We start from the raw sequence: 56,551 nt of genomic DNA on the forward strand, positions 1-56,551 counted from the left end.
CCGGTCGCCCCGGTCAGGGTGACCGTCACCATTTCGTCGCCGTCGTCGACGTCGTCATTGGCGACCGACATGGTCAGCGTGCCGACCCCGTTCGTGAAGCTGACGTCTTGGCTCTGGCCCGTCGCCGTGCCGGTGTCGTAGGTCACCGTCAGGGTGCCGGTGAAGCCGGTGTCGCTCAGGCTCAGCCCGAAGGCGAGGTCGGTGGTCCCGGTGTCGCCGGTCTCGACCTGCATCGGCGCGTTGGTGATCGACAGAAGGACGTCGACAGGCGGGGGCGCCACATCGTCCTCGGTGACCATGCCGGTGGCCATGGCGGTGCCGAGCGTCACCGCCGCACCGGTCCCGGTCGCCCCGGTCAGGGTGACCGTCACCATTTCGTCGCCGTCGTCGACGTCGTCATTGGCGACCGACATGGTCAGCGTGCCGACCCCGTTCGTGAAGTTGACGGTCTGGGTTTGGTTGGTCGCCGTGCCGGTGTCGAAGCTCACCTGCAGAGCGCCGCTGAAGCTGGTGTCGTCCAGGCTCAGGCCGAAGGCGAGATCGGTGGTTCCGGTGTCGCCGCTCTCGGCCATCGTCGGCGCATTGGCGATCGACAGTATGACGGGAACGACGTCGTCCTCGGTGACCGTGCCGCTGGCGGTCGCGGTGCCGAGCGTCGCCACCACGCCGGTGCCGGTGGCCCCGGTCAGGGTGACCCCCACCATCTCGTCGCCGTCGTCGACATCGTCATTGTCGACCGGCACGATCAGCGTGCCGAGGCCATTGACGAAGATGACGTCCTGAGTCTGGGCGGCCGCTGTGCCGACGCTGAAGCTCACCTGCAGAGTGCCGCTGAAGGCGGTGTCGTCCACGCTCAGGTCGAAGGCCAGGTTGGTGGCCCCCGTATCACCGGTCTCGGTCATCATCGGCGCATCGGCGATCGAGAGAACGATGGCCGTGCCGTCGTCTTCGGTGACCATGCCGCTGGCCGTCGTGGCGCCGAGCGCCACCGTCGTGCCGGTACCTGTGGCCCCGGTCAGGGTGACCGCCACCATCTCGGTGCCGTTGGCCAGGTCGTCATTGGGGACCTGCACGTTCAGCGTGCCGATGCCTCCCGTGAAAGTGACGGTTTGGGTCTGACCGGTCGCCGTGCCGGTGTCGAAGCCCACCTGCAGATCGCCGTTGAAGCCGGTATCGTTCAGGTTCAGGCCGAAGGCCAGGGTGGTGGCTCCGGTATCGCCGTTCTCGACCAGCATCGGCGCGTCGGCGATCGAGAGAAGGATGGCAGTGACGTCGTCCTCGGTGACCATGCCGCTGGCGGTGGCGGTGCCGAGCGTCACCGTCGCGCCGATTCCAATGGCCCCGGTCAGGGTGACCACCCTCGTATCGGTGCCGTTGGGCACGTTGTCATTGACGACCGACACGGTCAGCGTGCCGAGCCCGTCGACGAAGTCGACGATCTGGGCCTGACCAGTCACCGCACCGACGTCGAAGCCCACCCGCAGACTGCCGCTGAAGCTCGTGTCGTCCAGGCTCAGGCCGAAGGCCAGGTCGGTGGACCCGGTGTCGCCGGTCTCGATCCGCGTCGGCGCATCCGCAATTGACAGAACGACGTCGACCGGCACCGGAGGATCGCCCTGAATGACCCTTGTCAGATCGGAGAACTCGATCCGCTCGATATTGTGGAGCTGGTCGGATCCCGTGTCGCCGTCATCGGGGTTCATGTCCATGACCGTGAGGGTGCCGGCGGCATTCGTGAAGACGGCGTAGTCGACGGCCGGTCCCGCATAGACGGCGGTGTCGATGTCGCCCGGTTTGCCGCCATCGAGGATCTCGCGCACGATGTAGAGCTCGCTCGGGTTGATCTCGCCCGCCAGCATCCTTTTCTGCAGGTCGCCGACCATGGTGCTCCAGCTCTCGTTGGTGCCATCCCGGGCAATGCGGACATTGATATAGCTGTCGCCGTCAATGATGTCGTCGCCGCCCAAGCCTTCGATCCGGTCGCTGCCGCCACCGCCCAGAATGATGTTGCCGGTGCGGAACTCGGTCACGCCCGTCCCGAGCAACTCCTGCAGCCCGTTGATCCGGGCGATGCCCGCCGCGGTCAGGACGCTGCCCTGCTGGCCGTTGGCGGCCGGCTCGAGCGGTGCCTCCTCGACCACGCCGCCTTCTTCCTCTTCGACGGGCTCGGCTGGCGGGATCGCGCCGAGATCGGTCTCTTCGGAACCGATCAGCACGTCATTGCCATGCGAGCCGGACAGGCCCTCGACCGCTTCGTAGCGATCCAGGGCCGTGTTCTCGTCCGGCGGGATCGGCGTTTCGTCGAAGGCCGGCAGGTTCAGGTCGGCATAGACCGAACTGCGCCCGATGTAGCTGACCCAGTCGAAGCCGGACATGCCCTCGTTGCGGGTGATGCCGACGGCGCTGACCATGATGTCGTCGCCGCCCTCGGCGACGAACTCGTTGAAGCCGTCGCGGCCGAAGAAGACGTCGTGGCCGGCGATGGTGTCGGCGCCGAAGGCATCCGAATTGTCGCCCATCGCGCCGTCCTGGCTGCCGCCCTCGAACCAGTCGTCGCCTTCACCGCCGATCGGCGCCTCGTTGGTGGTGGTGCCGAGGATGAAGTCGTTGCCCGGTCCCGCGAAGACCTCCGAGAAGTCCTCGCCGGTGATGATGAAGTCGGAGCCTCGGCCGCCGATGATCAGGTTCTCGCCCGGGCCGCCATGGATGACGTCGTTACCGTCATTGCCCTTGATGACGTCGTCGCCACCGAGATCGGTGATGATGTCGTCGCCGGCGCCGCCGTCGATGTTGTCGTTGCCATGGCCGCCTTCGATGCGGTCATTGCCGCCGTCGCCCCAGATCGAGTCGTCGCCGATGCCGGCGATCAGGGTGTCATCGTTGTCGGTGCCGCCGAGCACCACGTGGTCGCCGCCGGTGAACTGCAACGAGTTCTCGTTGGCGCGGATCACCAGCTTGTTCACCTGCGGGTCGAAGAGCGACGCCTCGAACGGGTCATCGCTGCCCATCCCGTGGTTGTACTGCTTGGTCTGGTCGACCTCCAGGACGTAGCTCGGCGTCGCGAAGACGTCGATCGGCAGGTGCGTGGCGTCGGTGTTCTCGACGATCATGCTGGCGAAGGAGTTGTTCTCGAGTTCCGCCAGGAAGTTCATGCTCGCCGTGCGCGCCAGGTAGTAGAACCGGTCGCCGTCCTGAAGCGCCTCGAGCTGGGTCTCGAAGATGAAGTTGAAGGTGGAGCCGAGCATGCCGCCGAAGGGCGCGATCGCCTCGGCGAGACCGCCGATCCAGAAATCGACTTTGTCGAGGCCACCCTTGTCGCTGGCATAGCTGCCGGTGGCGTTCAGGAAGGCCTGCCGGTCGAGCGGCGCGCCTTCACCGCCGAAGACCAGCTTCATCGCGGCATCGCGCTTCTCGGCCAGGGTCTGCGCGGCGTCCAAGGTGGCATGGGTGCCATAGGCCGCGATGAAGTTCACGACCGAGGCCGGGTTCTTGATGTTGAGGGTGAAGTCGAACCAGCTGTCATAGGGCTTGAGCTGGGTGTCGCCGGTCATGGTGTAGAACTGCTCCCGCGCCATGTTCAGCGTCGGTATCGCCGTGTCGCGGCCGCGGGCGAGGTTGATCGCCGCAAGATCGAGCGGCAGGCCCAGCAGGTTCGAGCGCAGCGCGTCGGTGACGAACTCGTCGATCTCGTTGCCCACCTGGCGGGTCATGCCGCGCACCACCGCGCCGGCGGCCATGTCGGCATGGATCTCGCCGCCCTTGTTGTACTCGATCGGGTTGAGGAAGGCCTCGATCAGACCGATCTGCTCGGCGTCCTGCGTGCTCCAATCGGTGCCGACCGCGTTGAAGGACGGGTCGAGCCGGTCGATGGTCTCGGTCAGCATCGAGTGACCGAAGCGGTAGACCGTATGCGCGAACTCGGCGAGGATCGACGGGTCGATCGTGGTGTCATAGCCGACCGGGGCCAGGAACACGTCGATCTGCGGCTGCATCTTGCGCGCGAAGTCCTCGAAGACGAGGTGCTGGTACTGCATCTCGGTGCCGAACTTGGCGAGCTGGAACAGCCGCGCGCCATCCCATTGCAGCGTGGAGAAGTCGACGGTCGCAGGATCGGTGCCGTCCGGCAGCTTGACCCGCAGCCACTCGTTGAGGAAGGCGAGATCGGCCGCCGTCTCTTCGGGCGTCCCGCTCTCGTTCACCATGGCCGGCATGATCACCTGGTTGATCGAGTAATCGACCAGACGGTTGTGCTCGGAATGGAAGATGTGATGCACCGCGGTCAGGCCGATATTCTCGTTCACCCGCCCGTCGCCGGCCATGAAGTGCGCGTCCAGCAGTTCGTTGTCGTATTGCTCGTTGATCCCGAAGCCGTTCGCGATCAGCACGCTGTTGGGTATGCCGTCATCGTCCGGCGTGATCTGGATGTCCGGCGTGGCGGGGTTGCGGTCATGGTCGACCGTGCCCGGCACGGCGTTATGGGCGATGTCGACGAGGAAGGCGTGGCCGGTTTTCGCCGCGAACGTCGCGTCCACCCGGGCGTTAGGGTTGCCCTCCATGATCGTGCCATCGGCCATCACCACCTGCGGGAAGCCGTTCGGCCCCATCTCGGCGTTGCCGTAGAGATCGGTGATCAGCGCCGGAACCGCCAGCACGTCGGCATCGTCGAGCTCGATGCCGAGAATGTCGCGGGCCTGTGCCTTGACGTCGGCCCAGGTGGCCATGCCGCCATTGCTGCCGGTGATGAGCTTGCCCGTTTCGACCGGCTTGTTGTTCGCGTCGAGAATCCACTCACGCAGGAACACCTGATGCGAGGGGTGCGAAGAGTAGGTCTGGTTCTGGTCGACATGCGGCGTCGTCTGGTTCTCGGGGTCGATCGACGCGCGGGTCAGTGCCATGAAATTGGTATTGCTGCCCTCGACATAGAGGGGATCGTCGGGCTGCAGCGGCATGTAGATGGTGCCGTTGCCTCCCTTGGTCACGAGATCGAGCCCGTGGTCGAAGAACTGGCCGAACAGCGTCATCCATGAGTTGAAGGGTGCCGAGAGGCCTTCGTCGGGCGCCCGGTTCTCGATGACCAGCCCCCCATTCTCATCGGTCTGAAGGCCGAAATCGTCGAGCAGACCCTGTAGGGCCGCCGCGGTTTCCTCGGGCGTACCTGCCGTGTTGGCGGCGGCCTGCGCGATTGCGAGGTCGTCATTGGCCGCGTCGAGCGCGGCTGTGGCATTATCCGCCGCCACCTGGGCCGTGGCCCGGTCTACATCGGCATCGTTCCTGAGCGTCGTGAGTTCACCGATGTTCGACTGCGCGAGAGCGGGCGCGCCGCTGAAGGCGTCAAGGGCAGACGTGATTGTCGCCGCATCGGCCGGAAGGAAACCGCCTTCTTCGATCCCTTCGATCGCTGTCCGGAGGTCGTTTGCCAGGGCCTCGAGGGCCTGAGCGCCATCTGTGGGGTTGTCGCCAAGCGCGGTCACGACGGCGCCGGCCGCCGTGACGGCACTGCTGGCCGCAGCCATGGCCGCGTCAAAGGCGTTGGTCGCGGCGGTCGTGGCGTCGTTGAAGGCGACCAGATCGGCCTGGTACTGCGTTTCGGCGGCGGCATGGGCGGCTTGCGCGGTGGCCCACTGGTCATGTGCCGTCTCGAACGCCGGGACATCCGGGAAATCGGCGGGAAGGGGCTCGGCGGCGGCATGGGCCTCTTGCGCGTCGACCCACTGGGCATATGCCGTCTCGAACGCCGCGACATCCGGGAAATCGGTGGCAAGGGGCTCGATGGGCGCATCGGCGTCCCACTCGGCAAGTGCCGTATCGTACGCCGTGGAATCCGGGAAATCGGCAGGATCGGGCTCGTTAGCGGCATGGGCCACTTGCGCCTCGACCCACAAGGCATGTGCCGTCTCGAACGCCGCGACACCCGGGAAATCGGTGGCAAGGGGCTCGGGGTCGGTGGGCGCAGCATCGACCCACTGGGCATATGCCGTATTGAAATCGGCCGTGACGACGTAATCCGCTTGCACCGGCTCGGTGAGGGTGAATGGCGGGACCGGAACCGGTTCGCCGGGCATGTCGTTGAGGGCGGTGATCAGGTTCCCGGCCGCAGTCTGGGCGGCGGAGATGGCCGAGGGAACCCCGGTGGCCATGGTCACACCCGCCGTGTAGCTCAGCTGCAGCGCCGTGGCCGCGTTCAGGGCGGCAACGGCAGCCGAGGCATCGGCGCTGGCCCCGGAGACGACCGCCGTGGCGGCCTCGACCTCGGCATTCGCGCCATTGGCGTTCAGCGTGGCCTTGTAGGCGGCACTGATCGCGTTCGTGGCCGCCGTCTGGGCGGTGCCCTCGACGCCTGCGGCCTTCAGCGCCGCGCGAATCGCAGCGGGGTTGGAGACGTCCTGGGTGACGATCAGGTTGGAGATGGTCCGGGGATCGGCGTCGGCGACATCCCCGTTCGTCCCGTAATCGTTGTTGGTGATCGTGCCGCCCGGCCCGAACGACATCATGTCGCCATCTTGCTCGTCGAGGTAGTAGGGCGTGGTCAGACGCGGAAAGGCCTGATCGGCTTGGCCGAAGTCGGTCTGCCCCGCGACGAGGTTGTTCAGGCTGCCATCGACGGTGCGCAAGCCGAAGCTCAGATTGGGCGCGTTGCCGATCAGTTGGAGAAGACTCGTCCGGGGATCGGCGCCGGATTTCATGGCTTCGGTATGTGCCTCTGCGATCTTGATCTGCGCCAGAATGAAATCGAGATCGGATTTGATGTAGTTCGCCATAACAACTCTCCTAAAAAGGCTTTGCCGAAACACGACGAACGGAAAGCCATAATACTCTCAAAAGCCGGCGATCACGCAGAGCACTCCACGCATCCATGAGGATAATGATTTGATAGTGCCGGTCGCATCAATCCAGCAAAGTCCCTAAGGCAAAAGGTGGATCATGATGCGAACGAATTAGATGAATCAACGCGCTAGGAGGGGCTCATAATCATTTTGCCTTAGTTCACATCGGGAGAAACTATCCGCACGGTCTAATGACTAAGTTCTAAGGGGCCCTGCGGCGGGGATCGGCTAGGCATGAGACGTAACGTCAGACAAAAAGACGTTGCATTTTTGGCTTTTTTGTCTTCGTTTTTCGCGCCATCAGTTTACGAAAGCCACCTGATCATTGGTGAGTTTTCAATGGAAAAATATGAATCGCCGGATGGGCCTTCTAGTGCGTTCGGTTCGAAGTATTCCGAAAATGATCGAGCGCTTACCGACAGTTCCGGCGCCGGACGCTATTGAGGTTCTGAGAAAAGATCATGGAAATCCTCAATCGGAACGGAGCCGTGCCCAGTACCCGGCAAAGGATCGACAGCATCGGTATCCGCGACCACCTTAGGGCGGCTAGCCCAAACGTATGATCCGCCCCGGTGCGGGCGCCAATTCGAGGACGATGTGAGCCGTCCGCACAAACGTATTCAGCATGCCGCCTTGTCGACCGCTACCAAGTCTTGTTGCCGCGCGCATCGATGACGTAGCCACCGGCCCGTTCTGCCGCCTGAAGGAAGCTGATGCCCTTCCCATCGCCCTTGAGGCGAAGAGACGTCACTACATCCTCGGAGAGGCTCATGCAGTCGGCGTTGACGTTGCTGCCCCCCGATGGCTGCAGTTCCGGACCGGCAACACCCATCCGCAGCATGTGCTTGCCCGGCAGATCTACGTCCCGACAACGCAGGTGCTATCAGAATTCGTCTACCTGGTTCGCAGGTCGCACGGCTCTGGCTGCCGCTACTCGGGCTGACCTTCGTACGCAGCGAATACGAGATCTTTGGTGAGGAATAGTGACGCCTTAGCTCCACCGGCACGTGCCTACGGAAGCGGAAGATGCCGTCTTTGGTGAAAGTGTGAGGTGCGGAAATGTACTCCGACATGTGCTACGCCTTGGCTTGATCCGATCGAAAGCCGAGGCGAAACAGTATGTTGGAGGATCTTGTGGTGCCGGCAGAGGGACTCGAACCCCCGACCCCCTGATTACAAATCAGACGCTCTACCAGCTGAGCTATGCCGGCCCCAGGGCCCGATGTAGCCAGACCGCGCGAGGGAGGCAAGCGGCTTGGCGGTGGCGCGTGTTACATCCGGCGACAAAACTTCACGTTCTCGCAAGGGGCAGGTGCTGGCCTTAAGGGGCACGCGCGCCCTAGAAGGGAAGCCGCCAGTCCGCAGGAGACCCGCCCATGACCGAGACCGCAGAGCAGATCCTCGTCGTCGACGACGCGCGCGATATCCGTGAGCCGCTGGGCCAGTATCTCAAGAAGCAGGGCTACCGCGTCCGCCTCGCTGCCAGCGCCGCCGATGCGCGCGGTATCGTCGAGACGGCGCGGATCGGTCTCGTCGTGCTCGACGTGATGATGCCGGGCGAGGACGGGCTGAGCCTGTGCCGCTGGCTGGTGGCGCGGGGTGGGCCGCCGGTGATCCTGCTCACCGCGATGGCCGACGAGACGGACCGCATCGTCGGGCTGGAGCTCGGCGCCGATGATTACGTGACCAAGCCCTTCAACCCGCGTGAATTGCTGGCGCGCATCCGCGCCGTGTTGCGCCGGGCGCCGCCGGCGGCACCGACGCTCGACACCACGCGCCGCAGCTTCGCGGGCTGGACCCATGATCCGGCGACCAAGTCGCTGCGGCACGAGGATGGGCGCGCGGCCGAGCTGACCTCGGGCGAAAGCCGGCTGCTGGCGCTGTTTCTGGACTCGCCGCGCACGGTGCTCGATCGGGCGCGGCTGCTCGACCTGATGGCGGGGCGCGAGGCCAAGGCCTATGATCGCGCGATCGACAACCAGATCAGCCGGTTGCGGCGCAAGATCGAGGACGACCCAAAGCAGCCGCGCCTGATCGTCACCGAATGGGGCGGCGGTTACCTGCTGGCCGCAGATGTCGAGGTGGCCCCGTGATCAAGAGGCTGTTGCCCGCGGGGCTGGCCGCGCGCTTTGCCCTGCTGCTCGCGGCGGCACTGGTGACGGCCAATCTCGTGGCACTGGGGCTTCTGGCCTTCGAGCGCGACCGGCTCGACCGCGAGGCGGGGGCCGCGCGGGAGCTGGAGCGGATCGTGGCGCTGGTGCCGGCGATGGAGGCCCTGCCGCCGCGGGCGCGACAGCAACTGGCACGCCAGGCCTCGACCCGGCTCGCGCGAATTTCGGTCGAGCCGGTGCCGGCCGTCGCGGCGCCAGCGCGCAGTGGTCGGGCCGGGGCACTTGAGGCGCGGATCGGCGCGGCGCTCGAGGAGCGCGAGGTGCGCGTCGCGATTTCGGAGCGCGCCGCTTCCGGGCGTAGTTCCGCTGGCCATGCCGCACCGCGCGGCGGAACCATCGCCGTGTCGATCGCTCTGCAGGCGGAGGGTCCGGTTTGGCTCAACGTCACGGCGGCGGGGCTGCGGCCACCCGACGGGGTCCGGGGCGAAGTCTTCATGCTGGTGCTCGGCCTGTCGCTGCTTACCGTGCTTGCGGTGGGGCTGTGGTTCGTGCGCCAGCTTACCCGTCCGCTGGCCGCTTTGGCCGAGGCGGCGCATGCCGCGGGTCGCGGCGATCGCGGCGTGCGGGTGCCTGAGACCGGTGCCCGCGAGATGCGGGCGGCCGCAGCGGCCTTCAACGACATGCAGGGGCGGATCGCCCGGTTCGAAGCCGAGCGGACCCGTACCCTCGCCGCTGTAGGGCACGATCTGCGCACGCCGATCACCAGCCTGCGTATTCGTGCCGAGATGCTCGACGAGGAGGAGGGGGAGCCGATGATCCGCACCCTCGACGAGATGGCGGTGATGGCCGAGGGGCTCGTGACCTTCGCCAAGAGCGGCCATGAGGCCGAACCCAGTGGCAGGATCGATCTGGCAGTGCTGCTGCCACGCCTTTGTGAGGAGCGCGGTGCACGGTTCGAGGGCGGTGGGGCTCCGCCGGTGAGCGGCCGCCCCGTGGCGCTGTCGCGGGCCTTCGGCAACTTGGTCGACAATGCGATCCGCTATGGCGGCTCGGCAAGGGTGCGGCTGATGCAGGAGGACGGCATGGCGGTGGTGCGCGTTGTGGATGAGGGGCCGGGCATCCCCGAGGCACGCCTCGAGGGCATGTTCGAGCCATTCGTACGGGGCGAGGACAGTCGCAGTCTCGACACCGGCGGGGCCGGGCTCGGCCTGTCGATCACCCGCACCATCATCCGCGCCCATGGTGGCGAGATCCGCCTGTCGAACCGCCCGGAGGGGGGGCTCGAGGCGCGTGTCGAACTGCCTGCGGGCTAGATCGGCAGCGGCGGGGTCTTGCCGCTCTCCTCAAGATGCCAGACCGCGCTCCATGCGCCGCCGCGCCGTTCCAGCGTCAGGAAATTGCGCTCGGCCACGTAGCGCCGTCGCATCCCCGGCAGCGGCAGGATGCGGATCGGGTGACCCGAAAGCGGCCCTTCGCCGAGGCTGCCGAGCCAGCCGAGGCCGCGCGCATAGCCCTTGGGGGGCGCGCGATGGGCGATGCCGGAGGCAACGAGTTGATGGACGGCGCCGGGCTCGGCGGCCATCTCGGCCCGGGTGGCGAGGTGGATCTCACCCGAGAGCACCGTCACCGGGCCCCGCGCGCGCAGGTTCAGCACCGCGCGCAGCGCCCGCCGCCAATCGGCGCGATGCGCCCGACTCTGCCACTGGTCGCGCAGATCGTCCTCGTATTTCTGCATGCCGGGCCAGAGCCACATCACCGCCTCGACCAGCGACAGCCGGGGCCCCAGCATCGGCACAGAAGAGACGATGAAGGTACGCGCGGGTTCGGGTACCGGTGATTCCAATAGTCGCCAGCCTGCTTCGCCCATCACCCGCCTGCGGCGGCGCTCGGAACGCAGGTCGGGGGCCATCAGCGTGACGCCCGGCAGGCTGCGGCGCCAACCGAGCTGGGCGCCGGTCGGATCGGTGAAGATCTCCGGAATGTCGGCCTCGACCGCGCCGTGCTGGAACAGCAGGTACATCTCGCGCGCCACCCGGAACAGCGTCTGGCCCACGGCGCTGTCGGTGGCCTCACTGGGAAGAGATCCCCAGCCGTCGCAGATGTCGTGATCGTCCCAGATCGCCAGCGTCGGAACCCGTGCGGCGAGGGCACCGAAGGCGGGCCCGGCGAAGCCGCGCATGTAGCGCGCGACGAAGCCCCGGCGCAGATGCCCCGCCAGCCCTTCGAGATCGGCCGCACTCGTCCCCTCGGGCAGATCCTCGGGCCAGCCATCGCTGAGCGGATGGCCCTGCGTCACCTCGTCGGCATAGATCTGGTCGCCACCCTGCAGCAGCGCCGCGAAGGGCTGGACCTCGTGCTCGGCGCGCATCCTTTCCCACATCGCGTCGCGCTCGGCCGGATCGCGATCCATGTCGCCATTCTCCTCGCCGTTGCAGGAGAGGAAGGCGAACCTCAGATCGCCCGAGAGATCGGTTTCGACAGGGTAGTCGCGATCTTCGAAGCGGTAGCCGCGATCGGTGTTGTCGAGCCTGAAGTCGAAACGCCAGACCGCGAGCCCCTCCAGCGTGGCGATGCGGTGCGGCTGGTGCTCGGTGGCGCCGGCCCGCAGTGTTCCGCAAGCCTCGCCCTCGGGTCGAATGAGGATCGCAGCAAGGCGCAGGCCGTCGGAGTCGTGGCCCCGCAGATGCAGGATCGGGCCGGCATGGCGAGGGGCAGGGCTCATGGTCACGGCGTGGCTCCTCGAGCCCGGTCGACGCCGGGCGCTATTGCTCGGCGTAGGTCGCCCAGTTCTTTTCCTCGGGCGGCGGAGGAAGCTCCTTGCCGCCGCGCTGCCGATGCAGATGGACCTTGGCGATGAAATTTCCAGAGATCGGCGCGGTGACGAAGAGGAAGGCCATCACTAGGAGCTCGTGCAGCGAGGCGTCGCCCGAGGCAAAGGCATGGATCATTGAAGCCAGCAGCAGCGAACCCACCCCCAGAGTCGAGGCCTTGGTCGGGGCGTGCAGCCGCTTCATCGGCTGATCGAGCTTCAGGAGCCCGTAGGAGCCGATCAGCGTGAAGGCGGCGCCGATGATCAGCAGCGCGGCCACGAGGATCTCTAGCAGCATCATCCCCCCGGTCATTCGATGATGTCCCCGCGCAGCACGAAGCGCGCCAGCGCCACGGTGGAGACGAAGCCCAGCATGGCGAAGATCAGCGCGCTCTCGAAGTAGATCTGGGTGCCCAGATAAAGCCCGAGCAGTATGATCAGGCCGATGGCGTTGATCACCATCGTGTCGAGCGCGAGGATGCGGTCGCCGGTATGCGGGCCGATCACCAGCCGGATCATGGCGAGGATCTGCGCCAGCCCGAGCGCGCCGATGGCGATGAAGAGGGCGGTGTCGATCATTCGAAAATCTCCTTCAACCGGCGCTCGTAGCGGGTCTTGATGTCGTCGCGCACCGCCTCCGGGTCGGGCGCGTCGAGCGCATGGACCAGCAGCGCGTGCCCGTCCGCCGAGAGATCGGCGCTGACGGTGCCGGGGGTCAGGGTGATCGTTCCCGCCAGCATCGCGATCGCTTCGGGGGTGCGGATTTCGAGCGGGATCACCACCCAGTTGGGCGCCATGTCCTCGTTGCGCTTGAACAGCACGATCATCGCCACCTGCACGTTGGCGACCAAGATGTCCCAGATCACCATGAGGAGGTAGGAGACGAGGCGTCCCGGCCTGCCGATCTTGGGGCGGTCCGGCCAGAAGGCGCGGGTCGCCATCGGGATCACGATCCCGAGCAGCGCGCCGAAGACGACGGTGCCGAGGCTGAGATCGTTGATCAGCAGGCACCACACCAGCACCAGCAGCGCCGAGAGCAGCGGGTGCGGTAACAGCTTTCGGGTCAGACGCATCGACATCAGTGATCCTCCCCGGCGTCAGCGGCGGCTTCGCCTCCGTGGTCGTCCTCGCCCGCATGCGGATCATCCTTGATCTGCTTGCCGGGCGTGGTCAGCACCAGCTCGATATAGGGTTCGGGCGAGAAGAGCTGCGCCGCCGTCGCGGACAGGGTCCGGTTGACCGGCCCGGCAAAGACGGTAAGCGCCACCAGCATCGCGATCAGCCCGCCGATCGCGATCATCGGCAGAACCGGGCGCGGCACCAGCGGTCCACGGGTCGAGCCGGGCTGCGCTGTATCGTCCTCGACCTCAGGTGCGGTTTCGCAATCGATCGGCTCGATGTCCGGGCCCTCCTGATGTGCCTTCCAGAAGACGAGCGAGCCCGCGCGTGAAAAGCCCACCACCGCGACGAGCGAGCCCGTGAGCACCACCGTCCAGACCCACCAGACCAGCGGGCTGGAGCCCGCGGCGTCGAGGATCAGCAGCTTGCCGAGAAAACCCGAGAGCGGCGGCAGGCCGGTCATGGCGATCGCCGCCACGAAGAACATGCCCGCCAGCAGCGCGCCGCCTTCGATCGGCTGGGCATGCACCAGCAGCGGTCCGGCTGCGCCGCGCCGGTCGCGGATCTGGTCGACGAGCAGGAACAGGGCCGCCGTCGCGAAGGTCGAGTGGATCGCATAGTAGAGCGCGGCGGCGATGCCGTCGGGGGTGAAGACCGACACGGCGCTGAGCAAGAGCCCCATCGAGCCGATCACCGAAAACGCCACCAGCCGGTCGATGCGGCGCGCGCCCAGCACGCCGATCATGCCGAGCGCGAGCGTCAGCAGCGCCGCCGGCATCAGCCAGACGTCGAAGAGACCTTGGGTGATCTCGAGATCGAGCGGGAACACCAGCGTGTAGACGCGGATGATGCCGTAGGCGCCGACCTTGGTCATGATCGCGAAGAGCGCGGCCACGGGGGCAGGGGCATAGGCATAGCTGTCGGGCAGCCAGAAATGCAGCGGCAGCACAGCGGCCTTGATCGCGAAGACCATCAGCAGCAGCACCGCCGCGACGCGAATGCCGGCCGAAGCCCCGGCGTCGAGCTCGGCCACGCGGCCCGCCAGATCGGCCATGTTGAGCGTGCCGGTCTGGGCGTAGATCGTGCCCAGGGCAAAGAGGAAGAGCGTGGAGCCGAGGAGGTTGTAGAGCACGTATTGCGTGCCCGCGCGCAGCCGGTCCTTGCCGCCCGCATGGATCATCAGACCATAGGAGGCGATGAGCAGAACCTCGAAGAAAACGAAGAGGTTGAAGGCGTCGCCGGTGAGGAAGGCACCGAGGATGCCCATCAGCTGAAACTGGAACAGCGGGTGGAAATGCCGCCCCCGCCCGTCCCAGCCCGAGCCCATGGCGTAGAGCAGCACCAGGGGCGCGAGCAGCGCGGTCAGCAGCACCATCAGCGTCGAAAGCCGGTCCGCCACCAGCACGATGCCGAATGGCGCGGGCCAGTTGCCGAGCTGGTAGAGCGTGATCGTGCCATCGGAGGCCTGCCAGAACATGCCGATGGCAATGGCGGTGATCGCCAGGGTTCCCGCCATTGAAAGCGCACGCTGCACCACGAGGTGTTCGCGCACCATCAGCACGAGGATCGCCGCCAGCAGCGCCGGCAGCACGATGGGGGTGATGATCCAGTGGCTCATCGTGCACCTCCTTCGGTCACAGAGGGTGCGTTGGTGTCGTCCTCGGTGAGCGCGGGCCGTTCGACCCGGTCGTCATCGGACGAGAGCCAGCTGCCCAGCGCGATCATCACCACCACGGCGGTCATCCCGAAGGAGATAACGATGGCGGTCAGGACCAGCGCCTGCGGCAGCGGATCGGTATAGCGCTCGGCACCGTCCCGCAGAACCGGTGGCGCATCCATCGCCAGCCGCCCCGAAGCGAAGAGAAAGACGTTGACGGCATAGCTCAGCAGCGACGTGCCGATGATGACGGGGAAGGTTCGCAGGCGCAGCACCAGGTAGATGCCGGCGGCGGTCAGGACGCCGACGGCCGACGCGATCAGTAGTTCCATCTCAGCTGCCCTCGCGCTTTGCATCCACGACCGGATCGAGCTCCTCGCCGCGCGACGGATCGATGTCCATCGCGTGATCGGAGGTCTCGGTGCCGGCCCTGTAACCCAGTCGCGAGAAACTTTCGAGCGATAGCATCACCGCGCCGAGCACGGCGAGGAACACGCCGAGGTCGAAGCCCATGGCGGTGGCCAGCTCGAACTCCTCCATCGGCGGGATCCGGAAATAGCCGAAGGCCGAGGTCAGGAAGGGCTGTCCGACGAACCAGGCGCCGATGCCGGTGAGACCGGCCACGAAGACGCCGGCGCCGATGATCCCGTGATAGGGGTAGCGCTGGCGCCGCGCCGCCCAGGCGAAGCCCGAGGCCATGTATTGCGTCACCACGGCGATCGCGACCACGAGGCCCGCGACGAAGCCGCCGCCGGGATCGTTGTGGCCGCGCAGGAAGATGTAGACGCCGACCATCAGGATCAGAGGCATCATCACCCGCGTCAGCACCACCATCATCAGCGGGTGGGCGTCGCCGGCCTGCGGTTCCTCGTGCCCGCGGTTCAACAGCTTGCGGCGCACCTTGCCCGAAAGCAGGGTTTCGGTCAGCGCGTAGATCACCAGCGCGGCGATGCCGAGCACGATGATCTCGCCGAAGGTGTCGAAGCCCCGGAAGTCGACCAGGATCACGTTGACCACGTTGTCTCCGCCGCCGCCCTTGTAGGAGTTGGCGAGGTGGTAGTCCGAGATCGGCGCGATCGGGAACTCGGTCGAGAGAATGGACCAGATCAGACCCGCCGCGGCGATGCCGCCGGCCCCGGCGATGATCGCGTCGCGGGTGCGCCGCGCCGCTCCGGATTCGTTGGGCGTGGTATTGGGCAGGAAGTTCAGCGCCAGCAACAGCAGGATGATCGTCACCACCTCGACCGAGATCTGCGTGAGCGCGAGATCGGGGGCGGAGAAATGGTTGAAGCCGACGGAGACCATCAGGCCGATGACCCCCATGAGCATCAGCACCGCCAGACGGTTGCGATGCACCGCCACGAGGAAACCGGTGGCGGCGATCAGCATCGCCCATGCCGCTATGGCGATGGGCGTGACGGGCAGGAGCGGGCGCCGGATCTCGGCGCCGGTCGTGCCCGAGAACCATGCATGCGCGCCGACCGCCACCACGGTCAGCACCATGATCGCGGCATAGCGGGTGAAGGCCCCGTCATGCAGGCCACGCGTCACCGGGCGCGCCAGCGCGACGCAGCCCGCGATGATCCGGTCGAAGATGTCCTTGGCCTCTGGCCGCCGCGCCGCTTCCCAGATCCGCGACAGCGGCGCGAAGCCCATCAGCAGCAGCGCGCCGCCGATCACCGCGATCGCCGACATGAACAGCGCCGGGGTCAGGCCGTGCCAGAGCTTGAGATGGGCGTCGGGCAGTTCGGCGGCCGAGCCGATCACCGCGCCGGTGACGAGCTTCACGAAGGGCTCGGCCAGCGCCGGGAACAGGCCGATCACCACGACGGGGATGATCAGCAGCGCCGGCGGCAGCCACATGCCGGGGTTCGGATCATGCGGATGCGCCGGGTAATCGTCGCGTTCGGCGCCCAAGAAGGTATGGGCGATCAACCGGAAGGAATAGGCGGCCGAGAACAGCGCCCCCAGCGTCGCCACGATCGTGACCAGCATCGGCATGCCGAACAGCGTCGTATGCGCGGCCTCCTCGAGCATCATTTCCTTCGACAGGAAACCGTTGAGCAGCGGAATGCCCGCCATCGACAGGCCTGCCAAGGTTGCGATGGCAAACGAGATCGGCATCAGGCGTCGCAGCCCGCCCAGCCTTCGCATATCGCGGGTATGAACGCCGTGATCGACGATGCCGGCGGTCATGAAGAGCGCGGCCTTGAAGCTTGCATGGTTGAGGATGTGGAACACCGCCGCCATCGCGCCGAAGGCCGTGCCGGTGCCCAGCAGGAAGGTGATCAGTCCCAGATGCGACACGGTCGAAAAGGCCAGCAGCGCCTTCAGATCGTGCTTGAAGATCGCGATGAAGGCGCCGAGCACCATGGTCACGAGGCCGGCCGTCGTGACGATGTAGAACCACTCCTCGGTACCCGCGAGCACCGGCCAGAGCCGCGCCAGCAGGAACAGCCCGGCCTTCACCATGGTGGCCGAGTGCAGGTAGGCCGAGACCGGGGTCGGGGCCGCCATCGCGTGCGGCAGCCAGAAATGGAACGGGAACTGCGCCGATTTGGTGAAGCAGCCCAGCAGGATCAGCAGCAGGGCCGGGACATAGAGCGGCGAGGCCTGTACCACGTCGCGTTGTTCGAGGATGACGCTCAGGTCGTAGCTGCCGACGATCTGGCCCAGAAGCAGCATGCCGCCGATCAGCGCCAGCCCGCCCATGCCGGTCACGGCGAGCGCCATGCGCGCGCCTTGGCGGCCTTCGGGCAGGTGTTTCCAGAACCCGATGAGCAGGAAGGAGGAGAGCGAGGTCAGCTCCCAGAAGATCAGCAGGAGCAGGATGTTGTCGGAAATCACGATGCCCACCATCGCGCCCTGGAACAGCAGCAGGTAGCTGAAGAACTCGCCCATGTTGTCGTCGCGCGACAGGTAGTGGCGCGCATAGGCGATGATCAGCAGCCCGATCCCGAGGATCAGCGCCGCGAACATGAAGCCCAGCGGGTCGAGGAACAGGTTCACGTTGAGCCCCAGCCCCGGCATCCAGTCGAGCCGGGCCGAGACCGTCTCGCCCCGCAGCACGGCGGGCAGATGCGTGAGCAGCCCCACCGCGGCCGAGGCCGTGACGAGGAAGGTGGCGGTGAAACAGGCCTGGCGACCGGCCCGGATCATAAGACCGGGCAGCAGCGCGCCGAGGAACGGGAGGAGGGCGATGATGAATAGCGACATGGCGCGCACTATCGCGGAGACGAAGCGCGGCGACCAGACTCGGGCAGAAATTTACGACGCCCCGGGGTGCTTTATTCTGTCGCAGCGACGCATGGCGCTGTCGTGGCGGCTTGCTTGGTGGCGTCGATCGGTGGAGAGGCCGGGGCCGAGCATCTCCATTTGGCGGCGTTATCAGGTCTCGGTACGAATCACACGGCTCCGACCTTCGATGTCGCGGTCGGTGCCGCGGGCGGTCGAGGATGACATTTTCCATGGGATCGAAGCAGAGAATGCATCCGGGACCACCCGAGAGAGACCGTTATGCCGACCTTTCCTCGTTCGCACGGCGTTGAGACTTCGGCAGCACGTTGTCGCAGTCGCACATGCGGCTTCGCCGGCATAGGGGAGCGAGGCAAAGCGGAACCTATCGGATTTGCCCGTCATGCAACCTGATGCTAGACAGCGCCTCTCCCAACCGCAGCCCGGATCGAGACATGACCTCAGGCCAGACCGCATTGCCAGACGCCGCCCGCCTGTCCGTCGCCCCGATGATGGACTGGACCGACCGCCATTGCCGGCATCTGCACCGTCTGCTGTCGCGGCGAGCCTTGCTTTATACCGAGATGGTGACCGCGCCCGCCGTGGTCCACGGCGATCGCGAGCGGCTTCTGGGTTTTGGCGATACCGAACATCCCGTGGCGCTGCAGCTCGGCGGGTCGGACCCGACCGAACTTCGCGAGGCAGCGCGGATCGGGGCCGAATTCGGCTATGATGAGATCAATCTCAACTGCGGCTGTCCCTCGGACCGGGTGCAGTCCGGTGCCTTCGGCGCAGTGCTGATGACGCGGCCTGATCTGGTGGCCGAATGCTGCGCAGAGATGATCGCCGCGAGCCCGGTCGAAGTGACGGTGAAATGCCGCATTGGCGTTGACGAGCAGGAGCCCGAGACGGTTCTGCCCCGTTTCCTCGAAACGGTCGCGGCGGCGGGCGTTCGCCGCTTCACCATCCATGCGCGCAAGGCTTGGCTGCAGGGGCTGAGCCCCAAGGAAAACCGCGACATTCCCCCGCTCGACTACGATCTGGTGGCGAGGATGAAGCGCGCGTTTCCGCATCTGCACCTGTCCGTGAATGGTGGCGTCGGCTCGCTCGACGAGGCCGAAACCTTTCTGGAGGCCGGTCTTGACGGGGTGATGATCGGCCGGGCCGCGTATCATGCGCCTGCCGATATCCTGTGCGAGGCCGACCGGCGCATCTGGGCCGATCCGGGCACGAGCCGCGCCGAAGCGGCGGTGCGCGACATGCTGCCCTATATCGAGGCGCATCTCTCGGCGGGGGGGCGGTTGCACCAGGTGACGCGGCACATGCTCGGCCTCTTCGCGGGTCGCCCGGGGGCGCGGGGCTGGCGGCGGGTTCTGTCCGAGGGTGCGTCGCGCCCGGGCGCCGGGCCGGAACTGGTGATCGAAGCGCTGGGCCGGGTCGAGGACCTGCAGCAGGCAGCCTGAGCACTATTTCCTCCCAAACGGCCCCTTGTGGCCAAGACGGGGGGCGGGCATCGCTGTCGCGAAACAAGCGGGAGCGCCAGATGCCTGAAACCACGTTGCTTTTGTCCATGGGGGCGATGCTGCTCGCCATCGGCGCCTTCGCGGGCGTGCTGGCCGGGCTCTTGGGCGTCGGCGGCGGCATCGTTCTGGTGCCGGCCTTCTTCTACGCATTCGCCGCCCTCGGCTACGAGACGCCGCAGCTGATGCAGATCTGCCTTGCCACTTCGCTTGCCACGATCATCGTCACCTCGGCCCGCTCGGTCCTGAGCCACGATCGCAAGGGCGCGGTCGATTGGACCGTCCTGCGCGGCTGGGCCCCCGGCATCGCCTTGGGCGCGCTGGTGGGAGTGCTAGTGGTGGCGCAGCTGCGTACCACGGTGCTCCAGCTCATCTTCGGCGGGCTGGCGCTGAGCGTGGCGCTCTACATGGTGCTGGGTCGCAGCCACTGGCGACTGGGCGAAACCATGCCCTCCGGCTGGCGCCGCGCCGCGACGGCCCCGGCGGTCGGCCTCCTATCGGTGCTGATGGGGATCGGCGGGGGCAGCTTCGGGGTGCCGATCATGACGCTGCACGGCATGGCGATGCACCGCGCCGTGGCCACGGCTGCCGGGTTCGGCCTGCTGATCGCGCTGCCTTCGGTGATGGGCTTCCTGCTGACGCCGCTTCCCGCCGGTGTCGCGCCACCGATGACGTTGGGCTCGGTGAACCTGCCGGCCTTTCTTCTGATCATCGCGATGACGCTGCTGACCGCGCCGCTCGGGGCCGCGTTGGCGCATCGGACGGATGCCAAGCGGCTCAAGCGGGTGTTCGGCGTCTTTCTGATCCTCGTCGCGCTCAACATGCTGCGCAAGGCGCTGATCTAGCGCTCCAGCCGTGCCTTGCGGCCGCCGCGCCGGCCCTTGGGCGTAGGCTCGCGCCCGGGCAGCTCGGCCATCACCGCGCGGCGCTCCTCGGCGCTCATCCGGCCCCAGGCGGCGATCTCGTCGATCGAGCGGGCGCAGCCGAGGCAGAGCCGGGTTTCGGGGTGGATCGTGCAGAGCTTCACGCAGGGGCTTTCGATCTCGGCCCGGCTCCAGACCTCGTCGCTCATGACCGTCCCATGTAGCTCAGACGGTCCAGGAGACCCTGCAGAATGTATCCGGCTGCGACCGCGTCGATCAGTTCGCCCCGGCGTTTGCGCGAATGGTCGGCTTCGAGCAGCGCGCGCTCGGCCGCGACGGTCGAGAGCCGTTCGTCCCAAAAGCCGATCGGGATCTCGGTCAGCCGTGACAGGTTGCGTGCGAAGGCACGGGTCGACTGGGCGCGCGGCCCCTCGGAGCCGTCCATGTTGCGCGGCAGCCCTAGCACGAAGCCGGCGATGCCACGACCTTCGGCAATGGCCAGAAGCCGCGCCGCATCGTCGGTGAACTTCTTGCGCTTCACCGTCTCGAGCGGCGTGGCGACCGAGCGGAGCCCGTCGGAGACAGCGACGCCGATGGTCTTGGTGCCGAAGTCGAGACCGGCCAAAGCGCCGGCGCGGGGCAGGGCGGCGGCAAAGTCTTCGGCCGTCTCGAAGATCATTCCGCCACCCCCGCCTTGCGTGCCGCGTCCCGGATCTGCTCGAGATCGGGCGTGCCGGCGAAAACCTGTTGCGCCTCGGTCCAGATCGCCTCGGCGCGGTCGGTTTCACCGAGCACGCCGAGGGCCCCGATCAGCCGGGCCCAGTCCGGCGCCGCGCCGCCGCTCTCGGCCAGCCGCGCGGCTAGGCCATCGACCATGCCCCGGATCATCTCGTCGCGTGCGGCCGGATCCATGTCCTGCGCCGCCGCGATATCGGCGGCCGATGGGCCGGGCGCCGAGGGCGGCGTGTAGTCGACCCCGGCAAGCGCCGCTGCGCGGCCGATCTGCGCGCGGGCCAGCTCCACATGCGGCGAGGCAGGATCGCCTCGCTCGATCACGCGTTTCCAATATCGGAAGGCGAGGTCGGGCCGTTCGATCTGCGCCTGCAGCAGGCCCATGTAGTAAAGCGGCCCCGCCGCATCCGGATCGGCGTCGAGCAGCCGTGCCAGCAACGCCTCGCTTTCGGGCGTGACGAGACCGCCTGTGGCCGCGACCATCCGGTCGACCAGCGCCAGCCGATCCTCGAAGCTGGCGTCGTCGCCCTTGATTTCGATCACCCGCTCCTGTGCGCGGGCGGCGGCGGCGTAATTGCCCAAGGCCGCCTCGTGCCGCGACAGAAGCTGCCAGCCGGTCAGGTCGTCGGGCCGTCCGGGCACCGCCTCGCGCAGCTGTTCGACCATCGCGAGGTATTCCTCGGGGGCGGCCGCCTGAATGGCGGGCGTGACGGCCTCGGCCTCGGCCTGGCTCGGGCGATCGGCGCGCCGCTCGCGCGCCATCTCCAACCGTTCGGACAAGGGCGCATCGGGGCGGCCCGGGGCCCCGAGATCCGCGTAGAGCCAGATGGCGCCGCCGATCACCACGATGCCGCCGAACAATGCCACCGGCCATACCGGCCCGCGCGACTGTTGGCGGGGTTCGCGCGCGGCGCGGTCGGCCGCGATGAGCCGCCGGCCGATCTCGGCCCGGGCGCGCTCGGCCTCGTCGGGACCGATCAGCCCGCGCGCGCGGTCCGCCTCGATCTCCGCGAGCTGGTTGCGATAGAAATCGAGATCCGCATTGCTGCCGGCCTCGTGGCCCGGCCGCAGCAGCGGTGCCGCCAAGGCGAGGGCCACGACCCCGCTAAGGGCCAGCGCGATGATCCAGAACAGCATGCGTCACTCCTGTCTTGTGTCGTCACTACAGCGCGGAGCCCGGCCCCGAAACCCCCGCAAGGGTCGCACCCGGCCACGTCCGCGCGAGCGGGGTGGCGCCAAAGCTACTGTGGCGTCGCCGCAGCCCTCCCGAAACATCGCAAAAAATTTACTCACGGCCGGAACCCGCCCGTCCGGGTGACGTTGGCCGACGAATGTCACATTGACGGAGCATCTCGCATGTCCGACCCGAACATCAACAACAACAACGTGAATCCGCCGCCGAAGAAGAGCGGCGGCAGCTCGATCGCGCTGATCGTCGGCGGCCTCGTGGTGGCCGTGATCGTCCTCTACTGGCTGTTCGCCGGTGGCAGCGAGGTCGATAACGCCGACGTCGTCGGCGAGGAAACCAACATCAGCGTCGAGACCGAGGCCGAAGGCGCCGCCGAAAGCATCGAGGATGCCGGCACCGCCGTGGTCGAAGAGGTCGAGGATGCGGGTGCCGCCATCGAGACCGAGGTCGAGGAAGGTGCGGCCGAGATCGAGGAAGAGGCCGCCGAGGCCGAAGCCGAGATCGAAGAGGCGCCGGCCGATTCGACCGACACGATCGAGGTCGAGGGCGACGCCGAGGTGGTCCAGTAAACGATCCGTTCCGGCCTGAGGCCGGTGTGGTTCTTGAGGAACGAGTTCCTCACATCGCAGGAGCCGTGGCCCCCCGGGCCGCGGCTCCTGTCGCTTCTACTTGGCGCGCGACAGGCTTTCTGTCACCGCCGATGCCCGAGCAACCGCGACCAGCGCGCCGCGTTCGATTGCAAGTCCCGAATTTCCCACTGGTCCCATTGACCTTTGGCGGCCGGAGGTTCTGTTATGTGGCGCAAATCCACCACTGGCAGAAAAGCGAGACCGACATGGCTTTCGAACTTCCCGACCTCCCCTACGCCCACGACGCGCTCGCCTCCAAGGGCATGTCGAAGGAGACGCTCGAGTACCACCACGACCTGCACCACAAGGCCTATGTCGACAACGGCAACAAGCTGATCGCCGGCACCGAGTGGGATGGCAAGTCGCTCGAGGAGATCATTCGCGGCACCTATGACAAGTCGGCGGTGGCGCAGAACGGCATCTTCAACAACATCTCGCAGCTGTGGAACCACAACCAGTTCTGGGAGATGATGACCCCGAACGACAGCAAGATGCCGGGCGAACTGGAAAAGGCGATCACCGACAGCTTCGGCTCGGTCGACAAGTTCAAGGAAGAGTTCGCCGCCGCCGGTGCCGGTCAGTTCGGCTCGGGCTGGGCCTGGCTGGTCAAGGACGCCGATGGCGGCCTCAAGGTCACCAAGACCGAGAACGGCGTGAACCCGCTCTGCTTCGGCCAGACCGCTCTGCTGGGCCTCGATGTATGGGAGCACTCCTACTACATCGACTACCGCAACAAGCGCCCGGCCTACATCTCGAACTTCCTCGACAACCTGGTGAACTGGGAGAACGTCGCCTCGCGCATGTAAGCGCCCGGCGCTGCAAGGCTATCGACCCTGCAACCGGCCCTCGCGAGCGATCGCGGGGGCCTTTCTCATGCGCTGCCGTACCGCTCCGCGCCGGAACCCCGCCTCTCATGAATCGTTGGTCTCGCGAACGCAAGACAGGAGGCTCCCATGGCCGACAGGGCACGATCCAAGGACGGCGTGAAGGAAACCGACGCCTATGTGAGCGAAGAAGACCAAGGCGGCGCCGGCAACCAGCCCGGCCGCGAAGGCGGGGATCTCACCCGCAAGGTCGGCACTCGAGACGATCTCAAGCGTGCCGAGCAGGACGATCCCGGCGTCACCCGCGTGCGCAAGAGCGACGAGAAGGATACCGAGTGATGGCGAAGATCGACAACGGAACCTGGGTTCTCGTCGCCGATGGCGAAAAGGCGTTGATCCTCGAGAACGTAACTGACGACCAGCACCCGAACCTGCGCGTCGTGCGCAAGGAGGAACAGGAGAACCCGCCGGACCGCGAGCAGGCCACCGACAAGGCGGGCCGGTTGGCGGATACCGGTCCCGGACAGCGCACCGCCCTGGCCGAGACGGATTTCCACCAGCTCGCGAAGGATCGGTTCGCCGCCGATCTCGCCGACATCCTCTACCGCAACGTCCACAAGGGCCGCTTCGAGAAGCTGGTCGTGGTCGCCAGCCCTCAGGTGCTCGGGGCGCTGCGGGGCGAGTGGCACAAGGAGGTGGCCGACACCGTGGTGGCCGAGGTCCCGAAGACGCTCACCAACCACCCCGTCGCCGAAATCGAAAAGGCCGTGGCGGACGAAATCGCCGGGTGAACGGTTGCGGGCCGCCCCCCCGGGGGCGGCCTTTCACCCCGGCAGGGCCGCTTCCAGTGCCCGTTCCAGCCCCTTCACGTTCGGAACGTACTGGATGAACGCCTTGAGGCTTTCATCCGCGAAACCCTCGTCGATGACGTGGTTCAGGAGCTGGCGCAGCGGTTGCCAGTAACCTTCGATGTCCAAAAGCAGGATCGGCTTGCCATGCAGGCCGAGCTGGCGCCAGGTGAGGACCTCGAAGAACTCGTCGAGCGATCCGGCGCCGCCGGGCAGCATGACGATCGCCTCGGCGTTCATGAACATGACCTTCTTGCGCTCGTGCATCGTCTCGGTGACGACATAGGTGTCGAGATCGGTCTTGCCGACCTCGGCATCGACGAGATGGCGCGGGATCACCCCGAAGCTCGACCCGCCCATGCCCTGCGCCGCGCGCGCCACCGCGCCCATCAGCCCGACATCCCCGGCCCCGTAAACGAGCCGCCATCCGCGCCGCGCCAGCATCTCGCCGGTTTCGCGGGCCGCGACCTCGTAGGCGGGGCGCAGGCCGGGACGCGAGCCGCAATAGACGCAGACCGAGTTGGAAAAGGCGGGTAGGGGCATCTGGGAACTCCGGGTTGTGTCCCATCACTCGTAGAACGCAGCCCCCCTCCGCTCAAGCGCGGGGTTCGGCGCCGTGCTCTGGCCATCCGGCAGCGTGCATCCTAGTTTGGGGCGGCCGCCGCCAGCCCGGAGCCAGCCGATGCGACGCCTGTCCAAGACCGACGCCAATCTTTCGGGCCAGCCCGTGCGGGGATGGGACACGATCCGGCAGGTGATCCCCTATCTGTGGCCTGAAGGTAAGGGGTGGGTGAAGCGCCGCGTCGTGCTGGCGGTATCGCTTCTGGTCTTCGCCAAGCTGATCGCCGTCGCCACGCCGCTCTTCTACAAGGCCGCCGTCGATGCGCTGGCGGGCGAGGGCGAGAGCGCGGCGATGCTGCTGGCGATCGGCGCGGCGGGGCTCACGCTGATCTACGGGCTGGCGCGGCTCGCCAATGTCGGATTCCAGCAGCTGCGCGACGTGGTGTTTACGCCGGTGGGGCAGAGGGCGCTTCGAAAGCTCGCGCTCAGGACCTTCCAGCATATCCACGCCATGAGCCTGCGCTATCACATCAGTCGCAAGACCGGCGGTCTCAGCCGGATCATCGAGCGCGGCGTGAAGGGCGTGGATTTCCTGCTGCGCTTCCTGCTGTTCTCGATCGGTCCGCTGATCCTGGAACTGCTGCTGGTCGCGGTGGTGCTCTTCTTCCTGTTCGACGTGTGGTATCTCGTCGTGGTGCTGGGCACGATCATCCTTTACGTCGCCTTCACCTTCAAGGTGACGGAGTGGCGGGTCCGGATCCGCAAGCAGATGAACGATCAGGACACCGACGCCAATCAGAAGGCGATCGACAGTCTGCTCAACTTCGAAACGGTGAAGTATTTCGGGGCCGAGGGGCGGGAGGCCGCGCGCTATGATTCCGCGATGGAGAAATACGCCGCCGCCGCGACGCGCACCAATTATTCGCTGGCCTTCCTCAATTTCGGACAGTCGCTGATCATCACCACCGGCCTCGTCGTGGTCATGATCATGGCCGCCGTGGGGGTTCAGCGCGGCGCGCTCAGCGTCGGTGATTTCGTCATGGTCAACGCCTACATGATCCAGATCACCATGCCGCTGAACTTCCTCGGCACCGTCTACCGGGAGATCCGGCAGGCGCTGATCGACATGGGCGAGATGTTCGACCTGCTGAACCAGCCGCCGGAGGTCACCGACCGGCCGGACGCCAAGGCGCTGGCGGTGCCGCGCGGCGAGATCGTCTTCGACGATGTCTGCTTCGGTTACGAGGCGGCGCGCGGTATACTGAAGGGCGTGTCCTTCACCGTGAAGCCCGGCGAGACCGTCGCCATCGTCGGTTCATCCGGGGCCGGAAAATCGACCATCGGCCGGCTGCTGTTCCGCTTCTACGACGTGACCGAGGGCGCGATCAGGATCGACGGTCAGGACCTGCGCGAGGTGACCCAACATAGCCTGCATGCACAGATCGGCGTGGTGCCGCAGGACACGGTGCTGTTCAACGACACGATCCTCTACAACATCGCCTATGGCCGCGACGGCGCCACGCGCGAGGAGATCGAGGCTGTGGCGCGCGCGGCGCAGATCCATGATTTCATCATGTCGCTGCCCGAGGGTTACGACACGACGGTCGGCGAACGCGGGCTGAAGCTGTCGGGCGGTGAGAAACAGCGGGTCGGTATCGCTCGCACCTTGCTCAAGGATCCGCCGATCCTGCTTCTGGACGAGGCCACGAGCGCGCTCGACACCGATACCGAGCGCGAAATTCAGGGCCAGCTACGCGCCATGGGACAAGGGCGCTCGGTGATCACCATCGCACATCGGCTGTCCACAATTGCAGATGCCGACCGGATCGTCGTGCTGGAAGCCGGAAAAGTGGTCGAATCCGGGCGCCACGAGCATCTTTTGGCGCAGGAAGGCCGCTATGCGCAGCTCTGGTCCCGCCAGCAGGCCGAGGAGGCCGAAGCCGCGTGATTGCGCTTCTGAACCGATCGGTCTAGCCTGCGCGCGAGTCGCCCGCCGCGCGTGGGCCAATCGCCGTTTCGCGTGCCCCGTGCGCGGAGTTCAAGGACAGCCCTATGTTTTCGCCGATGTTCCGCACCGCGCTGGTGTTGGGCCTGCTCTCTGCCGTGGGTCCCTTCACGATCGACATGTATCTGCCCGGCCTGCCGGGGCTTGCCGCCGATCTGGGCGTCGACGAGGCAGCGGCGCAGGCGACGATCAGCGCCTATTTCCTAGCCTTCGGCTTGGCGCAGCTCTTCTACGGGCCCTTCGCCGACGCGGCAGGCCGCAAGGCGCCGGTCTATATCGGCGTCGGCGTGTTCCTCGTGGCGACGATCGGCTGCGCCTTGGCACCGTCGCTGCCCTGGCTGGTGGCGTTCCGCGCCTTGCAGGGTCTGGGCTGCGCGGCGCTGATGGTGGTGCCGCGCGCCATGGTGCGCGACATGTATACCGGCCACGAAGCGACGCGGCTGGTGGCGATGATCATGCTGGTGATCTCGGTCTCGCCGATGCTGGCGCCGCTGTCTGGCGCGATCATGATGACCTTCACCGGCTGGCGCGGCATCTTCTGGGCGCTTGCGGTCGTGGCGGCACTGGCGCTGCTGTTGTCGGTCTTCGCCCTCAAGGAAACGCTGCCTGCGGAGCGCCGCCGCCCGGTGCGTCCGCGCCTGCTTGCGGTCTCGGCCAAGCGGCTGTTCCGCGACCCGACCTTCATGGCGCTGACCTTCGTGTCGGGCTTCGGCATGGCGAGCTTCTTCGTCTTCATCGCCTCCGCCAGCTTCGTCTACACGCAGCAATACGGGCTGACGCCGCTACAGTTCAGCCTCGCCTTCGCGACCAATGCGGTGGGCTTCTTCGGCGCGAGCCAGTTCGCCGCGACGCTGGGCCGCCGCATCGGCCTGTTGCGGATGCTGCGGCTGGCGCTGGCGGGCTTTGCCGTCTTCAGCCTGACGCTCCTGTCGATCACGGCGGCGGGCTACGCTTCGCTGCCGGTGCTGATGGGGCTGCTTCTGTGCGGCAACGCCTGCCTCGGCCTCGTCATTCCGACGAGCCAGGTCATGGCGCTCGACCCGCATGGCGAGATCGCCGGTCTCGCCTCGTCGCTGGGGGGCACGCTGCAGATGATGACGGGCGGGCTGATGGTCGCCCTCACGGGGCCGTTCTTCAACGGCACGGCGCTGCCGATGGTCGCAGTGATCGCGGGCTGCGCGGTGATGGCGCTGGGTCTCGCGCTCGTGGCGCTGGGCCGGGGCGAGAGAACGCCGCAGCCGGCCTGACGACCCCTCCAAGCCTGGTGCCGAAAGGGCCACCCCTCCCGGGGCGGCCCTTTCGCCGTTGCTCACTCGGCGGCGCGCAGCGTCGCCGCCACGGGCGGCACCGGCCCGTCCTCGCCCTCCCACAGGATCTCCGGCGCCTTGATCCGGCGGGCCTCGCGCCGGAGCGCCCAGTCGCGCGCCGCCCGGCTGCCGCGTCCCATCGAGAGCCGGGCCAGCAACCGCGACATCCAGTGCGCGTAGCGCGCGGCCCAGATCCGCAGAGCGAGCATCGCCGGCGTGAAGACCAGCGTCAGCACCGTGGCGATGCCGAGGCCGAAGACCACGGCGGTGGCGAGTTGCTTCCACCACAGGGCGGTCGGGCTGTCGATCGTGTAGCCGCCGCCGAAGAAGTCGAGGCTCAGCCCGAACATCATCGGCGCGAGGCCCGCCATGGTGGTGACGGTGGTGAGAAAGACCGGGCGGATGCGGTCCTCGGCGGTACGGATCACCGCCTCGGTGCGCGGCATGTAGCGCTCGTAATCCTGATAGGTGTCGATCAGAACGATGTTGTTGTTCACCACGATCCCCGCCAGCGCCACGATGCCTGTGCCGGTCATGATGATCGAGAAAGTCTGCTCCATCACCAGCATGCCGATCAGCACTCCGGCGGTGGACATCACCACCGCGAGGAGCACCAGTACCGCGTTGTAGAAGCTGTTGAACTGCGCCAGCAGGATGATGAACATCAGCCCCAGCGCGCCGGTGAAGGCCCATTGCAGGAAGGCTTGGCTTTCGGCCTGGTCCTGCTGGTCGCCGGTCCACTCCCAGCCGATCCCGGGGGGCAGGGGCGACGTCTCAAGCCACTCGGTCAGCACCTCGATGCGTTCGTTGGCGTTGACGCTGACGCGCGTGACTTCGCCCGCGTCGATGCGTTTCTGCAATTCGGGCCCGATCTCATCCTCGCGCACGACCCGACTGTCGTCGCCCTCCACCAGCTTGACCAAGCCCGGCAGCACGTCGGCCTTCACCTCAAAATAGCGCTGCTGGCCGACCCGCGTGATCTCGGCGAGCTTGGCCACTGGGGTACGGGTGACGAAGTTGGACAGCGGCACCAGCCCGGCGGGCGTCCGTACCCGCAGGCTGTCGAGCGTGGACAGCACGCGATCTTCTTCAGGCAGGCGCACCCGGATCTCGATCTCCTCGTCGGATGTTTCGACGCGCATCGTGTCGAGCATGATGCCCCGGGTGACGAGCTGGACCATCGCGCCCACCGTCGCCACGTCGGCGCCGTAGCGACCGGCCTTCTCGATATCGACATCGATCTGCCAGTCGATCCCGGGCAGCGGCAGCGTGTCCTCGATCAGGGTCAGTCCCGGCGTCTCCTCGAACCGCTCGCGTGCCTGCGCCGTTGCGGCGCGCAAGACGTCGAAATTCTCGCCGGTGAGGCGCAGATTGACCGGTTTCGACGCGCCCGGCCCCTGGGCGAGGTTGAGGATCTCGATGCGGATGCCGGGAATGCCGTCGAGTTCGGCCTGCAGCCGTTCGAGCACCACGTCGCCATCCAGATCGGCGAGGTCGTAGCCGTTCTCCCGCGCATAGGCGGGGCGCTCGTCCCATGGCACCAGCTCGATCTGCAGCTGGCCGACCGCGTCGGCCGGACCACCGGCACCCGCGGTGTTGGAGTTGAGGCCGCCTTCGCCCGCGAAGGCAAAGACCGAGCGGATGCCGGGAAAGCCGACCACCACCTCCTCGGCTTCGGCCACCATAGCGTCCTTCTCGGCGAGGCTGAGGTTGCCGCGCGCCTGCACGTAGATGATCGCCTGCTCGGGTTCGGTCTCGACGAAGAACTCGACGCCGTTGTTGTGGGTGCCGAAATAGGTGAAGGTCGTGAAGACGAAGGCGCCGACGCCGGCGATGGTCACGAGCGGCATCACCGGGTTGCCCGCGATCAGCGCGATCAACCGCCCGAAGGGCGAACGGCGATAGCCCGCGCGCAGTCGTTTCGGGGCGCGCCGGATCTTGGCCGCCGCACCGAAAATCGTGGTCGCGATCGCCCCGGCCAGAGCGAGGCCGAGCCCCGGGGCCGCCTCGATCAGGCTGCGGGAGGGGCGCGCCTCGCCGGTCAGGTAGCCTGGGTTCAACGCCAGCATCAGCCCCACGAAGATGAGCCCCGCCGCCGGCGGCACCAGCGCCGCGCGCACCACCCATGGCAGTCGCCTCCGCAGCCCCTCCGACACATGCAGGAGGCCACGGCTCATCCGGCCCAGCACGCCGCCCATCACCGGCAGATAGATCAGCGCCACCACCAGCGAGGCCGAGAGCACGAAGATCAGCGTGACCGGCAGCATGCCCATGAACTGCCCCGCGACACCGGGCCAGAACAGCATCGGCAAAAAGGCGCAAAGCGTGGTCGCGGTCGAAGAGACCACCGGCCAGAACATCCGCTTGGCGGCCTCGACGTAGGCGTGCATCGGCCCGACGCCCTCGGAGATCCGCTTGTCGGCATATTCGACCACGACGATGGCGCCGTCGACCAGCATGCCCACGGCGAGGATCAGGCCGAACATCACGATGTTGGAGATGGAGATGCCCATCACCGCCAAGAGCGCGAAGCACAACAGGAAGGATGTCGGGATCGCGAAGCCGACCAGCAGCGCCGGGCGCGGCCCGAGGGTTGCCAGCACCACGATCATCACCAGAGCGATCGCGGTGAGCACCGAGCCCTCGAGCTGGCTGACCATAGAGGCGACGTTGCTGCTCTGGTCGTTGGATGTGCCGACCTCGATCGCCGCGCGCAGGTCCTCGGGCCACGAGGCGCGCTCGGCCTCGACGGTGTCCCGCACGAGCGCGGCTGTATCGATCAGGTTGTAGCCCTTGCGCTTGACCACCTGCAGCGCCACCGTGGTTTCGCCGTTGTAGCGCGCGGTGGAGGTGCGATCCTCGAAGGTCAGGCGGATCGTCGAAAGATCGCCCAGCGTCACCACCCGGTCGCCATTGGTCTTCACCGGGATGTCGTAGATGTCGCGCGGCTCGTCGAAGCTCGACGGGATCTTCACCGAGAAGGTGCCTTGCGCCGTCTCGACCTCGCCCGCGGCGATCAGCAGGTTGTTGCTGGTGACCACCTGCAAGAGCTCGGCGGCGGTGACGTTGTAGGCCTCGAGCCGGAGCGGGTCGATCTCCACCTCGAGCATCTCGTCGCGCTGGCCGGTGAGATTGGCCGAGAGCACGGCGTCGAGCCCTTCGAGCCGGTCCTGAAGCGACTTTCCGACACGGATCAGCGTCCGCTCGGGCAGGGGGCCCGTCAGGTTGACGATGATGATCGGAAACTCGGAGAAGTTGATCTCGGTGACGGACCAGGCATCGGCGCCATCGGGAAACTCGGCCTCGGCCGCGTTCATCGCATCGCGCACATCGGCCATGATCTTGGTCTTGTCCCAGCCGAAGGCGAATTCGAGCGCCACCCCCGCATAGCCTTCGGAGGCGTTGGAGATCATCGTGTCGAGGCCGTCGAGATCGGCGAGCCGCGTCTCCATCGGCTTGACCAGAAGCTGTTCGGCATCCTCGGCCGAGATGCCGGGGAAGGGCACCGAGACAAAGAGCGCCGGGATCTCGATATCGGGCTCGCCCTCTTTCGGCAGGCCGATATAGGCGGCGATGCCCGCCGTGAGGCTGAGCACGATGAAGGCGATGATCATCCGGGCGCGCGAGGCGGCCCAGTCGACGATGCCGGTCATTGCGCCTGCTCCCTGTAGCGCGGCGCGACGCGGACCCCGTCGGTCACGTATTCCTGACCCACCACGATGACCGACGCCACCGGGTCGAGCCCTGCCACCAGCACGCCCTCGGGCGTGTCGCGCAGCAACTCCACCGGCATGAAGCGCGCCACCGGCGCCGCTTCCGGACCGCCGACGGTCCTGACCCCGAGCTGGCCCGAATCGTCGAGCGTCAGCGCCGATTGCGGCAGCAGATGCGCCTCCGTGCCGTTGGTATCGACGAGAATTTCGGCGGTCTGGCCGTCGCGTATTTCGAGATCGGCATTGGGCACGTCGACCTCGACCCGGAAGGTGCGGGTGGTCTCGTCGGCCGAGCGCGACACGAAGCTCACCTCGCCCGAAAGCGCGCGCCCCGAGGCGAGGCGGCCGGTGGCCCGGGCGCCGACGCGGATTTCGTCGACATGGACCTCGGGCACGAAACCCACGAGCTTGATCGGGTCGAGCTGAACGATGGTCGCGCAGGGCGAGCCGGTCTGCATCAGCAGGCCCAGCTCCGCCGTGTCGGTTTCCAGCAGTCCGGCGAATGGCGCACGGATGATCAGCCGGTCGATCTCGCGCTCGGCCGAGGCCACGGCGGCCTGCGCCGCCTCGATGCCGGCGCGGGCCGAGACGAGGTTGGACTCCGCGCTCTGCACTTGTGCGGTCGCCGCCTCGAGCGCCGCCTCGGCGCTGATCACCGAGGTCTCGCTCTGGTATCCGCCCTGGCTCAGGCGTCGCGCATTGCTGAGGTTGATCTCGGCCTCGCGCAGTCGCGCCTCGGCCTCGGCCTTGCCGGCCTGTGCGGTGGGCACGCGGCTTTCGGCTTCGCTCAGCCGGGCCTGCGCTTCGGCAAGCTGGATCTCGCGGGTGCCGGGGTCGAGCTCGCACAGCGCCTCGCCGGTTTCCACGAAGGCGCCCTTGCGCAACGGCTCAGAAATCACCCGTCCCGAGGTCTCGGCGCGCACCTCGACCTGTCGCGCCGCCTCGGTGCGACCGCGCAGAACGACCGTGTCGTCGACCTCCCGCGCCCTGCTGCGCAACGCCACGACACCCACCTGCGGCGTGCCGTCCTCGGCTTTTGCCAGATCGGTATCCTCGGCAGCCGCGCCGTCGATCTGGGCAATGGCGTAGAGGCGATCGCGATCGACGATCAGGAGATAGAGAAAGCCAGCCACCAGAATCGCGGTGAGGGCAGGGATCAGTTTCATCAGGTTCCTTTCGGGGCGCCCGCACGCCCTGTCGACGAGGCGATGATAACTTGGTGCCGGGAAAGCACGAAGCGTCGCGACGCACTGAACTGTCCGGTTCAAACTACGATTCGGCGGCATCCTACTCAATGCACATTTCGTAGACGCGACATGGGGTCACGGGGGCAACTTGCCGTCGCCGCGCGGCCCTTGTCCCCGCGCATGGCTTCACGATAAGACAGGCCCGATCCGACATGGCGCCCAGGCGCAACCCGAAGGGGAGACGAGGCGTGAGCAATCCCGACAGCTTCATCGACGAGGTCAGCGAAGAAGTCCGGCGCGACCGGCTGTTCCACCTGCTGCGGCGCTATGGCTGGATCGGTCTCGCCATCGTCGTGCTGATCGTCGGCGGCGCGGCGGTCTATGAATGGCGCCAGTCGCAGATCGCCGCCGAGGCGCAGGCGCGGGGGGACGCGCTCCTCGCCGCTCTGGCCGAGCCGGAGGCCGCCGCGCGCGCCGAGGCCCTGGCACCGATCGCGGCGCAATCCGGCGATGCCGTGGTCCCGCAACTGGCGCTCGCCGCGGAGCAGCAGGCCGCGGGTGATGCCGAGGCCGCCGTGGCCACGCTCGATGCGCTGGTCGGCAATGGCGAGGTCGCCGAGATCTACCGCGATCTCGCGGCGCTGAAATCGGTCCTGATCGATGCCGGCCGCTCGCCCGAGGACAAGCTCTTGGCGCTCGAGGCGCTGTCGGCGCCCGGCGCGCCGTTCCGCATGCTCGCGCTCGAGCAGATCGCCCTCGTCCGGCTGGCGCAGGGCGAGCAGGATGCGGCCCTCGACCAGCTGCGCGCCATCATGGAAGATGCCGAGACGACACCGGACTTGCGCGACCGCGCCGCAAGCTTGATGGTTGCGCTGGGCGTCCCGCCCGAGGACGCGGCCGCAACGGCGGCCCCGGCCGAATGATCGAAAAGCGACCGGGACAGGTCGCAGGTAACCACGAATAGGGGCGAGGGGCAGTCATGCGTCGCAGCGGAGTCATCGGAGCGGGGGCGCTGGCCCTTCTTGCGGCCTGTAGCCAGCCGGAAGTACGGCTGCCCGGCACGCGCATCGGCGTGGCGATCCCCGGCGCTGCCGAAGCGGCAGGCGGCACCGCTGCGGCCCTTTCGCTTACGGCCCCCGTCGCCAATGCCGATTGGCCGCAGCGCGGTGGCGGCGCGGATCGCGACATCGCCCACCCGGCGCTCGGCGCGCAGCTGACACCGCTGTTCAATACCAGGTTCGGTGCCGCCGAGACGCGGCGCCTGCGCATCACCGCCGAGCCGGTCGTCGCGGGCGGCCGCGTCTTCGTCATGGATGCCGAGGCCGGCGTTGCGGCGCTGGGCACAAACGGGGCCCTGCTTTGGCAGCGTGCGCTCGTACCGGCCGCCGACGCGGCGGGGCAGGCCTCGGGCGGCGGTCTCGCCACGGACGGGGCACGGCTTTACGCTGTCACCGGTTTCGGCGAGCTGGTGGCGCTCGACGCCGAAACCGGGGCCCGGCTCTGGACCCAGGATCTCGGTGCGCCGGGCGCAGGAGCGCCAGCCGTGGCGAACGGCACCGTCTATGCCGTATCGCGCGACGGGCGCGGCCTCGCGCTAGACACACGGACGGGCCGGGTCAAATGGCAGATTTCGGGGGTCGAAGACCTGCAGCGCTACGATGGCGGCGCCGGCCCCGCCGTGGACGGTGACCTCGCGGTGTTTCCCTTCACCTCGGGCGAGGTTGTCGGCACCTTCCCCGAAAGCGGTCGCCAGCGCTGGTCCGCCGTTGTCGCGGGCCGCCGCCCCGGCGCCGCCGCCGCACTCGCGGCGAACGGCATTTCGGGCGATCCGGTGCTCGAGGACGGGCGGGTCTATGTGGGCAATGCCTCTGGCCGAATGTCGGCAATCGACGATTTCACCGGTGAGACGCTGTGGAGCGCACCCGACGGAGCGATCTCGCCCGTGGTTCCCGCCGGCGGCTCGCTGTTCCTGCTCAACGACGTGAACCAGCTGGTGCGGCTCGACGCCGCGACCGGCGCTGCGCTGTGGCGGGTCGACCTGCCGGAAGGCGCGCCACAGGGTTTCTTGCGTCGTGACACCCGGATCGCCCATTACGGCCCGCTCCTGGCCGGTGGCCGCCTGATCGTCGCGGGTTCCGATGGCCTGATCCGCGAGTTCGATCCCCTGGCCGGGCAGCTGATGCGACAGACGCCGCTCGAAGGCGGCGCTGCCTCGGCCCCTGTGGTCGCGGGGGGGATCCTCTACGTCGTGACCTCCGACGGGTCGCTTGCCGCTTTCCGTTGACGCGCAATCGGTGTATGGGGCCCTCTTCCGCACGCGAAAGACCCTGAGATGAGCTTCACCCTCGCCATCGTCGGACGGCCCAATGTCGGCAAGTCCACGCTGTTCAACCGCCTCGTCGGGCGCAAGCTGGCTCTGGTGGACGACCAGCCCGGCGTCACCCGCGACCTGCGCGAGGGTCCGGCGAAGCTCGGACCGCTGCGCTTTACCGTGATCGACACCGCCGGCCTCGAGATCGCCACGGACGAAAGCCTGCAAGGCCGGATGCGGCGCCTGACCGAGCGCGCGGTGGACATGGCCGATGTCTGTCTGTTCATGATCGACGCCCGCGCCGGCGTGCTGCCGGCCGACGAGATCTTTGCCGACATCCTGCGTAAGCGGGCCAAGCACGTGATCCTCGCCGCCAACAAGGCCGAAGGCCGCGCCGGCCAGGGCGGTCTGCTCGAGGCCTATGCGCTAGGGCTGGGCGAGCCGCTGGGCCTTTCGGCCGAGCATGGCGAGGGGATGAGCGAGCTTCTGGCGATGCTGGAGCCGCTGGCCGGTGAATTCGAGGCCCGCGCCGAGGAAGACGCGCCGGTAATGGATGTCGATGTCGACGAAGAGGGCGAAACCGACGAGGATGCGCCTTGGGCGCCGACCGTCGATCGCCCCCTGCAGGTGGCCGTGGTGGGCCGCCCCAACGCCGGAAAATCGACGCTGATCAACAAGATCCTGGGCGAGGAGCGGCTGCTCACCGGCCCGGAGGCCGGGATCACCCGCGACGCGATCTCGCTTGCCATCGACTGGAACGGCACGCCGTTCCGGATCTTCGACACGGCGGGCATGCGAAAGCGGGCCAAGGTTCAGGAAAAGCTCGAGAAGCTTTCGGTGTCCGACGGCCTGCGCGCGGTGAAGTTCGCCGAGGTCGTGGTAGTGCTTCTCGACGTGGAAATCCCCTTCGAGCAGCAGGACCTTCGCATCGCCGATCTGGCCGAGCGCGAGGGCCGCGCCGTGGTGATCGCGGTCAACAAGTGGGACCTCGAGGACGAGAAGCAGGACAAGCTGCGCGAGTTGAAGGAAAGCTTCGAGCGACTGCTGCCGCAGCTGCGTGGCGCGCCGCTGGTGACGGTTTCGGCCAAGACCGGCCGGGGGCTCGAGCGGCTGCACGACGCGATCCTGCGAGCGCACGAAGTCTGGAATCGTCGCGTTTCGACCGCGCAGCTCAACCGCTGGCTGGTCGGCATGCTGGAGCAGCACCCGCCGCCCGCGCCGGGCGGCCGCCGTATCAAGATGCGTTACGTCACCCAGGCTAAGACCCGGCCCCCTGCTTTCGTGGTGATGACCTCGCATCCCGACGCGGTGCCCGAGAGCTATTCCCGTTATCTCGTCAATGGCTTGCGGAACGACTTTGACATGCCGGGAACGCCGATCCGGTTGTTCCTGCGCGATCAGGGCAAGAAGAACCCGTATCAAAACCGCAAGAAGGCGCAGCCTTCTAGGCTACGGAAACATCTCAAGGATTGATGTGAAGAGAGCGCCGCAAGGCGCTCTTTTCTTTGGCCTATTCGACTGGGTGAGGTGGGGCTAGCTTGCGACGCGTCGTGCTAGGGCCAGTGCCCCGAGCATGGCCGCGAGGCTCGCGAAGGCGATCAGGCCTGGAATGTTCAGCCCATTGGCAACGACGATCGCGAACAGGGCCCAGGAGACCGTAAGCCCGTAGGAGGCCGCGCGCGGCCGCCGCGATTGCACGACGAGCGCGAGCAAGGTGGCGAGGATCACGCACAGGATCGCCCAGCCGGTCTGCCCCATGAACAGGCCGTAGCCTGCCGCCGTGGAGCCCAGCGACACGAAGCTCGCGGCAGAAAGCCAGCCGGCGAAGAGCCCCATCGGCACCCGGGCGAGCCAGACGTCCCGCTCCGGCGCGGCCAGAAACGCACCGATGGCGCCGGCTGCCATTATGAAGATCGTGGTCGTGGCCCAGATCGCGCTGGCATTCGCGATGGCGAGCCACGGCACACCCACCGCGAGCGCCACCAGAAGCGGCAGCCGCATGCTGTGCCAGTCCTCGGCTGCCGCGCGACGCCACAGACCGTAGCCCGCGGAGACGATGAGCCAGAGATAGATCAGTCCCCAGATCGAGAAGGCCCAGCCAGCCGGCTGCACCGGCGGGTCGATCTGCGGGTTGGGCAGCTGTTCGGCGGTGAAGCCGGTGAAGGGCGATGTCACGAGGGGCGCCGCCGCGAAGGCGAGGGAAAGGGCGAGAACGGCCCATGAGATGAGGGTTTTCATGCCCTCATTACGCATCGCGCCGCCCGGTGGTTCAACCGGGCGGCGCGAATTTCGGCGGCAAGAGGCAATCAGTCGCGGATCAGTTCGCCGGTCGCCGAGAGCCGGTTGCGCCCACCGAGATAGCCATGCAGCACCTCGGGCAGCGTCACCGAGCCATCCTCTTCCTGACCGTTCTCGAGCACCGCGATCAGGGTGCGCCCCACCGCGAGGCCCGACCCGTTCAGCGTATGAACGAATTCGGGCTTGGCACCGCCCTCGGGGCGGAACCGCGCGTTCATCCGCCGCGCCTGGTAATCGCCGCAGGTCGAGACCGAGCTGATCTCGCGGTAGCGGTCCTGACCGGGCAGCCAGACCTCGATGTCATAGGTGCGCCGTGCGCCGGCGCCCATGTCGCCCGCGCAGAGCAGCATGGTGCGGTAGGGCAGGCCCAGCTTCTCGAGGATCGCCTCGGCGCATCCCAGCATCCGCTGCTGCTCGGCATCCGACTCGTCGGGATGCGTCACCGAGACCATCTCGACCTTCTCGAACTGATGCTGGCGCAGCATGCCGGAGGTGTCGCGCCCGGCGCTGCCGGCTTCCGAGCGGAAACACTGGGTGTCGGCCACGTAGCGGCGCGGCAGGTAGGAAGCCTCGATCATCGCATCGGCCACGAGGTTGGTCAGCGTCACCTCGGCAGTCGGGATCAGCCACCAGCCGGTGGTGGTCTGGTAGCTGTCCTCGCCGAATTTCGGCAGCTGGCCGGTGCCGTACATCGCTTCTTCCCGGACTAGCACCGGAGTCATCGTCTCGGTCAGCCCGTGCTCCTCGACATGGGTGTCGAGCATGAATTGCGCCAAGGCCCGGTGCAGCCGCGCGACCCCGCCCGACAGCACCACGAAGCGCGAGCCCGAGAGCTTGGCCGCGACCTCGAAATCCATGCCGTCCTGCACGGCGGGCAGCTCGTAATGCTCCTTGGGGGCATAGTTGAACTGCCGCGGCGTGCCGTGGCGCTTGATCTCGACGTTGTCGTCCTCGCTGGTGCCGGCGGGCACGTCATCGGCAGGCAGGTTTGGAATGGTCAGCAGCAGCTGCCGCAGCGCCTCGTCCTCGGCCTGCGCCTCGTCGTTCAGCCGGGCGATCTCGGCCTTCTTTTCGGCCACCAGGGCGCGCAGCCGCTCGAATTCGGCCTCATCGCCGCGCCCCTTGGCGGCGCCGACTTCCTTCGAGGCGCGGTTCTGGCCGGCCTTGGCGGTCTCGGCGGCGTGGATCTTGGCCCGGCGCGCGTCATCGAGCGCCAGGATCTGCGACGACACCGGAGACACCCCGCGGCGGGCCAAGGCGGCGTCGAAGGCGTCGGGATTGTCGCGGATGGCGCGGATGTCGTGCATTGTCTCGTCCGTGATAGGGGGTTTCAGGGCCCGGGGGCCGCGCCCATATGGACCGAAACGCCCGCGCTTGTGAACCGCGAAACCGGCCCCGCGCGACGCCGGGGCCGCGGTGGACAATCACCGGACCCGGCAGTAGGGTGCCGCGACTTTTTCAAAGGCCCGCAAACAGAGCGCGCCCCGGACCGACGCAAAGGACCGCCATGCAAGGCATCGAATCTTTCATCCCGCTGATCCTGATCTTCGCGATCATGTGGTTCTTCCTGATCCGCCCGCAGCAGAAGAAGCTGAAAGAACACCAGAAGATGGTGGCGGCGCTGCGCCGCGGCGACCAGGTGATCACCCAGGGCGGCGTGATCGGCAAGGTGGTCAAGGTCCGCGACGACAGCAACGAGATCGAGGTCGAGATCGCGCAGGGCGTGAACGTTCGCGTGGTCCGCTCGACCATCGCCACCGTGACTTCGAAGACCGAACCGGCCAAGGCCTGATCTTCCCGATCCGGCCCCGCGCCAGAGGACGAACGACATGATGCACATCTCCACCTGGCGCCGGGTGCTGATCTGGCTGGTCTGCCTGGGCGGGCTGTTCTTCGCGTTGCCGAACCTGTTCTACGACAGGGTCGAGACCGCGAACGACGCCCGTGCCGTGATCGAGACCGGCCAGACCAATGCCGAGCTCGAGGCCGATGCCGGCCTCTGGCCCGAATGGATGCCCTCGGGCCTCGTCAATCTCGGGCTCGACCTGCGGGGCGGCGCCCATCTTCTGGCCGAGGTGCAGGTCGAAGAGGTCTATGCCGCGCGCATGGAGGCGATGTGGCCCGAGGTGCGCGACGCGCTCGCGGCCCGGCGCGACACGGTGGGCTTCGTGACCCGCGAAGAGGGCGGTGATCCGACCGAGCTGCGGGTGCGTATCTCCAATGCCGATCAGGCGGCCGCCGCGCTCGAGATCGTGCGCGGCCTCGCCACACCGATCCAAAGCCTGACCGGCGGCGGCGCCGACGATATCGAGGTACGCGCCGACGGCGCCGAGATCATCGTCACGCTGAGCGAGGCAGAGCGCGCCGCCACCGATGACCGTACCATCCGCCAGGCGCTTGAGATCGTGCGTCGCCGGATCGACGAGGTCGGTACCCGCGAGCCGACGATCCAGCGCCAGGGCGAGGACCGCATCCTGATCGAGGTACCGGGCGTCGGCTCGGCCGAGGAGGTCAAGGAAATCATCGGCACGACCGCGCAGCTGACTTTCCAGCCGGTCGTGTCGCGGACCGGCGACGCCAATGAAAGCCCCGGCCCCAACAACGAGATCCTGCCCTCGCTCGACGAAGAGGGCGTCTACTACATCCTCGAGCGCAACCCCGTGGTGTCGGGCGAGGAACTTGTCGATGCCCAGCCCGCCTTCGACCAGAACGGCCGTCCGGCGGTGAACTTCCGCTTCAATCCGACCGGCGCCCGCGCCTTCGGCGACTACACGGCCGAGAACATCGGCTCGCCCTTCGCCATCGTGCTCGACGAGGAGGTGATCTCCGCCCCCGTCATCCAGAGCCACATTCCCGGCGGATCTGGCATCATCACCGGCAACTTCACGGTCGAGGAATCGACCCAGCTCGCGGTGCTGCTTCGGGCCGGGGCGCTGCCCGCCGGTCTCGAATTCCTCGAAGAGCGGACGATCGGGCCGGAACTTGGTGCCGACAGCATCGCGGCCGGCAAGATCGCGGCCATCGTCGGCGCGCTCGCCGTCATCGTCTTCATGATCCTGACCTACGGCCTGTTCGGCGTCTTCGCCACCGTGGCGCTGACCATCAACATGATCCTGATCTTCGCGGTGCTGTCGATCCTCGGCGCCACGCTGACCCTGCCGGGCATCGCCGGCATCGTGCTCACCATGGGCATGGCGGTGGACGCGAACGTGCTGGTCTACGAGCGCATCCGCGAGGAACTCAAGACCGCGCGTGGTCCGGCCCGTGCCATCGATCTGGGCTACGAAAAGGCGCTTTCGGCGATCCTCGACGGCAACATCACCACCCTGATCACCGCGTTGATCCTGTTTCTCGTGGGCTCCGGCCCGGTACGTGGTTTCGCCGTCACCCTCGGCCTCGGTATCCTGACCTCGGTCTTCACCGCGATCTTCGTGACGCGGCTGCTGATCGTGATCTGGTTCGAACGCCGACGCCCCAAAACAATCGAGGTCTGACATGCGTTTGCGCATCGTACCTGACAACACCAAGATCGATTTCTTCCGCGCCGCACGGATCACCTTCGGCGCCTCGATCCTGGCGATGATCGCCAGCGTCGTGCTGTTCTTCGCGATGGGGCTGAACTTCGGCATCGATTTCCAGGGCGGCACCACGATCCGCACCGAGGCCGAGAACCCGGTCGACGTCGCGGCCTACCGACAGGCGATCGCGCCGCTGGATCTCGGTGACGTCATCATCACCGAGGTGTTCGACCCGTCCTTCGGCGACGACAAGAACGTGGCCTCGGTACGGATCCAGGCGCAGGAAGGCGCCGAGGCCGTCAGCGCCGAGACCATCGCCGCGGTCGAGACAGCGCTGCAAGGCGTCGATCCGACCATCACCTTTCCGAGCGTCGAAAGCGTTGGCCCGAAGGTCTCGGGCGAGCTGATCCAGTCCGCGATCTTCGCAGTTCTGGGTTCGCTCGTGGCGATCCTGTTCTATATCTGGCTTCGCTTCGAGTGGCAGTTCGCGGTGGGGGCGCTCGCGGCACTGGTGCATGACGTGGTGCTGACGATCGGCCTGTTCGCGGCGATCCAGATCAAGTTCGACCTCGCGATCATCGCGGCGCTGCTGACCATCGTCGGCTATTCGATCAACGACACCGTGGTGGTGTTCGACCGGGCCCGCGAGAACCTGCGCAAATACAAGACCATGCCGCTGCGCGACCTGCTCAACCTTTCGGCCAATGAGACGCTGAGCCGGACCGTGATGACCTCCGGCACCACGCTTCTGGCGCTGCTGGCGCTGATCGTGCTGGGCGGCGACGTGATCCGTGGCTTTGTCTTCGCGATCTTCTGGGGCGTTCTGGTCGGGACCTATTCCTCGATCTACGTCGCCAAGAACATCGTGCTGATGCTTGGCGTGAAGCGCGATTGGGACAAGAAGGACGATCCGAAGGCGGGGACGCAGTTCGCGAATATCGACGCCTGAGCAGGTCGCGGCGTCGGATCTGCGTATTTTGGGAAAGATGAAGGGGGAGGCGCGGCCATGCGGTTGACCGAGATCGACTACGACGACTCGATGCCCATCGACGGCTACGGTCCGGGCTACTTCCGGATCGGCGGCAAGGTGGTCGAGGGCGCGGTGACGCTCGCGCCGACCGGTCTCAGGAGCTGGGGCGGTTACGAGGACCTCGACGCCGTTCTGGCGCTCGTGGGTCGCGTCGACGTGCTCTTCGTCGGCACCGGCGCCGAGATCGCCCATGCGCCACGTACATTCCGCGACCGGCTGGAGGAGGCGGGGATCGGCGTCGAGACCATGGCCACGCCGGCCGCCTGCCGCACATACAACGTGCTCTTGTCGGAGGGGCGGCGCGTCGCGGTCGCGCTGCTGCCGGTCTGACCGACCTCGTCGTCACCGACCTCGCGGTCGAGCGCGGCGGCATGCCGGTGCTCACCGGCGTGTCGTTCCGCCTCTCGCCGGGGCAGGGCCTCGTACTGCGCGGCGCCAATGGCATTGGCAAGACGACGCTCCTGCGAACCATCGCGGGGCTTCAACCACAGCTCTCCGGCCAGATCGCGGGTGCGGGGGAGCGCGCCGGATATGCCAGCCACGCCGACGGCATCAAGCCCGCGCTCACCGTCGCCGAGACGCTGCGCTTCTGGGCCGATCTCTACCGCACCGAGTTGCCCGCTGACGTGTTCGAACTCTTCGATCTCGAGGATCTGCGGGATCGTCCGGCCGGGACGCTTTCGGCCGGGCAGGGCCGCAGGCTCGGCCTTGCCCGGCTCGCGGTGATCGGCCGCGAGGTGCTGCTGCTCGACGAACCCACCGTTTCGCTCGACGCTTTTTCCGTAAAGCGCTTTGCGTTTTTCCTGCGGGATCGCCATCTCGTGCGTGGCGGTATCGCCGTGATCGCTACCCATATCGATCTCGGCCTCGATCTCCCGGTTCTGGATCTGACGCCGCACCGTGCCGCGCTGGAGGCGCAGGGTGGCTCCGACGAGGCGTTCCTGTGAGAGCACTTCTCGCGCGAGATCTGCGGCTCGCCGTGCGCGCCGGTGGCGGCTTCGGCCTCGGCCTTGCCTTCTTTCTCATCGTGGTGGTGCTGGTGCCATTCGGCGTGGGGCCGGAAACGGCGATACTCGCGCGCATCGCGCCGGGCATCCTGTGGGTCGCGGCGTTGCTCGCGGCACTCCTGTCGCTCGATCGGATCTTCGCACTCGATCACGAGGATGGCTCGCTGCCGCTTCTCGCCACGGCGCCGCTGCCGCTGGAGATGCTGGCGCTGGCCAAGGCTCTGGCGCACTGGATCACCACCGGGCTGCCACTTGTCGTCGCGGCGCCGCTGCTGGGCGTGCTGCTGCATCTGCCGGGAGAGGCGATGCCTTGGCTGCTGGTGTCGCTGGCCATCGGTACCCCGGCGCTGTCGCTGATCGGGACCTTCGGTGCCGCTCTGACCGTGGGGCTGCGCCGGGGTGGCCTCCTGCTGTCGCTGATCGTGCTGCCGCTCTACGTGCCGATCCTCATCTTCGGCGCCGAGGCGGCCCGACGCGGGGCCGAGGGCCTGCCGGCGGCCACGCCGCTCATGCTGCTCGCGGGCATCGGGCTGGGCTGTGCGGCCTTGCTGCCATTCGCCACGGCCGCCGCGCTACGGGTCACGTTGCGTTGACGCAGCCGGGCATTGAGCCGTCTTGCGCGGCAGGATAGGAAAAGTCATGTCGATCTGGTCCTACGCCAATCCGAGGAAGTTCCTCGACACGACGGCCCCTTGGGTGCCGTGGCTCATGTGGCTCGCCGCCGCCGTTCTGGCGGTCGGGCTGGTCTGGGGATTCTTCTTCACGCCCGAGGCCGAGCGTTTCGGCTCCTCGGTGAAGATCATCTACCTGCATGTCCCCTCGGCGCTGATGGCGATCAATGCCTGGCTGATGATGCTCGTGGCCTCGCTGATCTGGCTGATCCGCAGGCATCACGTCAGCGCGCTTGCGGCCCGTGCGGCGGCGCCGGTAGGCATGGTGATGACGGTGATCGCGCTGATCACCGGCGCGATCTGGGGCCAGCCGATGTGGGGCACATGGTGGGCTTGGGACCCGCGGCTGACCTCGTTCCTGATCCTGTTCCTGTTCTATCTCGGCTACATCGCGCTCTGGACCGCGATTCCCGACCCCGACAGCGCCGCCGATCTGACATCGGTGCTCTGCCTCGTCGGCTCGGTCTTCGCGATCCTGTCGCGATACGCCGTGAACTTCTGGAACCAGGGGCTGCATCAGGGCGCCTCGCTGTCGCTCGACAAGCAGGAGAACGTGGCCGACGTGTTCTGGGTGCCGCTGCTCGTCTGCATGGCAGGCTTCGTGTTGCTGTTCCTCGCGTTGGTGCTGTTGCGCACCGGCACCGAGATCCGCGCCCGCCGCATCGCGGCCCTGCGGGCCCGCGCCCGCCGGGTCGAGCCGGTGCGCGCATGATGGATCTGGGCAAATACGCGGCCGAGGTGATCTCGGCCTGGGGCATCAGCCTCGCGGCGCTGGCAGGTCTGGTCTGGTGGAGCGTCAGGCGCGACCGCAAGGTTCGGGCCGAACTGGAAAGGACCGAGCGCGACCATGGCTAGGATCTCGCCCCTGATCATCCTGCCCCCGGCGATCTTCGCGGCGCTGGCCGGGTTATTCGCCGCCGGCATGCTGCGCGACAACCCCGACGAGCTGCCGTCGGCCCTGATCGGCCGCGAGGCGCCGTTGACCGAAACGGGAACCCTGTCCGGCAAGCCACCTTTCGATCCGGCCGTGCTCGCCGATGGCGAGGTCAAGCTGGTGAACTTCTGGGCCAGCTGGTGCGCGCCTTGCCGGGTCGAGCATCCGAACCTCGCGGAACTGGCCGAGGGCGGGCTGCCGGTCTACGGCATCAACTACAAGGACGATCCGCGGAACGCGGCGGCCTTTCTCGCCGAGCTGGGCGACCCCTACAAGGCCATCGGCACAGATGACGGCCGCGTGGCGCGCGATTGGGGTGTCTATGGCGTGCCGGAAACCTTCGTCGTCGATGGCGAGGGACGAATCCTCGAACGCATGGCCGGTCCGGTGACCCAGCGCGCCATCACCGATCGGTTGCAGCCCGCGCTGGAACAGGCTGCCTCTAGGTAAACTCACGCCCGCGTGATACGCTCCCGCCAATCATGGGGAGTTTGTCATGAAGGTTTCCGGTTTCCTGAGTTCGTCCCTCATTTTCGCCGCTACGGGGGGTCTGGCCGAACCGACGCTCGAACGCGGGACCTATCTCGTCGAGGGGCCTGCCGCCTGCGGCAATTGCCACAGTCCGATGGGACCCGAGGGACCACTGCCCGACATGCATCTCTCCGGTCGCTTGGTCGAGGAAACGCTCGATTTTACCGCAATCGCGCCGAATATCACGCCCGCGAGCCGTGTGGCGGAGTGGTCCGACGCGGAACTCGCCCGCGCGATCCGCGAGGGCATCCGTCCCGATGGTAGCGTGATCGGTCCGCCGATGCCGATCCCGCTCTATCGCGGGCTGTCGGATGATGACGTAATGAGCATGGTGATCTATCTGCGGCAGGTCCCGGCCGTGGAGAACGACCCGGGCGAAAGCCGCTACGACATTCCGCTACCGCCTAGCTACGGCCCCCCGGTGGAGAGCGCGAGCGCGCCCGATCGCGGGGCAACGGTGGAGTACGGTGCCTATCTGGCGGGGCCCGTGGCGCATTGCATCGAATGCCACTCGCCGATGGGTCCGCAGGGCCCGATGAGCGACACGCATACCGGTGCGGGCGGGTTCGAATTCCATGGGCCGTGGGGCACTGTGATCTCGCCCAATATCACTTCCGGCGAGGACGGCGTCGCGGAGTATTCGGACGAGGATCTGAGGGCGATGATCACCCAGGGACTGCGCCCGGACGGCGAACGGATGTCGCCACCGATGCCCTATGCCAACTATGCCAGGATGACGGAGGAGGATCTGGACGCCGTCATCGCCTATCTGCGGCAGTTGCCACCGTTGCCCGACGGCGCCGGGTTGGAGTAGCGGAAGGAAACGGTCGATTTCATTCCATGTTCGCAGATTCCCGAAGAAAAACCGCCCCGGCCATCGGCCGGGGCGGTCTGTTTCCGCGCCGCGATCCGAAACGGATCAGGCGGCCGACTGCGCGAGGTTGCGCAGCACGTAGTGCAGCACGCCGCCGTTCTTGATGTAGTCGATCTCCACCGCCGTATCGATCCGGCAGCGCAGCGTAACCTCCTTGGTCGAGCCGTCACCCATGGTGATCGTCGCCGTCACTTCCTGCAACGGCTTCACGTCGGAGAGGCCCTTGATCGATACGCTCTCCTCGCCGGTGAGGGCCAGCGACTTGCGGGTGTCGCCGCCGGTGAACTCAAACGGGATCACGCCCATGCCGACGAGGTTCGAGCGGTGGATGCGCTCGAAGTTCTCGGCGATGACCGCCTTCACGCCCAGAAGGGCGGTGCCCTTCGCGGCCCAGTCGCGCGAGGAGCCTGCGCCGTACTGCTCGCCGCCGAAGATGACGAGCGGCTTGCCCTGTTCCTGCCACGCCATGGCGGCGTCGTAGATCGCCATCTGGCTGCCGTCGGGACCCTTGGTGTAGCCGCCTTCGACCCCGTCCAGCATCTCGTTGCGGATGCGGATGTTGGCGAAGGTACCGCGCATCATCACCTCGTGGTTGCCGCGGCGGCTACCATAGGAGTTGAACTCGCGGACCGGCACCTGCCGCTCGACCAGGTACTTGCCGGCCGGGGTGGTCTCCTTGAAGGAGCCGGCGGGCGAGATGTGGTCGGTCGTCACCATGTCGCCGAGGATCGCCAGAACGCGGGCGTCCTCGATGTCGTGGATCTGGCCCGGCTCCTTGGACATGTTCTGGAAATAGGGCGGGTTCTGCACGTAGGTCGAGGTCGCGGGCCAGTCATAGGTCTCGCTGTCGGGGGTCTCGACCGACTGCCACTTCTCGTCGCCCTTGAAGACGTCGGCGTATTTCTCCTGGAACGCTTCGCGGGTGACGGTCTTCTCGACAAGCTGGGCGATCTCGGACTGCGACGGCCAGATGTCCTTGAGGTAGACGTCGTTGCCGTTCTTGTCCTGACCCAGCGGCTCGCGGGTGATGTCGACATTCATGTCGCCGACCAGCGCGTAGGCCACCACAAGCGGCGGTGAGGCGAGGTAGTTGGCGCGCACGTCGGGGCTGATCCGGCCCTCGAAGTTGCGGTTGCCCGAGAGCACCGAGGTGGCGATCAGGTCGTTGTCGTTGATCGCCTTGGAGATCTCGGCCTCGAGCGGGCCCGAGTTGCCGATGCAGGTGGTGCAGCCGTAGCCGACGAGGTTGAAGCCGATCGCGTCGAGATCGTCCTGCAGCCCGGCCGCTTCGAGATAGTGCGACACGACCTGGCTGCCCGGTGCCAGCGAGGTCTTGACCCACGGCTTGCGGTTCAGCCCCAGCTCGCGCGCCTTGCGGGCAACGAGACCCGCGCCGATCATCACGTAGGGGTTCGAGGTGTTGGTGCAGGACGTGATCGAGGCGATCACGATCGAGCCGTCATGCATCTGGTAATGGCCGTCCTCGGTCTCCACGAAGCCGCGCTTGTGATGGCCCTCGTCGCCGGGGATGTCGACCGGCTCGGGCTGGCCGCCTTCACCTTCCCAGCGGATCTCGGAATTGGCCGAGGTGTCCTCGCCCTTGCGCTGGCCCTTCACGTATTCGCCGAAGGCACGAGCGGCCTCGTCGAGCGCGATGTGGTCCTGCGGGCGCTTCGGACCCGAAATGGCGGGAACGACGGTGCCCATGTCGAGCTCGAGCGTGTCGGTGTAGACCGGCTCGTAGCCCTTGTCGCGCCACATGCCGTTTTCCTTGGCATAGGCCTCGACCAGCGCGATGCGATCCTTGTCGCGGCCGGTCTGCTCCATGTAGCGCAGCGTTTCCTGATCGATCGGGAAGAAGCCGCAGGTGGCGCCGTATTCGGGAGCCATGTTGCCGATCGTGGCACGGTCGGCCAGCGGCACGTTGTCGAGGCCGTCGCCGTAGAATTCGACGAACTTGCCGACCACGCCCTTCTCGCGCAGCATCTTCACGACGCGCAGCACGAGGTCGGTGGCGGTGGTGCCCTCGACCATCTTGCCGGTCAGCTTGAAGCCGATGACCTCGGGGATCAGCATCGAGATCGGCTGGCCTAGCATTGCGGCCTCGGCCTCGATGCCGCCCACGCCCCAGCCGAGAACGGCCGCGCCGTTGACCATGGTGGTGTGGCTGTCGGTGCCGACGAGCGTGTCCGGATAGGCCACTTCCTCACCGTTCTGGTCCTTGTCCGACCAGACCACCTGCGCGAGGTATTCGAGGTTCACCTGGTGGCAGATACCGGTGCCCGGCGGCACCACGCGGAAGTTCTGGAACGCCTTCTGGCCCCACTTCAGGAACTGGTAACGCTCGATGTTGCGCTCGTATTCGCGGTCGACGTTCATCTGGAACGCGCGCGGGTTGCCGAACTCGTCGATCATCACCGAGTGGTCGATCACCAGATCGACCGGGTTGAGCGGGTTGATCAGCTGCGCGTCGCCGCCCAGCGCCTTGATGCCGTCGCGCATCGCGGCGAGGTCGACCACCGCCGGAACGCCGGTGAAGTCCTGCATCAGCACGCGGGCCGGGCGGTAGGCGATCTCGCGGGGGTTCTTGCCGCCATTGGCGCCCCACTCGGCAAAGGCCTTGATGTCGTCGGTCGAGACGGAGAAACCGCCATCCTCGAAGCGCAGCAGGTTCTCCAGCACCACCTTGAGCGCGGCCGGCAGGCGATCGAAATCGCCCAGGCCCGCCTCGGTGGCGGCGGGAATCGAGTAATACGACAGGCTCTGCGACCCGACCGTGAGCTTCCGGCGGGTCTTGGCGCTGTCCTGGCCAACTTGAATCGGCATGAAGTGTCCCTTCTGGCTGCGAGCTGTGGGTCTGGCCCCGGTTCTGCCGCAACGGCAGCAGGCGATCAAGGCCGTCGCCGTCTATGTATACAACGGCACACAAATGTCCAGATGCGGCCGCCTCGCGTTTCGCGCACGTCGCTCTCGCGGCGGCTTGATTGGCAAGGAGGGGCGGAACCGCTTAGACCGGACAGGGTAATTTCGGATTGGAGAGAAGGCATGCGCGGATTCTTGGCGGCTTTGGTCAGCGCGGCCTGTCTTGCCTTCACTCCGGTCCGGGCCGAGTCGCCGGTGGTGATCGAGCTGTTCACCTCGCAGGGCTGTTCGAGCTGCCCGCCCGCCGACCAGATGGTGCGCGACCTTGCCACGCGGGAAGACGTCATCGCACTGGGGCTGCATGTCGATTACTGGGACTATATCGGCTGGGCCGACAGCTTTGCCCAACCGGGCTTCACCAAGCGTCAGAAGGCCTATGCTGCCGCCGTGGGCGAACGGATGGTCTATACGCCGCAATTCGTGGTCGGCGGTGTCGAGCGGATCGTCGGGGCCAAGCCGATGAAGGTGATGGAAGCGGTGATGAACCACGCCGAGATGCCCGCGACGGTGACGATGCAGGCCAAGCGCGATGGCGGGCTGCTGCGAATCAAGGCGCGACGCATGACCGATCATACGGAACCGCTGATGGTGCAGCTCGTGCGTTTCATGCCCGAGGCAAAGGTCTCGATCAAGAATGGCGAGAATGCGGGGCACGATCTGACCTATGCCAATATCGTGACGTCATGGGGTCTGCTGGTGCGATGGAGCGGAACCGAGGATCTCGAAATCGAGACGCCGATCGAGGGCGACCAGCCCGGCGCCGTGATCGTTCAGGAAGAGGGGCCGGGCGCGATCCTCGCTGCGGCGCGGCTGCCCTAGCGGCGGGCTGCCTTCCACCGGTTGTGCACCCAGAACCATTGTCCGGGATCGCGCCTCACCCGCGTCTCGAGCCGGGCGGTCGCCTCGCGCATCATGTCGAGCGGTGCGTCATGTGGAATCGGGGCCTCGACCGCCACATCGAATGAGATGCCGTCGGCGCGACGGGTGCCGTAATACGGCACGAGCAGCGCATCGAAGCGCCGCGCAAGCTCGGCGGCGGTCAGCGCGGTGCGGGCGGGCCGACCCAGGAAATCGATCTCGACGCCACCGCGGTCGTGCAGGTCGAACAGGATCGTCGCCATGCCGCCCGCCTTGAGATGGCGCAGGAACCCGGTCAGACCGCGACGCCCTTTTGCGAAAACCGGCCCCGACACGTCCTGCATCGTCGCCGCGTAGTGGTCGTTGACGAAGCGGTTCGACATTTCGCGATAGAGCCCGCCGATGTCGTAGCCCATGCCGGTGAGCACGCGCCGGGGCGCTTCGTGATTGCCGAAATGCCCGGTGACGAAGATCACCGGACGGCCTTCGGCGCGGGCACGCGCAACCGCTTCCATGCCATCGGATTGCTGCGGTTCGGAGGGCAGGGCGCGGGCGAACTCGGCTCCCGAGTAGTTCTCGATCAGGGTACGCCCGAGATTGTCGCAGACCGCGCGCGCAAGGGTGGCGCGGCGCTCGGGTGCGAGGTCGGGCCAGATCAGCGCGAGATTTGCGCTGGCGCGGCGGCGATAGCCCGCGAGGGGTCCGATCGCGCGCGCGGTGAGCGCCCCCATCGCTGCGACGCGCCGCTCGTAGGGCAGGGCCATCACGGTGCCGATCGCGGCACGCAGGGCCAGATCGACCGCCCGATCGGCGGGGCCACGCCCCGAGGGTCTTGCCGTGTCGCCTGCCATGGCCGCTCCGCTATCCTGACGCTGCCCCTCATTGGCCATAGGACGGGGAGGGCCGAAAGCCAAGATGCGCCCCGCGAGGCACTAGCCCATGGCGTCGTCGGGTTCCGGCGAGACGAGCGTGATTTCGCCGGCATCGGCGGCGGCGCGTATGGCGCCGGTGATCTCGCTCATCGCCGCCTCGGCCTCGATCAGGCGAATCTCGCCGCGTTCGGCGATCTCGTCTCGCAGCCCTTGGGCCATGCGTTGCGAGATGTTGTCGAGCAGATGCGCGGCGGCGGTGGCGAAACCGCCGCCCTGGGCCAGTGCCGCCGCGAGAGCGGTGATCAGCACCGGTTGTTCGATCCGGCGCAATATGGCCGGTGCGTCCGAAGCCGCGAGCCGGTCGGGAATGTCGCCGAAGGTGAAGATGGATCGGCGTACATCGCGCGCGAAATCGGGATCATCGGCCTCGAGACCGTCCAGCACGGTGTCGCGTGTGGCGCTGCCGCTGGAATTGAGGATTTCGCCCAGCCGGTCGGGTGCCGGATCTGCGAAGGCATGGTGCGCCGGGCGGCAATGCTCGGTTGCCAAGGCCGCGCCGATCCGCTCGACTGCGTCGGGTGCGATGGTCGAGGTCTGCGACATCGCATGGGTGATCCGGCGGGCCCGTTCCCCCGGTAGCAATCCAAGCAGTTCCGCAGCCTTGGCGACCGGCAGCTTCGACAGGGTGACCGCCGCGATCTCTGCGCATTCGCCGGTCATCAGCGGTACCAGATCGGGGCAGGGCAGCGCCGTCAGTCGCGCCCATGAATCGTCGCTAGAGGGCGGTCCGGTCTCGGCCCGCAACCGCGCCGCCGTCGCCGGGCTGATCCGTCCGTCGAGCGCGGCCAGAACCCCGTCCATGCCGCGTGGTGCAGCGAGGCCCAGCCCTTCGATGCGGTCGGAGAATTCCGCCGCCACGGCGGCCAGCGTCGTACGATCGACGAGGCGAAGGGCCCCCAGTTCGCGAGTCAGGCTGATCTGCACCTCCTCCGGCAAGGCGGCCAGATCGAGCTTGCGCCCCTCGGCGATCGCCAGTTGCACCACCATCGCGGCCTTGCGACGACGACTCAGGTCGCGGCTGCCGCTGACCGGGCGAGCCCCGGCAGGATCTATGGGCTGGGGGGCTGACACGGATGCGGTCTCCTGATGCGGTCGGTTCGAACGTCATAGAAGATCTGGGTAAACAGGTGGTTCTCAGTTCGTTCCAAAGATGACCCCGAGTCATGATGTCCCGAAGGTTCTCGACGATGTCGCCATTTCAGGCGAAATAGGCCACGGCGCTATCGAAGTGTTCAGATCCGTAGTGTAATCCACTTGAGGTGAAGCAATTCCCGACCGATACTGTATGTATTGGGCAAGTTCGTTTATGCAGTCTGAAGTCGCGTTTCCGAGGTCTTGTCCGGGAGGCTCGTCCTGGGGAGGACTGAAGATCGAACTTGGCACGATGAGCGGACCGATCGCGACCATGCAGCTGGAACGGGTCCATTAAATGAGCGTCTCGATCGATAGCGAGCTGCTCGGTCGCTTGGCGCCGGTTGGTCACTACCTTGCCTTGCGGATCGGCTTCGCGTTCCCGCTCGAAGAATATAACAACCTGCCTCAGCCCTGGATCGACCTCTATACGTCCGAGCGGTTCCTGCTCGACGATCCGGCGATCCGTTGGGCCTATGCCAACGAGGGGATCGCGCGCTGGAGCGCGCTCGACGACCCGCTCGGCATCTTCGCGAAGGCCTGGCGGCTGGGGCTGCGTCACGGCGCGGTCGCGTCGGTCTCGGACGAGGAGAGCGGGCTGCGCTCCTACGGCATCTTCTTGCGCGAGGACCGCGAGTTCAGCGATCGCGAACTGGGCGTGCTGCACGGCATGTTGCTGACCCTGCATGAGAGGGCGGCACCGCCGACCAACCTGACGCAAGCCGAGATCGAGGTGCTGCGGATGGTCAAGAACGGCTACCGGCTCAAGCAGATCGCCCATGCGCTGGGCGTGACCGAGGGGGCGATCAAGCAGCGCCTGAAGAATGCCCGGACGAAGCTCGGCGCCTCGACGGCCACGCAGGCCGCGACACTGGCCTCGGGCTTCGGCCTGATCTGAAGAAGGCGGCGGGCCGAAGCCCGCCGCATGAGGCTTTAGCCGAACACGCGCGCGAAGATCGTGTCGACATGCTTGGTGTGATAGCCGAGGTCGAACTTCTCCTCGATCTGTTCGGGCGTCAGCGCCGCCGTCACTTCGGGGTCGGCCAGAAGCTCGGTCTTGAAATCGGCGCCCTGTTCCCAGACCCGCATCGCGTTGCGCTGCACCAGACGGTAGGCGTCCTCGCGGCTCACGCCCGCCTGCGTCAGCGCCAGCAGGACCCGCTGGCTCATCACCAGACCGCGGAACTTATTCATGTTGTCGAGCATGTGCCGCGGGTAGATCACCAGCTTTTCAATCACGCCCGCGAGGCGGTTCAGAGCAAAGTCGAGCGTCACCGTGGTGTCGGGGCCGATCGCCCGCTCGACCGAGGAGTGCGAGATGTCGCGCTCGTGCCAGAGCGTGACGTTCTCCATCGCTGGCACCACCGACATGCGCACCAGACGGGCGAGGCCGGTCAGGTTCTCGGTCAGCACCGGGTTGCGCTTGTGCGGCATGGCCGAGGACCCCTTCTGGCCCTTGGAGAAGAACTCCTCCGCTTCGAGGACTTCCGTCCGCTGCATGTGGCGGATCTCGGTGGCGATGTTCTCCATCGACGAGGCGATCACGCCCAGCGTGGCAAAGAACATGGCATGGCGATCGCGCGGGATCACCTGGGTCGAGATCGGTTCGGGCTTGAGGCCCATCTTGGCGCAGACATGCTCCTCGACGCGCGGATCGACATTGGCGAAGGTGCCGACCGCGCCCGAGATGGCGCCGGTGGCGATCTCGTCGCGGGCGTTCCGGAGCCGGGCGAGACCGCGATCCATCTCGGCGTAGAAACGCGCAAAGGTCAGCCCCATGGTGGTCGGCTCGGCATGGATGCCGTGGGACCGACCGATACGGACCGTGTCCTTGTGCTCGATCGCGCGCGCCTTGAGCGCGGCCAGAACGCGCTCCATGTCGGCGATCAGCAGGTCGGCGGCACGGGTAAGCTGTACGTTGAAAGTGGTGTCGAGCACGTCCGACGAGGTCATGCCCTGATGCACGAAGCGGGCCTGGTCCGAGCCCACATGCTCGGCGAGATGGGTCAGGAAGGCGATGACGTCGTGCTTTGTTACGGCCTCGATCTCGTCGATGCGCGCGACGTCGAACTCGACATCCTTCGCCTTCCAAACAGCGTCGGCATTCTCGCGCGGGATCACGCCCAGATCGGCCATCGCGTCGCCCGCATGGGCCTCGATCTCGTACCAGATGCGGAACTTGGTGGCGGGTTCCCAGATGGCGGTCATCTCGGGGCGGGAATAGCGGGGGATCATCGGCGCTCTCTTCGATCGGGGAAGGGTACGCCGGGGTCATAGGGGCATGGGGACGGGCGCACAAGGTCGCCGGATGACCCGGCGGCACTGTCCGCGCGCCCCCAACTGCGAAGGGTCAGATTCCGGGGATCACCGGGCCCAGCGCCGCGCCATGCGCGCCCAGTGTCAGGATCACCCCCGCCACCGCGGCGCTGTTGGATCGCTTGCGCAGTCCCGGCAGGGACAGCCCGAGAATGCTGCGCGGCCGACGCTCGGCCAGTGCCTCGTCCTTGGTGGGCTCCAGCGCCTCGCGGATGCGCTGCATCTCCTCGACCATGGGATGCGCGGCCGCCGGCATGTCGTTGGCCGGCCGTACCCGCTCGGCCGTGGTGCGCAGCTTCGGCCGCTCGGTGCGGTAGCTCGGGCGCTCGGGCCGGCGCGGTCGCAGCGGGCGTGTTTCCGGCACTTCGGGCGCCAGTTCCGAGACCTGCTCCGCGGTCTCGGCATCGAAGCGGGCCAGCATCCGGTCGATCTCGTGCTCGGTGGCATGCAGCCCGGGCCGGGCCGGGTCGAGACCGGGCAACTCGTCGATCATCGCGTCGATCATCTCGACGCTGGCCGCGCGGGGGCTGGTCTTCCACAGCATCCGGTCGGACATGAAGCGCGCGTTGATCCGGTCGGCGAGCAGCCGGGTGATCGTGCCTTGGTGGCTCGCGATGCCGACCTGGCAATCACCGCTCTCGGCGGCGCCGACGCCGATCGACAGGCAGGCGGCGTACCGGCCGGGAAGCATCTGGGTGTAGGCGAGGATGATGCGGGCATTGTCGAGGTCGAAGACAGCGACGTCCTCGTGATCCCAGTTCAACCCGCAATCGCGGGCAGGACCGTCGTTGAGCGCCGTGCGCAGGTCGTCGACCAGGTTGGGGAAGTCGAGTTCGGGAGCGGCGCGGAACAGAAGCTGGGCAACGGTACTGGTGATCGGGTCTGGCATGGACCGGTCTCCAAGATGAGTCGGCACGTGGGCCGCGTGAGTGGTTCCTTTCATCCATGTTTAGGAATTGTGTTCCCGCTGAGCGCGAACCGGGGAATTAGCAAGATCGCGACGCTGGAACTGCCCTCTCACCGCCGCAATTCGGCCCCGATACGTGGCGTCAGGCGCCGCCTTGTCGCTCGACCCGGCGCGATCGCAACGCAAACGGGGCGCCGATTGGCGCCCCGCATGGTCTTGAAATGGCGGCTGAAACGATCAGCAGCTGTAGTAGAGCTTGTACTCGACCGGGTGCGGCGTGTGCTCGTAGGCGTAGACCTCTTCCCACTTGAGCGCCATGTAGCCTTCGAGCTGGTCGCGGGTGAACACGTCACCGGCAAGCAGGAACTCGTGATCGGCTTCCAGCGCCTCGAGCGCCTCGCGCAGCGAACCACAGACCGTCGGGATCTGCGCCAGCTCTTCGGGCGGCAGGTCGTAGAGGTCCTTGTCCGAGGACGGGCCCGGATCGATCTTGTTCTTGATGCCGTCGAGGCCGGCCATCAGCAGCGCCGAGAAGGCGAGGTAGGGGTTCGCGGCCGGGTCGGGGAAACGGGCCTCGACGCGCTTGGCCTTCGGGCTTTCCGACCACGGGATCCGGACGCAGCCCGAGCGGTTGCGAGCCGAGTAGGCGCGCAGCACCGGGGCTTCGAAGCCCGGGATCAGGCGCTTGTAGCTGTTGGTGGTCGGGTTGGTGATCGCGTTGAGCGCCTTGGCGTGCTTCAGGATGCCGCCGATGAAGTAGAGCGCTTCCTGGCTCAGATCGGCATACTTGTCGCCGGCGAAGAGCGGCTTGCCGTCCTTCCAGATCGACATGTTGACGTGCATGCCCGAGCCGTTGTCGCCCGAGATCGGCTTCGGCATGAAGGTCGCCGACTTGCCGTAGGCCTGGGCCACGTTGTGGATCACGTATTTGTACTTCTGGATCTCGTCGGCCTGATGCGTCAGCGTGCCGAAGATCAGGCCCAGCTCGTGCTGGCACGACGCCACCTCATGGTGGTGCTTGTCGACCTTCATGCCCATGCGCTTCATGGTCGAGAGCATCTCGCCGCGCATGTCCTGCGCGTCGTCGATCGGGTTGACCGGGAAGTAGCCGCCCTTGACGCCCGGACGATGGCCGGTGTTGCCGACCTCGTACTCGGTGTCGGTGTTCCAGGCGCCGTC

At 67.0% G+C, this 56,551-nt stretch carries 49 protein-coding genes, 1 tRNA gene and 1 pseudogene (1 of these 51 cut by a window edge); 26 read left to right on the forward strand and 25 right to left on the reverse strand.

Going from position 1 to position 56,551, the window contains the following annotated elements:
* A partial coding sequence (locus tag O4G76_RS14900) for a peroxidase family protein (RefSeq protein WP_269398064.1) occupies positions 1 to 6,758 on the reverse strand: 6,758 nt, incomplete at its 3' end.
* Positions 6,759 to 7,058: 300 nt separating this feature from the next.
* Here O4G76_RS14900 and O4G76_RS14905 point away from each other — a divergent pair.
* Positions 7,059 to 7,268, forward strand: a complete 210-nt coding sequence (locus O4G76_RS14905; protein WP_269398065.1) for a hypothetical protein — start codon at positions 7,059 to 7,061, stop codon at positions 7,266 to 7,268.
* Between the two features lie 199 nt (positions 7,269 to 7,467).
* On the opposite strand, the gene O4G76_RS14910 is transcribed toward O4G76_RS14905, so the two are convergent.
* The 3 genes and pseudogenes from O4G76_RS14910 to O4G76_RS14915 all read right to left on the reverse strand — a co-directional run bounded on the left by O4G76_RS14910 (position 7,468) and on the right by O4G76_RS14915 (position 8,035).
* Positions 7,468 to 7,665: a hypothetical protein gene (locus O4G76_RS14910; RefSeq protein WP_269398066.1), complete on the reverse strand. Its 198-nt coding sequence runs from the start codon at positions 7,663 to 7,665 to the stop codon at positions 7,468 to 7,470.
* 115 nt (positions 7,666 to 7,780) lie between these two features.
* Positions 7,781 to 7,897: pseudogene (locus tag O4G76_RS22055) on the reverse strand (hypothetical protein); the annotation flags it as partial.
* Positions 7,898 to 7,959: 62 nt separating this feature from the next.
* Positions 7,960 to 8,035, reverse strand: a tRNA-Thr gene (locus O4G76_RS14915).
* A 165-nt stretch (positions 8,036 to 8,200) separates the two neighbouring features.
* Here O4G76_RS14915 and O4G76_RS14920 point away from each other — a divergent pair.
* Positions 8,201 to 8,917 carry a response regulator gene (locus tag O4G76_RS14920; RefSeq protein WP_269398067.1) on the forward strand — a complete coding sequence of 239 codons (717 nt, stop codon included), beginning with the start codon at positions 8,201 to 8,203 and terminating at the stop codon, positions 8,915 to 8,917.
* Complete coding sequence (locus O4G76_RS22060) at positions 8,914 to 10,248, forward strand: ATP-binding protein (protein WP_269398068.1); 1,335 nt, start codon at positions 8,914 to 8,916, stop codon at positions 10,246 to 10,248. The genes O4G76_RS14920 and O4G76_RS22060 overlap by 4 nt, the downstream gene beginning before the upstream one ends.
* On the opposite strand, the gene O4G76_RS14930 is transcribed toward O4G76_RS22060, so the two are convergent.
* From O4G76_RS14930 to O4G76_RS14960, 7 genes are read right to left on the reverse strand one after another with little or no spacing between them, the layout of a single operon-like run.
* Positions 10,245 to 11,657, reverse strand: coding sequence for an alkaline phosphatase D family protein (locus O4G76_RS14930; protein ID WP_269398069.1), 1,413 nt, complete (start codon positions 11,655 to 11,657; stop codon positions 10,245 to 10,247). The two genes, O4G76_RS22060 and O4G76_RS14930, sit on opposite strands and share 4 nt — an antisense overlap.
* Before the next feature lie 40 nt (positions 11,658 to 11,697).
* Positions 11,698 to 12,045, reverse strand: a complete 348-nt coding sequence (locus tag O4G76_RS14935; protein WP_269398070.1) for a Na+/H+ antiporter subunit G — start codon at positions 12,043 to 12,045, stop codon at positions 11,698 to 11,700.
* Between the two features lie 8 nt (positions 12,046 to 12,053).
* Positions 12,054 to 12,323 (reverse strand): K+/H+ antiporter subunit F, encoded by a 270-nt coding sequence (locus O4G76_RS14940; protein WP_085897496.1) that lies wholly within the window; start codon positions 12,321 to 12,323, stop codon positions 12,054 to 12,056.
* Complete coding sequence (locus tag O4G76_RS14945) at positions 12,320 to 12,817, reverse strand: Na+/H+ antiporter subunit E (RefSeq protein ID WP_269398138.1); 498 nt, start codon at positions 12,815 to 12,817, stop codon at positions 12,320 to 12,322. The genes O4G76_RS14940 and O4G76_RS14945 overlap by 4 nt, the downstream gene beginning before the upstream one ends.
* Before the next feature lie 5 nt (positions 12,818 to 12,822).
* Positions 12,823 to 14,481 (reverse strand): monovalent cation/H+ antiporter subunit D, encoded by a 1,659-nt coding sequence (locus O4G76_RS14950; protein ID WP_269398071.1) that lies wholly within the window; start codon positions 14,479 to 14,481, stop codon positions 12,823 to 12,825.
* A complete protein-coding gene (locus tag O4G76_RS14955) occupies positions 14,478 to 14,852 on the reverse strand; it encodes a Na+/H+ antiporter subunit C (protein WP_269398072.1) in 375 nt (124 codons plus the stop codon). The genes O4G76_RS14950 and O4G76_RS14955 overlap by 4 nt, the downstream gene beginning before the upstream one ends.
* A gap of 1 nt (position 14,853) precedes the next feature.
* A complete protein-coding gene (locus O4G76_RS14960; protein WP_269398073.1) occupies positions 14,854 to 17,736 on the reverse strand; it encodes a monovalent cation/H+ antiporter subunit A in 2,883 nt (960 codons plus the stop codon).
* A gap of 473 nt (positions 17,737 to 18,209) precedes the next feature.
* Between O4G76_RS14960 and dusA the strand changes: the two genes are divergently transcribed.
* Both dusA and O4G76_RS14970 read left to right on the forward strand, forming a co-directional pair.
* A complete protein-coding gene (dusA, locus tag O4G76_RS14965; protein WP_269398074.1) occupies positions 18,210 to 19,217 on the forward strand; it encodes a tRNA dihydrouridine(20/20a) synthase DusA in 1,008 nt (335 codons plus the stop codon).
* An 80-nt stretch (positions 19,218 to 19,297) separates the two neighbouring features.
* Complete coding sequence (locus O4G76_RS14970) at positions 19,298 to 20,119, forward strand: sulfite exporter TauE/SafE family protein (RefSeq protein ID WP_269398075.1); 822 nt, start codon at positions 19,298 to 19,300, stop codon at positions 20,117 to 20,119.
* On the opposite strand, the gene O4G76_RS14975 is transcribed toward O4G76_RS14970, so the two are convergent.
* Genes O4G76_RS14975 through ccmI form a run of 3 tightly spaced genes read right to left on the reverse strand, consistent with a single transcriptional unit; the run spans position 20,116 to position 22,006 of the window.
* The gene (locus tag O4G76_RS14975; RefSeq protein ID WP_269398076.1) at positions 20,116 to 20,346 is read right to left on the reverse strand and encodes a DUF1289 domain-containing protein; all 231 of its coding nucleotides are present in this window, start codon (positions 20,344 to 20,346) and stop codon (positions 20,116 to 20,118) included. The genes O4G76_RS14970 and O4G76_RS14975 overlap by 4 nt on opposite strands.
* Positions 20,343 to 20,816: a Holliday junction resolvase RuvX gene (gene ruvX, locus O4G76_RS14980; protein WP_269398077.1), complete on the reverse strand. Its 474-nt coding sequence runs from the start codon at positions 20,814 to 20,816 to the stop codon at positions 20,343 to 20,345. The genes O4G76_RS14975 and ruvX overlap by 4 nt, the downstream gene beginning before the upstream one ends.
* Positions 20,813 to 22,006 (reverse strand): c-type cytochrome biogenesis protein CcmI, encoded by a 1,194-nt coding sequence (gene ccmI / locus O4G76_RS14985; protein WP_269398078.1) that lies wholly within the window; start codon positions 22,004 to 22,006, stop codon positions 20,813 to 20,815. Before ccmI ends, ruvX begins: the two co-directional genes overlap by 4 nt.
* 219 nt (positions 22,007 to 22,225) lie before the next feature.
* Here ccmI and O4G76_RS14990 point away from each other — a divergent pair, with 219 nt between their 5' ends.
* The 4 genes from O4G76_RS14990 (at position 22,226) to O4G76_RS15005 (ending at position 24,302) form a co-directional block, all read left to right on the forward strand.
* Positions 22,226 to 22,627 carry a hypothetical protein gene (locus O4G76_RS14990; protein ID WP_269398079.1) on the forward strand — a complete coding sequence of 134 codons (402 nt, stop codon included), beginning with the start codon at positions 22,226 to 22,228 and terminating at the stop codon, positions 22,625 to 22,627.
* Positions 22,628 to 22,893: 266 nt separating this feature from the next.
* Positions 22,894 to 23,493, forward strand: coding sequence for a superoxide dismutase (locus O4G76_RS14995; protein ID WP_269398080.1), 600 nt, complete (start codon positions 22,894 to 22,896; stop codon positions 23,491 to 23,493).
* 147 nt (positions 23,494 to 23,640) lie between these two features.
* On the forward strand, positions 23,641 to 23,850 hold the full coding sequence (locus O4G76_RS15000) for a hypothetical protein (protein ID WP_269398081.1): 210 nt from the start codon (positions 23,641 to 23,643) through the stop codon (positions 23,848 to 23,850).
* Positions 23,850 to 24,302 carry a host attachment family protein gene (locus O4G76_RS15005; RefSeq protein WP_269398082.1) on the forward strand — a complete coding sequence of 151 codons (453 nt, stop codon included), beginning with the start codon at positions 23,850 to 23,852 and terminating at the stop codon, positions 24,300 to 24,302. Before O4G76_RS15000 ends, O4G76_RS15005 begins: the two co-directional genes overlap by 1 nt.
* A gap of 33 nt (positions 24,303 to 24,335) precedes the next feature.
* Here the strand turns inward: O4G76_RS15005 and O4G76_RS15010 are convergent, their stop codons facing one another.
* Positions 24,336 to 24,902, reverse strand: coding sequence for a TIGR00730 family Rossman fold protein (locus O4G76_RS15010; RefSeq protein ID WP_269398083.1), 567 nt, complete (start codon positions 24,900 to 24,902; stop codon positions 24,336 to 24,338).
* A gap of 139 nt (positions 24,903 to 25,041) precedes the next feature.
* Here O4G76_RS15010 and O4G76_RS15015 point away from each other — a divergent pair, with 139 nt between their 5' ends.
* Together O4G76_RS15015 and O4G76_RS15020 are read left to right on the forward strand one after the other, a co-directional pair.
* Positions 25,042 to 26,868 carry an ABC transporter ATP-binding protein/permease gene (locus O4G76_RS15015; RefSeq protein ID WP_269398084.1) on the forward strand — a complete coding sequence of 609 codons (1,827 nt, stop codon included), beginning with the start codon at positions 25,042 to 25,044 and terminating at the stop codon, positions 26,866 to 26,868.
* A 104-nt stretch (positions 26,869 to 26,972) separates the two neighbouring features.
* On the forward strand, positions 26,973 to 28,172 hold the full coding sequence (locus O4G76_RS15020; RefSeq protein WP_269398085.1) for a multidrug effflux MFS transporter: 1,200 nt from the start codon (positions 26,973 to 26,975) through the stop codon (positions 28,170 to 28,172).
* 62 nt (positions 28,173 to 28,234) lie between these two features.
* Here O4G76_RS15020 and O4G76_RS15025 read toward each other — a convergent pair whose 3' ends face one another.
* Entirely contained in the window at positions 28,235 to 31,885 is a 3,651-nt protein-coding gene (locus O4G76_RS15025) for an efflux RND transporter permease subunit (RefSeq protein ID WP_269398086.1), read from the reverse strand.
* Positions 31,882 to 33,111 carry an efflux RND transporter periplasmic adaptor subunit gene (locus tag O4G76_RS15030; protein WP_269398087.1) on the reverse strand — a complete coding sequence of 410 codons (1,230 nt, stop codon included), beginning with the start codon at positions 33,109 to 33,111 and terminating at the stop codon, positions 31,882 to 31,884. Before O4G76_RS15030 ends, O4G76_RS15025 begins: the two co-directional genes overlap by 4 nt.
* A gap of 269 nt (positions 33,112 to 33,380) precedes the next feature.
* Between O4G76_RS15030 and O4G76_RS15035 the strand changes: the two genes are divergently transcribed.
* From O4G76_RS15035 to der, 3 genes are read left to right on the forward strand one after another with little or no spacing between them, the layout of a single operon-like run.
* A complete protein-coding gene (locus O4G76_RS15035; RefSeq protein ID WP_269398088.1) occupies positions 33,381 to 34,055 on the forward strand; it encodes a tetratricopeptide repeat protein in 675 nt (224 codons plus the stop codon).
* A 56-nt stretch (positions 34,056 to 34,111) separates the two neighbouring features.
* Positions 34,112 to 35,416 carry a PQQ-like beta-propeller repeat protein gene (locus O4G76_RS15040; RefSeq protein WP_269398089.1) on the forward strand — a complete coding sequence of 435 codons (1,305 nt, stop codon included), beginning with the start codon at positions 34,112 to 34,114 and terminating at the stop codon, positions 35,414 to 35,416.
* Positions 35,417 to 35,464: 48 nt separating this feature from the next.
* Complete coding sequence (gene der / locus O4G76_RS15045) at positions 35,465 to 36,916, forward strand: ribosome biogenesis GTPase Der (protein ID WP_269398090.1); 1,452 nt, start codon at positions 35,465 to 35,467, stop codon at positions 36,914 to 36,916.
* A 60-nt stretch (positions 36,917 to 36,976) separates the two neighbouring features.
* Here the strand turns inward: der and O4G76_RS15050 are convergent, their stop codons facing one another.
* Both O4G76_RS15050 and serS read right to left on the reverse strand, forming a co-directional pair.
* Complete coding sequence (locus O4G76_RS15050; RefSeq protein WP_269398091.1) at positions 36,977 to 37,681, reverse strand: hypothetical protein; 705 nt, start codon at positions 37,679 to 37,681, stop codon at positions 36,977 to 36,979.
* 68 nt (positions 37,682 to 37,749) lie between these two features.
* Entirely contained in the window at positions 37,750 to 39,048 is a 1,299-nt protein-coding gene (serS, locus tag O4G76_RS15055; RefSeq protein WP_269398092.1) for a serine--tRNA ligase, read from the reverse strand.
* 200 nt (positions 39,049 to 39,248) lie between these two features.
* Between serS and yajC the strand changes: the two genes are divergently transcribed.
* Genes yajC through O4G76_RS15105 form a run of 10 tightly spaced genes read left to right on the forward strand, consistent with a single transcriptional unit; the run spans position 39,249 to position 46,246 of the window.
* Positions 39,249 to 39,533, forward strand: a complete 285-nt coding sequence (yajC, locus tag O4G76_RS15060; protein ID WP_085897475.1) for a preprotein translocase subunit YajC — start codon at positions 39,249 to 39,251, stop codon at positions 39,531 to 39,533.
* A gap of 37 nt (positions 39,534 to 39,570) precedes the next feature.
* Positions 39,571 to 41,235, forward strand: coding sequence for a protein translocase subunit SecD (gene secD, locus O4G76_RS15065; RefSeq protein ID WP_269398093.1), 1,665 nt, complete (start codon positions 39,571 to 39,573; stop codon positions 41,233 to 41,235).
* 1 nt (position 41,236) lies between these two features.
* The gene (gene secF, locus O4G76_RS15070) at positions 41,237 to 42,208 is read left to right on the forward strand and encodes a protein translocase subunit SecF (protein ID WP_269398094.1); all 972 of its coding nucleotides are present in this window, start codon (positions 41,237 to 41,239) and stop codon (positions 42,206 to 42,208) included.
* 57 nt (positions 42,209 to 42,265) lie between these two features.
* Positions 42,266 to 42,619, forward strand: coding sequence for an Mth938-like domain-containing protein (locus O4G76_RS15075; RefSeq protein ID WP_269398095.1), 354 nt, complete (start codon positions 42,266 to 42,268; stop codon positions 42,617 to 42,619).
* On the forward strand, positions 42,616 to 43,236 hold the full coding sequence (gene ccmA / locus O4G76_RS15080; protein ID WP_269398139.1) for a heme ABC exporter ATP-binding protein CcmA: 621 nt from the start codon (positions 42,616 to 42,618) through the stop codon (positions 43,234 to 43,236). The genes O4G76_RS15075 and ccmA overlap by 4 nt, the downstream gene beginning before the upstream one ends.
* Positions 43,233 to 43,889: a heme exporter protein CcmB gene (gene ccmB / locus O4G76_RS15085; RefSeq protein WP_085897470.1), complete on the forward strand. Its 657-nt coding sequence runs from the start codon at positions 43,233 to 43,235 to the stop codon at positions 43,887 to 43,889. The genes ccmA and ccmB overlap by 4 nt, the downstream gene beginning before the upstream one ends.
* 46 nt (positions 43,890 to 43,935) lie before the next feature.
* Positions 43,936 to 44,679 carry a heme ABC transporter permease CcmC gene (ccmC, locus tag O4G76_RS15090; RefSeq protein ID WP_269398096.1) on the forward strand — a complete coding sequence of 248 codons (744 nt, stop codon included), beginning with the start codon at positions 43,936 to 43,938 and terminating at the stop codon, positions 44,677 to 44,679.
* Positions 44,676 to 44,822, forward strand: a complete 147-nt coding sequence (gene ccmD, locus O4G76_RS15095) for a heme exporter protein CcmD (RefSeq protein ID WP_242665620.1) — start codon at positions 44,676 to 44,678, stop codon at positions 44,820 to 44,822. Before ccmC ends, ccmD begins: the two co-directional genes overlap by 4 nt.
* Complete coding sequence (locus O4G76_RS15100) at positions 44,815 to 45,351, forward strand: DsbE family thiol:disulfide interchange protein (protein ID WP_269398097.1); 537 nt, start codon at positions 44,815 to 44,817, stop codon at positions 45,349 to 45,351. The genes ccmD and O4G76_RS15100 overlap by 8 nt, the downstream gene beginning before the upstream one ends.
* A 46-nt stretch (positions 45,352 to 45,397) precedes the next feature.
* A complete protein-coding gene (locus tag O4G76_RS15105) occupies positions 45,398 to 46,246 on the forward strand; it encodes a c-type cytochrome (protein ID WP_269398098.1) in 849 nt (282 codons plus the stop codon).
* 105 nt (positions 46,247 to 46,351) lie between these two features.
* Here the strand turns inward: O4G76_RS15105 and acnA are convergent, their stop codons facing one another.
* Positions 46,352 to 49,132, reverse strand: a complete 2,781-nt coding sequence (gene acnA / locus O4G76_RS15110; protein WP_269398099.1) for an aconitate hydratase AcnA — start codon at positions 49,130 to 49,132, stop codon at positions 46,352 to 46,354.
* Between the two features lie 219 nt (positions 49,133 to 49,351).
* Here acnA and O4G76_RS15115 point away from each other — a divergent pair, with 219 nt between their 5' ends.
* The gene (locus tag O4G76_RS15115; RefSeq protein ID WP_269398100.1) at positions 49,352 to 50,047 is read left to right on the forward strand and encodes a thioredoxin family protein; all 696 of its coding nucleotides are present in this window, start codon (positions 49,352 to 49,354) and stop codon (positions 50,045 to 50,047) included.
* Here O4G76_RS15115 and O4G76_RS15120 read toward each other — a convergent pair.
* On the reverse strand, positions 50,044 to 50,937 hold the full coding sequence (locus O4G76_RS15120) for a lysophospholipid acyltransferase family protein (RefSeq protein WP_269398101.1): 894 nt from the start codon (positions 50,935 to 50,937) through the stop codon (positions 50,044 to 50,046). The genes O4G76_RS15115 and O4G76_RS15120 overlap by 4 nt on opposite strands.
* An 81-nt stretch (positions 50,938 to 51,018) precedes the next feature.
* Positions 51,019 to 52,089, reverse strand: coding sequence for a FliG C-terminal domain-containing protein (locus O4G76_RS15125; protein ID WP_269398102.1), 1,071 nt, complete (start codon positions 52,087 to 52,089; stop codon positions 51,019 to 51,021).
* A gap of 358 nt (positions 52,090 to 52,447) precedes the next feature.
* Between O4G76_RS15125 and O4G76_RS15130 the strand changes: the two genes are divergently transcribed.
* A complete protein-coding gene (locus O4G76_RS15130) occupies positions 52,448 to 53,047 on the forward strand; it encodes a LuxR family transcriptional regulator (RefSeq protein ID WP_085897462.1) in 600 nt (199 codons plus the stop codon).
* A 35-nt stretch (positions 53,048 to 53,082) separates the two neighbouring features.
* Here the strand turns inward: O4G76_RS15130 and purB are convergent, their stop codons facing one another.
* The 3 genes from purB to glnA form a co-directional block, all read right to left on the reverse strand.
* Positions 53,083 to 54,384: an adenylosuccinate lyase gene (gene purB, locus O4G76_RS15135; RefSeq protein ID WP_269398103.1), complete on the reverse strand. Its 1,302-nt coding sequence runs from the start codon at positions 54,382 to 54,384 to the stop codon at positions 53,083 to 53,085.
* Positions 54,385 to 54,499: 115 nt separating this feature from the next.
* Entirely contained in the window at positions 54,500 to 55,354 is an 855-nt protein-coding gene (locus tag O4G76_RS15140) for a hypothetical protein (RefSeq protein WP_269398104.1), read from the reverse strand.
* Positions 55,355 to 55,609: 255 nt separating this feature from the next.
* Positions 55,610 to 56,551, reverse strand: partial view of a type I glutamate--ammonia ligase gene (gene glnA / locus O4G76_RS15145; protein ID WP_085897459.1) — the 3' portion only. Its footprint extends 465 nt past the window's final position; 942 of the gene's 1,407 nt are visible here — the last part of the coding sequence; its start codon lies beyond the right edge, outside the window — the gene reads right to left on this strand; it ends in the stop codon at positions 55,610 to 55,612.

Source organism: Limimaricola sp. G21655-S1 (genome assembly GCF_027213785.1).
GTDB lineage: Bacteria > Pseudomonadota > Alphaproteobacteria > Rhodobacterales > Rhodobacteraceae > Limimaricola.

Excerpts from the sequence above, each read along its gene's own strand:
- O4G76_RS14905 (WP_269398065.1), top strand. The coding sequence starts at position 7,059 with ATGAGACGTAACGTCAGACAAAAAGACGTTGCATTTTTGGCTTTTTTG.
- O4G76_RS14910 (WP_269398066.1), bottom strand. The coding sequence starts at position 7,665 with ATGCTGCGGATGGGTGTTGCCGGTCCGGAACTGCAGCCATCGGGGGGC.
- O4G76_RS14920 (WP_269398067.1), top strand. The coding sequence starts at position 8,201 with ATGACCGAGACCGCAGAGCAGATCCTCGTCGTCGACGACGCGCGCGAT.
- O4G76_RS14930 (WP_269398069.1), bottom strand. The coding sequence starts at position 11,657 with ATGAGCCCTGCCCCTCGCCATGCCGGCCCGATCCTGCATCTGCGGGGC.
- O4G76_RS14935 (WP_269398070.1), bottom strand. The coding sequence starts at position 12,045 with ATGATGCTGCTAGAGATCCTCGTGGCCGCGCTGCTGATCATCGGCGCC.
- O4G76_RS14940 (WP_085897496.1), bottom strand. The coding sequence starts at position 12,323 with ATGATCGACACCGCCCTCTTCATCGCCATCGGCGCGCTCGGGCTGGCG.
- O4G76_RS14945 (WP_269398138.1), bottom strand. The coding sequence starts at position 12,817 with ATGCGTCTGACCCGAAAGCTGTTACCGCACCCGCTGCTCTCGGCGCTG.
- O4G76_RS14950 (WP_269398071.1), bottom strand. The coding sequence starts at position 14,481 with ATGAGCCACTGGATCATCACCCCCATCGTGCTGCCGGCGCTGCTGGCG.
- O4G76_RS14955 (WP_269398072.1), bottom strand. The coding sequence starts at position 14,852 with ATGGAACTACTGATCGCGTCGGCCGTCGGCGTCCTGACCGCCGCCGGC.
- O4G76_RS14960 (WP_269398073.1), bottom strand. The coding sequence starts at position 17,736 with ATGTCGCTATTCATCATCGCCCTCCTCCCGTTCCTCGGCGCGCTGCTG.
- dusA (WP_269398074.1), top strand. The coding sequence starts at position 18,210 with ATGACCTCAGGCCAGACCGCATTGCCAGACGCCGCCCGCCTGTCCGTC.
- O4G76_RS14970 (WP_269398075.1), top strand. The coding sequence starts at position 19,298 with ATGCCTGAAACCACGTTGCTTTTGTCCATGGGGGCGATGCTGCTCGCC.
- O4G76_RS14975 (WP_269398076.1), bottom strand. The coding sequence starts at position 20,346 with ATGAGCGACGAGGTCTGGAGCCGGGCCGAGATCGAAAGCCCCTGCGTG.
- ruvX (WP_269398077.1), bottom strand. The coding sequence starts at position 20,816 with ATGATCTTCGAGACGGCCGAAGACTTTGCCGCCGCCCTGCCCCGCGCC.
- ccmI (WP_269398078.1), bottom strand. The coding sequence starts at position 22,006 with ATGCTGTTCTGGATCATCGCGCTGGCCCTTAGCGGGGTCGTGGCCCTC.
- O4G76_RS14990 (WP_269398079.1), top strand. The coding sequence starts at position 22,226 with ATGTCCGACCCGAACATCAACAACAACAACGTGAATCCGCCGCCGAAG.
- O4G76_RS14995 (WP_269398080.1), top strand. The coding sequence starts at position 22,894 with ATGGCTTTCGAACTTCCCGACCTCCCCTACGCCCACGACGCGCTCGCC.
- O4G76_RS15000 (WP_269398081.1), top strand. The coding sequence starts at position 23,641 with ATGGCCGACAGGGCACGATCCAAGGACGGCGTGAAGGAAACCGACGCC.
- O4G76_RS15005 (WP_269398082.1), top strand. The coding sequence starts at position 23,850 with ATGGCGAAGATCGACAACGGAACCTGGGTTCTCGTCGCCGATGGCGAA.
- O4G76_RS15010 (WP_269398083.1), bottom strand. The coding sequence starts at position 24,902 with ATGCCCCTACCCGCCTTTTCCAACTCGGTCTGCGTCTATTGCGGCTCG.
- O4G76_RS15015 (WP_269398084.1), top strand. The coding sequence starts at position 25,042 with ATGCGACGCCTGTCCAAGACCGACGCCAATCTTTCGGGCCAGCCCGTG.
- O4G76_RS15020 (WP_269398085.1), top strand. The coding sequence starts at position 26,973 with ATGTTTTCGCCGATGTTCCGCACCGCGCTGGTGTTGGGCCTGCTCTCT.
- O4G76_RS15025 (WP_269398086.1), bottom strand. The coding sequence starts at position 31,885 with ATGACCGGCATCGTCGACTGGGCCGCCTCGCGCGCCCGGATGATCATC.
- O4G76_RS15030 (WP_269398087.1), bottom strand. The coding sequence starts at position 33,111 with ATGAAACTGATCCCTGCCCTCACCGCGATTCTGGTGGCTGGCTTTCTC.
- O4G76_RS15040 (WP_269398089.1), top strand. The coding sequence starts at position 34,112 with ATGCGTCGCAGCGGAGTCATCGGAGCGGGGGCGCTGGCCCTTCTTGCG.
- der (WP_269398090.1), top strand. The coding sequence starts at position 35,465 with ATGAGCTTCACCCTCGCCATCGTCGGACGGCCCAATGTCGGCAAGTCC.
- O4G76_RS15050 (WP_269398091.1), bottom strand. The coding sequence starts at position 37,681 with ATGAAAACCCTCATCTCATGGGCCGTTCTCGCCCTTTCCCTCGCCTTC.
- serS (WP_269398092.1), bottom strand. The coding sequence starts at position 39,048 with ATGCACGACATCCGCGCCATCCGCGACAATCCCGACGCCTTCGACGCC.
- yajC (WP_085897475.1), top strand. The coding sequence starts at position 39,249 with ATGCAAGGCATCGAATCTTTCATCCCGCTGATCCTGATCTTCGCGATC.
- secD (WP_269398093.1), top strand. The coding sequence starts at position 39,571 with ATGATGCACATCTCCACCTGGCGCCGGGTGCTGATCTGGCTGGTCTGC.
- secF (WP_269398094.1), top strand. The coding sequence starts at position 41,237 with ATGCGTTTGCGCATCGTACCTGACAACACCAAGATCGATTTCTTCCGC.
- O4G76_RS15075 (WP_269398095.1), top strand. The coding sequence starts at position 42,266 with ATGCGGTTGACCGAGATCGACTACGACGACTCGATGCCCATCGACGGC.
- ccmC (WP_269398096.1), top strand. The coding sequence starts at position 43,936 with ATGTCGATCTGGTCCTACGCCAATCCGAGGAAGTTCCTCGACACGACG.
- ccmD (WP_242665620.1), top strand. The coding sequence starts at position 44,676 with ATGATGGATCTGGGCAAATACGCGGCCGAGGTGATCTCGGCCTGGGGC.
- O4G76_RS15100 (WP_269398097.1), top strand. The coding sequence starts at position 44,815 with ATGGCTAGGATCTCGCCCCTGATCATCCTGCCCCCGGCGATCTTCGCG.
- O4G76_RS15105 (WP_269398098.1), top strand. The coding sequence starts at position 45,398 with ATGAAGGTTTCCGGTTTCCTGAGTTCGTCCCTCATTTTCGCCGCTACG.
- acnA (WP_269398099.1), bottom strand. The coding sequence starts at position 49,132 with ATGCCGATTCAAGTTGGCCAGGACAGCGCCAAGACCCGCCGGAAGCTC.
- O4G76_RS15115 (WP_269398100.1), top strand. The coding sequence starts at position 49,352 with ATGCGCGGATTCTTGGCGGCTTTGGTCAGCGCGGCCTGTCTTGCCTTC.
- O4G76_RS15120 (WP_269398101.1), bottom strand. The coding sequence starts at position 50,937 with ATGGCAGGCGACACGGCAAGACCCTCGGGGCGTGGCCCCGCCGATCGG.
- O4G76_RS15130 (WP_085897462.1), top strand. The coding sequence starts at position 52,448 with ATGAGCGTCTCGATCGATAGCGAGCTGCTCGGTCGCTTGGCGCCGGTT.
- purB (WP_269398103.1), bottom strand. The coding sequence starts at position 54,384 with ATGATCCCCCGCTATTCCCGCCCCGAGATGACCGCCATCTGGGAACCC.
- O4G76_RS15140 (WP_269398104.1), bottom strand. The coding sequence starts at position 55,354 with ATGCCAGACCCGATCACCAGTACCGTTGCCCAGCTTCTGTTCCGCGCC.